Genomic DNA, 55684 nt, shown 5'->3' with positions numbered 1-55684 from the left:
CGCAAGGCCATCTTCAACAAACCAGCATCATATTATCCGAAAAGGGGGTCCCTCTTCGACGCCGATCGGGGGTCCCTTTTGAACGCCGTTTGACAGACCGGGGTAATAATAGAAATCGTCGGGATCATAGTTAAACGGAACATCGGTAAAACCGAAATCGTGGATGATCTTGTTACGCTTGCTTTTGAAGATTGTGATGCCTTCGTTCGAGGCCATCTCGTGCGCACGCATGATCGAAAAGCGCGTCCGGTCGGGAAGTGTTCGCCAGCCGCACGCTGGGCATTCGAGCGTCGGCAGGCCGTCCATGTCGATTTCGACGCCAGACACTGTCTCCCGAAATGGCGCGAAGATAAGGTCGAGGGGACCGCTACAGGTTTCGCAATAGGCCCGGGTTACTCCGTTTTTTGGCGGAAGCTCGTTTAGCTCCATCGTTTAAGGTCCCTCGTTCGAGGCAGATTACCAACGTGAAAATTGACGCTTGTAAGCGAAGTAATGTCAGAAAATACGCAGAGTTGGCATACCCAACCGCTCCGATTGCGCTCACCTAGTGCCGCCGGGGGTCGAAATTCGGGAGCTTGATTCCGATACTGGCGAAGGCGCTTGCTTGTTGAAAGGGTAATAGGCCGCGATGTGGTAGCGAGGTGCTGATCAGAAGCGCTTCAAAAGGCTCTTGATCGATATCATGCAGAATTCGATCGCCCAGCCCGTCTGAATGGGAGTGAGTTGCGGTTGCGGCACGCTGCCGGCGCCATGCGCGTCCGGATTGCGAACATCGGCGAAGAACCGCTTGAGCATCTCGGCCTCCCATGGCTCGATGAAGCGGCCATTGCGTGCGCTGACAAGCGTGTCGATGACGTTCGCCGCCCCTCGTTCCTTGCCGGTGAGCCAGCCGCGTTCCGCGCTGATGATCTTGACCGTGCTCTCGAGCGCACGCGCGGCGTAGAGCGCTGGATTGGGCCCGCCACTATCGCGAAGCGAGAGCGCGGTGCGCATATCCACCCGCACATTGTCCCAACTGCCGTCCGCGACGAGATCCCAGAAAGGATCGTGGACTTCCTGCTCAACAGCGGGCCCGTCGCTCGGCTCGAAGCGGCCGTTGCGAAAGGTCAGCCGGACGCAGCGAGCACGCAGCATGCTTTCGATCCGACCCTCGACAGCGCCCGTGTTGAAGCCTGCGACGGCCTGCGCCGCTCGAACCATGAGCTCGATCAGGCTCAGCCGATCGGCGGCCGGTGCCCTGGTTTGAGAGAGGTAATGAAGCGCATCATCGGCATGGCATTGGTCGCAGTCGAGAAGGCCGCGGCGGCTATATTCGAAGAGGCCGTGGCGACCGAGTTCCATCGCTGCGGCATCGTGCGCGGTGACGACGATTTCGTTGATCGTGTCGAAGCGGATCGCATCATAGGCCGACAGGAGCGGCTGAAAGAGTTCCGTTCGAAGCAGGACTGCGGCCGAGGCGAGGAAGCCCTCGACGGTGTCAGCAGGGGTACCGGCGAACGGGTCGGTACCGCGCACGCGATTAGCAAAACAGCTCGTATCGAAAGGCCTGCGCATCCCGTCCCCTGTCAATCCAGCCGCTTCTGCAGCTCGGCCGCATAGTCCTCGACTTCGGCACGCAGCATATAGTCGGTGTCGGCGAAGAGATCGGCAAGCCGGTTGTAATAGCGCTTCCGGTCTACGCTCCCGCCGCCGTCGAGCAGTGCCTCGATAAGCCATGCGCGCATTTTCGAGTGCTCGGCGCCATCCTCGTGGAAGCCGCGGATGACCCTCAGGATGACGATCTGTAGCGTCAGGGCCACGCCGTGATCGACCCTATCCGAAGTGGCCACGGTCGCAAGCACGTCGGCTAGGGTAATCGCGGCCGCGTGGGGGATGGAGCCAGGCGAGTCACGCCGCTGCGGAAACTGCCGGTGTATCGAATCTTCCGGCAGCTGCTCGAAGAGCTCGACCCAGCCGCAGAGGATCTGGGTCAGCTCATAGAGCAGCCGCGCGGCGCGAACCGGGAATTCCTTCTCGCGGTCGATGCCTTCGCCGCTCGAATCATACCCGGCCTCCAGGCTGCGGGCGAAGTGCCGCAGGTAGTAGAGCCACATATGGCCTCGCACGCCCTGCTGGGCGGCGGAGCGCACCATGATGTCGAAGAACAGCATTCCGACGAAAACCGGGTCGCGAAACTGCTCTTCATCAAACCATGCCTGATCGCCGTTAAGCCATTTCCAATAGTCGGGGCGCTCCTCGCCATCGAGTAGGCGTTCGACATAGTTGCCCACTCCCTTCCATGCCGAAAGCTGCGAGGCGCACTCGGCATCGGCGAACAGGAAGTGCAGCAGCCTGTTGCGAGCGGGCAGGGCGAAGGCCACGCCTTCGGAAGTAAGGTTGGTGGCGACCTCGTGATAGAGCGCACTGCCCGGCGTAGCGATCAACCGCGAAAGATAGCGCTCGCAGAAATCGGCCGCCCCAAACGCCCCATTTCCGATGAGCGCGATGCCGAAATAGGGTCTGCGCTCGGCGATATAGTCGAGCAGCCTGGTCGAATTGAACAGGATCTGGAGCATGTCGCTCGCGGCAACTTCGGCGCGCCGGTGTTCGGGCGCCGCGCGCGCAAGCATCCGCACCGGCCGAGCCGCCCACATCGGCCAACTCTCGCCGGAAAATCGGCGCTCGCCCGGGCGCCGCGCCATCGCGGCGAACGAGTCCGGGTCGATGGGACCAAACTCCTCCAGCCAGTCGTGAAGGCGTTGCGGCCAGCATTGCCGGCGGCTTGCCCGAGCCAGAAGATCCATTCTCGGCTCGAGCAGCTTGAGGGCGTCCCCGAATTGCTCCTCGTCGAGCAACTCGGTCGCAAGCTGGGCGATGGCGGGAATGGTCCCAAGCGAGGGCCGCCAGCGATTGTGGACGAGGACCGAAAGAACCAGCCACGCGAACGCTACAAGAAAGGCGAGCTTGCGGGATGCGCCGACCTCACCATCCGGCAGGATCAGCCAGCGACACATATCGCCCAGCATCGAAGGGCAGGCCGGGGGCCGGACTTCATAGATTTCCAGCGCCAGGATGACGACGATGGCCACGATCCCGAGCAGCCCCTGTGCTCGCCAGGCGAGCTCGAGCCGAAAGCGCTGGACCGCGGGCAGCACAGCGTAGATCGCCGCGAGCAGCGCCAGCACCGTGAGAAAGCCGTCCAACGTCATCCGCTCTTGTCCGCACCATTCGATTGTTTCGGGACGGCAATCTTCGTCATTCGCCAGCGCTGCATCAAGTGCAGGGTGACGATGTCGAAAGGGGCGGTCGTCAATCGTTGCTCGCGCGGCCGCTATTCCGGCCAGCCTTCCGGCAAGCCGAAAATCTCGCGAAGCGATTGTCCGGGCCGTGTCTGCAGCCTGTCGTCAACGACTTCCCTCACCTCGACACCAAGCGGCAGGCCGGCGATCGGGTTACGCGCCCAAGGGTTGAGGATGAGGCGCAACGAACGCTGGCCGACACCCCAGGCGGAGAGGCGCTCGACGAAAAGGACCGCGCTCGACCGCGTGTAGACCGGCCCGCCCGCATTCCGCCACGCCCCGTCCGCATTGCGGACATGGCGCGGCTCGCCGTTCTCGGGGATCACGACGCCGGTTGTGCCGAATAGCGCATCGATGGCATCGTCGATGCCGGCGAACTCCTCGAGCGCATTGACGGCGATCACAAGCGGAAGGTCGATATTGCCGTACCGACCTGCCTTGCCTTCGACTGCGGACTTGATCGCGACCTCGGGGTGGATGATGCCGCCGGGAAGCATTCTTCCCCCGATCGCGCGGCCGCCTGGACGCGGCGTCCGCTTCGGCACCGGTTGAATCATGAAGTGGGCGCCATGCTCGTCGTGCTGCCAGATCGGCGCTGGCGATTGATGCGCTGCCGCACGTGCGACCGCCTCTCCATAATCCAGGCTATCGACGAAGCGTTGCACCGAGCGCCGAAGGCGACTGGTCGCGATCGGCTGTGTCGGCATTCCGCGGCTGTGCAGGCGGAGAAAGAAATCCGGCGACTCTACGTCGTCGATCGCTTGCAGCGCCTCGCGCATGCGTCGGTCGGCACCCGCGGAGACATTGTTCATTCCGGATGCCAGCGTCGCTTCCAAGTAGAAGCGGCGCCCATCGGGTGGCTCGACCAGAAAGTCGGGCGCGCGTCCATTGGCGAGCTGGGGCTCGATTTTGACGATCGTGAAGCCTTGACGGATCAGCAACGCGTGCAGCAGCAGCTCGAAGAATGCGCTGCGGTGCAGGACATCATCGCGCGAGCGCAGGCGCCGGATCATCTCGGGCCGGTTCGGCGCCGGATACGCTGCGAGCCATTGGTCGATCAATGCACGCACCGCCGCCGCCTCTGGCCGTCCGGAGGCGTTGAGATAGTCGAATGCGCCGATCAGATGGCTTGCCGGCTCCTGTCCATCCCGCGCGATGTCGTCGAACGCCGTCACCGGCGCCGGCGGAGTCGGATCGGTGGGCATCAGCGGGCGCGTTCGAGACGCGAGCCTGAACGCCCGGCAAAGGAGGTGAACGACGTGTCCGAGCGGCGTTCCCGACGCTTTTCGCCGGGGTGGCGACCACGCCCATGGAAATCCGCATCGCGAGCGCCATCTTGGCATCGCCTCGTCCCTTGATTCAGAAGCTGCCCTTGTCTCAACTCAACTCCCCGCCCCAAACAATCTCCGTCCGGCTCGACAAGCTCCGCTTCCTGGTGGAAGAGCTCGTGCTCGCCGCGGCGCTCGCCAGCCACGCCACCGACTCCGACATGGCGCGGATGCTCTCGCGCCATGTCGCGATCCGCATCCCTGCTTTCATCGAACATGCTCGCCGGCTGCGCAACAGTCTGGCCGCCTCTCCGGCCAGTGCCAAATTCAAGGGCACCGTGAACGCGTTCGCCGACGCGTTCTCCGAATATCTCGCGCTCACCCGGCACAAGCTCGGCGCGCATGTGCAGGACATCGATTTCATCGAGCGCACCGATATCTGGGCATCGATCGACGCGTCGAAAATCGAGTATTTCATGCAGGGCGCGCGCGAGCTCTGGGATTCGCTCGGCGAACTGGGGGTGCCGGGTCACCAGCCCTTCGCGACGCCGGCGGCGCTCGCTTCGCCAGCGGCCGCGTCGGTCCTCGACTATCTGGCGCGAGATGTCGAAATCCCCGTGACTTTCGGGACCGACGCGCTGGCATTTGCTCGGGCAAATTCGCAAACGCTCTTCAACAGCACGCCGGTTCACCAGCGTGCGGGGCAGCTCGCGCTCCTTCGGCGCTGGATCCGCGCCGAGCGGGAGCTTTTCGCGCTGTTCAAGCCGCACATATCGATTGCGCGCATCCTCAAGGCCCGCATCCTCACGGATATTGTGAGCTTCCACGACTGCCTGATCACGCGCCCGGTCCCGGCTGGCGCGCCGCAGCAAATGGATGGCCTCGACGCCTTGATTGTGGCCGCGGGCAAATCGCCGACGGCGATCCAGGCATTCGTCGCTAGCAACCGCGACGACACGACGATCGACCCCATCCGAAAGGTCCGGGACCGCGTCGGCGGACATCTCGAAATCGACCCGGCCGTGCCGCTTTCGACACTGCTCGCACAGCTCGACAGCTTCGATCTCGCCGGCGCGGAACGCCATTACGCCCGGCTCGAAGCCGCGTTCATCCAGACATGCCGGCAAGTCGAGTTCCTCAAGACCCACCTGATGGACGGGCATGAAGTCGGTGGGATGCTCGCGAACCCGGCCAAGGTCGCGCCGTTCGATCGATCGCGTCCTGACATTATTGTCGGCGCCACCACCGCGCCAACCTACGCACAAGCGGAAATGCAGGAGCAGCTCGAGCGGTGGGAAGGCGGGGCCAGCCCCTTTGCGGCTGCGGTTCTCGACTATTTCCGCGACGCCTTTTCCCATGCCCCGCTGGCAACGCCGCGCGAGCGCGTCGAGGAATTCGGCAGCGGCAAGCGCTTCCATCGGCTCGCGATCCGCACGTCGCACCTGTTCCTTCGCGATGCGCTGCTGGCAGCGGATGGGGAGCAGGAGGAAGGCATCCTTGCGCTTGCCGCCAATTGTCCCGGCTTTCCACTAGAGCTCGCCGACATCCTCGCCGAATATCACTCGGCGAGCGGCCGACCACCTTCGGCGGCGTTGCTCCAGGCCTTGGGTATACTCACCCCGTGGTGGCTCGAAGATGCGCGCGCGATCGTCGAGGGCGCCCTGGTCAGCGCCACGGGCCCGGACCGGCTTCTCGCGCGCGCCGTGCTGTTGCGGATATATCTGCGCGAAGAAGGGCTGGCCCGCATGAACGGGCGGCCAAGCCATATCGGCTGGCCATTGGTGGAGGCCAAGATCACATCCGACATCCCCGTGGCGGAGGACGTAGCCGCGCCAATTGTTCTAGCCAGCGCGTTTCTCGGCAAGGACACAGGGATATTCATCCGCAAGTTCGATACCGAATATCGTGCGTTCGCCGACGCGGCGCTGGTCGCGGCCCGGGCGCGGCTCGGTGGCACGCTCGACCCGGCGCGCGACGCCGCCCTGCAGGATCTGCTCTACAGTGGGCAGCTCGCCCAGGCGGTGCTTTGCATCGTCACGACGAAGCCGAAGGGGCAGGCCGCGGCGACCAAACAGACTTTGCTGCAGGCATTTGCATTCGGACTGATCGAGACTGGGCGCTCGACCGAGGAAGGTGCCGCGGTCGCTGAATGCCTGTTGTTGTGCAATGCGACCGAGGCCGCGCTGGACGTATTTGATCGGCTCAGCCGCCACGAGCCCGGCAATGTCGAGCCCGCTCTGCGCGTGGTGGAAGTCCTTGCCGGTATCGAGGGGATGGCCGGCTATTGCCGGACGCGCATCGAGCAGATACGTAATCATTTCCGTCTCGATGCGGCGAACGTCGCGCGGCTTCAGGCAGTCGAATCTCAGCTCGCTCCGCGTTAGAGCCGGGTGACAGGTTCGGCTGGACGCGGTACTGCGGTCATGACCGGCACTAGCCGATCATCTGAAGTCGCGTGGCTGGATCTTGATGCCTTCGGCGAGCCCGGGAATGATGCCTGGGCCCAATCGCAGATCAGGGACATAGATTTCGCGTGCGGCTTTCCCGAGCGGGCGGTCGGCAGAATCGCGGGGATCGGAGAAACTGCGCTCTTGGCGACATCAGCGCGGCTCACGCGGTAGATAGACAGGTCCGCTTTTCCAATCCGTTCGCTAAAAGCCGAATGTCCGCTGTCGGCCATTTGCGCGATAGCGGCGGGTGGCCTGCGTAGGCGATTCGTGAGGCCGAGTGAGAATTCTCGAAGGGAATTGGCACGGATTCAAGGATTTATCTGAAAGGCAAGATATAAAGCTACGACACCGTCCGCCCATGCGGACAGATCCCAAGTTGTTGTCTGCACATCATATTTTAGAAAGCCGAAACAGTGCCGCTCCGTAATGGACAGTGCCAATAACCTCGAAAACGGCGGTTTTCTGCCGGGCATGGCGGCACTGGCCTTGATATGGTTCTGTTGTGCTCATGCGGCGGGACGAAGCGCGCTGTTCGTTGGCGAGCGTTCCACCTGAATCGGTGATAGTGCCGCGAAAATGTGGGGAGGAATGTGGGGAGATATTTCAAGCATGGAATAAAATATCATTAATTTCAATCGACTAGACTAATAGTTCGATACAAGCCCTGCCGCCAATATGACCCCGCCGGCAAGGATCAGCTCCGGCTCGGCCGCGCCCCGCGTATCAGCGCGCGCAGCATGCCGTAGAATGTGATCGTCCACGCGGTCAGGGCGATCCAGAAGAAGGCGCGGGGCAGCGCGAACAGGAAATCGAGTTCCATCGCCCGGTTCATCTGCCATGTGCTGGCCGCGTACATGCCGAGCGGAAACACCGCGCCCCAGTAAAGCGGGTCGTAGCGCAGCGGGAAACGCTCGTAACCGTGCCGCCAGATGCTGAGCAGGACCAGCATCGGGATCCACCAGGTTCCCGTCGCCCAGTAGAACACCGTGACCCCCTTCAGGAACGGCAGCAGCGATGTCAGAAACGGCGCGTGGGGCGCGTTCAGGATGAGTAGCGAGCCGGCCAGCGTCGAGATCGCCATCGCGCCCATGTTGATCCAATAGGGCGGCGCAAGGTCGCCCGGCGAAAAATGAAAGAAGACATAGCGATAGAAGATCAGCGACATCATCCAGATATAGAGCATGCCGCCCCACAGCCACATCGACAGCGCCAGCAGGTTAAACTCGAGCCGGTAGGGCTGGCCGATGCGCGCGGCGAGCAGCGCGCTGGAAACGGAGATCGCCTGGGTCGCCACCACCGCCAGAAGCCAGCTTCCGCTGATCCCCTTGTCGAGCGTCGGCTTGTTGTGCCGCACCGTCAGGGCGGTGAAGATCGTGTAGGTCAGGCAAAGCCAGAGGATGGCAGCGAACAGCCACAGCGCCTTGCCCGCCGCGACATTGCCGTCGAGAATGAGGAACTGGCTCGCCAGAATGCAGGTGCCGGCGACCGCCGTGAAATAGCCCGGCCCGGTCAGATGTTCGACCATGTCGCCGAAGAACCGGCGCGGATAGCGCCACGCCCGCGCCGCATACAGCAGGCACAGCACGGCATATTGCACGATATTGAGATAGAACAGCGCGCGGGCGATGTTCGGATGCGCCATCATCGAGGCCGCGAGAGAGACGATGCCGGTGGCCATGACCAGCCCGAAATAGGCCGGCGACAGATCGGCAAGGCCCGTCCGCGGCGCCAGCGGATCGGATCTGTCGCTTCCCCTCGTCATGCCCCTTCCCCCTCGGAAATGTCCCCGACAAATATGTGGGGCAGGTCGAGGTCGTCCGCCGTTCGCTCGGCCGGCCCCCCGGACAGCTTATAGAGGGGGTATGGGACAGAAAAAGGGCGACCGGATCGCGCCGGCCGCCCTTCTTCTTTTCCGATCCGATTGGATCAGGCCTGCGGGCCCGGAGCCGGTGCGGGCTCTTCGGTCGGAGCGGGTGCGGGCTCGTCCGTCGGGGCGGGCGCCGGCTCTTCGGTGGGCTGCGGTGCCGGCGCGGGGGCCGGTTCTTCGGTCGGCGCCGGAGCGGGTTCTTCCGTCGGGTCCGGGGTGTCCGTCGACTGGGCGAACACGGCGACCGGCGAAATGAGGAAACTCGCCGCCACGACGGACATAATCGCATTCTTACGCATGATCTCTCCTTGAATTGACTGCGTGGCGGAGAGAAAAAATGGTCCTCCCCGCGCTCAATCTGCCGTTCCATGCAGATCGAGGAGCGCAACGTGCGCCATTCCGAAATCGTTCCGGAAGGTTGCCGGCTTCGGCGTGTCGTCGGGATAGATGCTTGGAATTACGCGATGAACTGTTCCGCGTGATCAGCCCTCCCCCGACTTTCGCATGGAGAACGCCTGTCCGGAAAATATGTTTCAAGGCCGCGGCGTGGCGGCTCCGTCTTGCGATTGTCCCGGGAGGACATTCCCTGCGATCAAAAGAGGATTTCCATGCGCAAGACCCTGCTGGCATCGACCTGCCTTGCCGCCATGACGGCGGCGCCCGTTCATGCCGAAACGACGATCGGCACCGCCACGACGACCCCGGTGCGGACCTCCACGGTCAACGCCGGCGCGGCCGACGACATCCGGATCGGCAAGGACGGTTCGATCAAGCCGACCGGCGGCACCGCCGTGACCATCGACAGCAACCACAAGGTCGCGAACGAAGGCACGATCGCGATCGGCGACGCCGACGACGCCACCGGAATCTTCGCCGGCGCGGGAACGACGGGTTCGATCACCAACGCGGCGACGGGCAAGATCATCATCGACGAATCCTACGCACCGACCGACATCGACAATGATGGCGACATCGACGGACCTTTCGCCGTCGGTCGCAACCGCACGGGAATCGCGACCGGCGGCGCCTTCACGGGCGATATCGTCAATTCGGGCGCGATCACGATCGAGGGCAATGATTCGGCGGGCATCCGGCTCGGCGGCCCCCTGACCGGCAAGTTCACCAACGACGGTACCGTCACCGTGCTCGGCGACAATGCGCTGGGCGTCGGGTTGCAGGATGTGACGGGCAATGTCCGGCTGGCCGGGACCATTGCCGCGACGGGCCAGAACGCCACCGCGGCGCGATTGGCGGGCGACATCGACGGCGCGCTCGTCGTGCAGGGAAGCCTGACGGCGACCGGCTATCGCACCACGACCCCGCCGGCCGACCCGTCGAAGCTCGATGCCGACGATCTGCTGATCGGCGGTCCGGCGCTGTCGATCGAGGGCGACGTGACCGGCGGCATCATCCTCGCCGTGCCTCCGAAGGACGGCAGCGGAACGGGCACCGACAAGGATAATGACGGCATCGAGGACGCGAAGGAAGGCTCCGCCGCGGTCCGCTCCTATGGCTCGGCGCCCGCGATGCGGATCGGCGCGACGGGCCGGGATATCGCGATCGGCGCGGTTGCGGGCACCGGAACCGGCTTCGGGCTGATCATCGACGGCACCGTCACGGGCAACGGGCTCTACGCAGGTATCGACGGGCTCGGCGTGCAGATCGGCGGCATGGGCGGCGCGGTCGACATCGCGGGCGGCATGGGCGTCGCCGGGACGGTCAGCGCGCTGTCGAAGGACAGTTCGGCGACCGCGATCCTGATCGGTGCCGGCGCGACGGTTCCGGAGGTCCGCATCGCCGGCAAGGTCGAGGCCGCGGGCGGCGGCACGGCGACGGCCATCTCCACCGCGCTGCGCATCGACAGCGGCGCCGATGTGGCACTGGTCCGCAACAGCGGCACGATCAGCGCGAAGGCAAGCGGCGAGGACGGTACCGCGCGCGCGATCTTCGACGCGTCGGGAACCGTAGACCTGATCGAAAACAGCGGCACGATCAGCGCCACCGGCGCCGCGGTGGGCTCGGGTCGCAATGTCGCGATCGACCTGTCGGCGAACGGCGCCGGCGCGACCGTGAAGCAGACCGAGGTCACGGCTGGCGTTGCCGCGCCCTCCATCGTCGGCGACGTGCGCTTCGGCGCCGGCAGCGACATCTTCGACGTCGCCGACGGCACGGTGAAGGGCAACGCCTCTTTCGGTGCCGGCGACAACCAGCTCAAGCTCTCGGGCGACGCGGCCTATACCGGCAACGCCAGCTTCGGCGGCGGCAATGACAGCGTGACGCTCGCGGGCACATCGAGTTTCCGGGGCGACGTCGATTTCGGCGGCGGCGCGGATACGCTGTCGATCGCCGGCAAGGGCCTGTTCTCGGGCCGTCTCTCCAATGCGCAGGGGCTGGCGGTGAGCGTCGACGGCGGCACGTTCGACGTGACCGGCGCCGCGACCATCGCGTCGCTTTCGGTCGCGGGGAACGGCGTCCTCGGCGTGACGCTCGACGACGGCGCTGCCGGAACCGCGCTGACGGTGCAGGGCAATGCCGGCTTCGGCGAAGGATCGAAGCTCGCGCTCAAGCTGTCGAGCATCGAAAATGCCGAGGGCGAACATATCGTCGTCACAGCGGGGTCGCTGACCGGCGCCGACAAGCTGACCGCCGAAACGACGCTGCTTCCCTTCCTCTACAAGGGCGTGCTGAGTTCGACCGCGACCCAGCTCATCGTCGATGTCTCGCGCAAGAGCGTGGCCGAACTCGGCCTCAACCGCTCCGAAGCGGGCGCCTTCGACGCGGTGTTCGAGGCGCTCACCGCCGACGAGGCGATCGAGGGCGCCTTTCTCGGGATCACCGATGGCGAACAGTTCCGCGGCCAGATGCAGCAGATGCTCCCCGAACATGAAGGCGGGGTGTTCGAAACGCTCACTTCGGGCTCGCGCGCGCTGGCGCGCCACCTTCAGGACCCCAACGCACCCTATCAGGACGAGGGGAAATGGGGCTATTGGGTCAACCAGGCAGTCTGGGGCACGTCCAAGGGGCTCGGCAACACCGCGAGCTACGACGTCTCGGGCTGGGGCATTTCGCTCGGGGCGGAGATCGAGACCGGCGTCGGCAATTTCGGCGGGTCGGTCGCCTTCCTCAGCGGCAAGGACAGCAACGGCAGCAACGACAACGAGGTCAGCTCCAGCCAATGGGAGGGCGCGCTCCACTGGCGGCTGCGCTCGAACGGCTGGCTGGCCAACGCCCGCGTGTCGGGCGCCCCGGTCAGCCTGAAGGGCACGCGCGTATTCCGCGCCGAGGTGGACGGCAAGGCAATCGAAAAGACGATGCGCGGCAAATGGGACGCGACGCTGTGGTCGGCTTCGGGTTCGGTCGCGCACGACGGGCGCCTCGGCGGCCTGTCCTTCCGTCCGACGGTCGCGGTCGACTATTACAAGCTGAAGGAGGACGGCTATCAGGAAACGGGCGGCGGCGACGCGCTCGACCTCAACGTCCTCGGCCGCGACAGTGACGAACTGGCGGTGTCGGGCACCGTGGCGCTCGGTCTCGATTTCGGCGGTTCCGACCAATATGACGGCTGGACGCGTTTCGAGATCGAGGGCGGGCGGCGCGAGATCGTCAGTGGCACGCTCGGCACGACGGTCGCTTCGTTCAAGGACGGCACGCCCTTCACCCTGACCCCCGATGCGCGCACCAGCGGCTGGATCGGCCGCATCCGCGGCATCGGCGGCAATTCGGCCTTCCAGGTCGGCGCCGAACTGTCGGCGGAGGAGCAGCAGAGCCACTTCGGCTGGGCATTCCGTGCGAGCTTGCGGGTCGGCCTCTAACCCCCGAGGCAGCCTCGCGGCAAGGGGGAAGCGCCCCTCCTCACCCATGCTTCCCCCTTGCCAACCGGCCGACGCCAAACGCCCATCGGACACCGCCATGACCGCCCTCACCCTTCCCCGCCCGACCTCGATGCCGTCCGGCATCGCCGCGTCACGGTTGCGGATGTCGCAGGTGGCGCTATATCACGGCGCCATCAGGGGACCGGAGGACCGGGCCGGCGGCGTGGGCGCCGGCGCACTGCAGGCGACGTTCCGAACCAGGTATTTCATGACCCAGGCGACCGATCGAGACGAGGCCGCGCACGGCATCGAAGGCGTATTGCTCGCCCACCGGGCGCAGGTCGTCCGTTTCCTCGAACTGCGCGGCGCGGGCGACCAGGCGGAGGATCTGTTTCAGGATCTGTGGATGCGGCTGACCGAACGGCCGACCGGGCCGATCGCGAACCCGCTGTCCTATGTGATGCGATCGGCCAACAACCTGATGCTCGACCGCTATCGCGCCGCGCGCCAACGCGCGCTGCGCGACCGGGCGTGGAGCGAGACGGCGGCGGCCGAGCCTCCGTCGGCCGAGCGCGCGCTGATCTCGCGCGAGCAGCTGGCGATGGTCGAACGCACGATCGCGGCGACCGGCGAGCGCTCCGCGCACATCTTTCGCCGTTTCCGGGTCGACGGCGTCCAGCAGCGCGATATAGCCGCCGAGATGGGGGTGAGCCTCAGCACGGTCGAAGCCGACCTGCGCAAGGTCTATGCCGCGCTCGCGGCGGCAAGGAGGCAATTCGATGCGCCCTGATCGCGATTCCGCCATCGAGGCGCAGGCGATCGACTGGGTCGTGCGCCAGCGCGATCCCGGCTTTGCCGAATGGGATGCGTTTGCCGACTGGCTCGCGGCCGATCCGGGGCACGGCGCGGCCTATGACGCCATTGCCGGCCTCGATGCCGATCTCGACGCCCTGCCCCCCACCCGGCGATCCGAGCCGTCCGTGCGGCGCGGACCGTCGCGGCGGGCGTGGTTCGGTGGCGCGGTCGCCGCGGCGCTGGTCGGGGCCATCAGCCTCTCGAGCCTCGGCCTGTTCGACGGCACCAGCCGTATCGAGACCGCGGCGGGCGAGCACCGTACCCTTGCGCTGGCCGACGGATCGCGGATCGAGGTCAACGGCGCCTCGCTCCTCATCCTCGACGACGATCGCCCCCGGTTCGCGCGGCTCGAACGCGGCGAAGCGATGTTCCATGTCGTCCACCGTGCGGACGAACCCTTCGTCGTCGAAGCGGGCGGCGCCGAACTCGTCGACCTCGGCACCGCCTTCAACGTCGTGCGCGCGAACGGCCGCACCGCGGTAGCGGTGTCGGAGGGCGTGGTCGCCTACAACCCCCGGCGCGAGAATGTCCGCGTCGTCGCCGGACAGGGGCTGGAGGCCCGCGACGGCGACCGCGCGGCACCGGCGCCGCACGCGATCGACGTCGCCAACGTCGGCGGCTGGCGCACCGGGCTGCTCGTCTACAACGACACGCGGCTGACCGACGTGGCGGAAGACCTGCGGCGCACCGCCGGCATCGACCTGCGGATCGCCCCCAACGCTGCCGACACCCGCTTCCGCGGCGCGTTGATCCTCGCAAAACACCCCGCCCGCACCGTAACAGACCTCGCTGCGCTGTCGGGGACGCGCGCCGAGCGGCAGGGCGATGGCTGGGTGCTGTCGCGCTGACGATGCGGTTCCGGCTCTCCCCCCTCCTGTTTAACCCCCTTCTTGTCACTGGCGCAGCCTTGGCGCTGGTCGCGCCGGCGCAGGCGGCCGAGGAGTGCATGTTCGATGTCCCGAAGGGCAATCTGTCGGCGGCCCTTCCGCTGCTCAGCCGGCAGGCCGGGGTCAGCATCAGCGTCGCCGACGCCGAACTGTGGAAAAGCCGCGTCCGCCCGGTGCGCGGGCGGATGAGCGTCGATGCGGCGATCCGGCGGATGCTCGACGGAACGCAGGCGCGCGCCGTGCGCGTCAGCGACACGAGCTGGCGGATCGAGCGCCGGCCGGTTCAGCGGGTCGCACGGCGGTCAACCTCGCCACCGCGCGCAACGCCGCCGCCGCGGGCGCAGGTGCCCGATCATCTCGTCGCCCGGCCCGAGGACGAGATCATCGTCACGGCGAGCAAGGCCGACACCCCCTATTCGCGTTTCGCGGGCGTCGCCACGATCCTCGATGGCGGCGATCTGGCGTTCGGGGGCGAGCGCGGGATGGATTCGATCCTCTCACGCGTAGCGACGGTGTCCTCGACCCACCTTGGCTCGGGGCGCAACAAGCTGTTCATCCGCGGCATCGCCGATTCGAGCTTCACGGGGCCGACGCAGGCGACCGTGGGGCAATATCTGGGCGACATCCGTCTCAGCTACAACGCGCCCGATCCCGACCTGCGCCTGTACGACGTTGACGCGGTGGAGGTGCTCGAGGGGCCTCAGGGCACCCTCTATGGCGCGGGGTCGCTCGGCGGCATCATCCGCGTCGTGCCGAAGGCGCCGAATCCAGGCGCCATGGAGCTTCAGGCGATCGCGGGCGCCTCGATCACCCAGCATGGCGATCCGGGCGGCGACATCGCCGCCATCACCAACCTGCCGGTCGGGGACGATGGCCACGCGCTGCGCCTCGTCGGCTACATGCTCACCGACGGCGGCTATATCGACAATCCGCTGCGCGGGCAGAAGGACATCAACCGCGTCCATGTGCGCGGCGGCCGTGCGACCTTCCGCTTCGATGCGGGCGACGCGTGGACGATCGACCTCGGCGGCGTCTATCAGGCGATCGTCTCCGACGATGCGCAATATGCCGACCGCGACGCGCCACCGCTCACCCGCAATTCGCTCGTCGAACAAAATGCTAAGGCCCGCTACGGGCTCGGCACGATCGTCATTGCCAAGGATTGGGACGGGCTGCATTTCCAGTCGTCGAACGCCTTCATCCGTCATCGCCTCTACGAGCGCTTCGACGCGACCAGCGAGCAGAACCCCTCGCAGGTGCTCGACCAATATAACGCCTTCATCCGTCATCGCCTCTACGAACGCTTCGACGCAACCGGCGAGCAGAACGCCTCGCAGGTGCTCGACCAATATAGTGCAACGCGCATGCTCGTCAGCGAGAGCCGGTTGTCGCGCCCCTTCCACGCTGGGCTCGGCTGGGTCGTCGGCGCGAGTGTCATCGACAATCGGACCCGGCAGCGCCGCGAATATGGCGCTACGGTGCTGCGCGCGCCGCTGACCGGAGTCACCAACCGGATCACCGAGTTCACCGGCTATGGCGAAGCGACGCTCGAACTGCTTCCGCGCCTCGTTGCGACCGCCGGGCTGCGCTTGTCGCACGCCCGGCTGGGCGGCAGCGGCGAGGACGTGCCCTTCGTCATCGCGATGGCGGGCCGCGCGATCACCGCGCACCGGACCGAAACCGATCTCCTGCCCTCTGCCTCTCTGCTCGCTTCGCCCTTCGCCAATCTGACACTCTATGCGCGCTATCAGGAGGGATTCCGCCCCGGCGGGCTCGCGATCGACAGCCATTTCGTCCGCCGCTTCCGCAACGACCAGGTGCGGACATGGGAAGCCGGCGTGCGCTTCGGCGAACGGGGGACCAGCCCCTTCGACGCCAATATCTCGCTATCCTACAGCCGCTGGCGCGACATCCAGGCTGATTTCATCGACGCAAGCGGCTTTCCGACCACCGCCAATATCGGCAACGGCCGGATTACCAGCGTTTCAGGCGCGCTCGCCTGGCAGCCGGGTCCGGCGCTGTCGTTCGAACTCGGCGCCGTCTACAACCACAGCCGGGTCGACGAACTGTCGTCGCTGATCGCGCCGATCGCGATGGCGGCGCCGGCGCGACTTGGCCGCATCCCCAATGTCGCCAGCCACGCGGTGCGCGGCGCGGTCCATTATGTCGCGCCGGTCGGCGACGAGGAATTGCGCGTCGGCGGCTGGGCCAACTATGTCGGTCCGTCGCGCCTCGGCATTGGCCCGGTGCTCGGCGAAGGCCAAGGCGACTATGTCGACACCGGGTTCGCGATGCGATTCGGCAATGCCCGGCGCGGGCTGTCGCTGACCCTCACCAACCTTTTCGACGCCCGCGGCAATCGCTTTTCGCTGGGCACGCCGTTCGTCGAGGACGGGCCGGGCTACGCAACCCCGCTTCGTCCTCGCACGCTGCGGATCGCGGTGGACGTCGCCTATTAGAACATGATGACATTGGGCGGACTCGTCATTGCGAGCAGTGGCGAAGCTGCGCGGCAATCCAGAGTTGTGCGGCAAACGCCCTGGATTGCTTCGCTTCGCTCGCGATGACGAACTACTTCAATCGAAAGTCAACGGAATCCAGATCGACCCGCCTCGTCTTTGCGTGCCAGAAAAGCGCTTTCCCACATCGCCGCGTGCCAGCCTCCGTGCATGGCCCCTTCATCGCATGGAACAGGCGGCCTTCTGTCAGAAGGAAGGCTTTTTCGGAAGGCGCGCGCCGGCATAGGAGGCCAAACGAGGGGTACGTAATGTGACCTTTGTATACTTTGAAATAATATTACGCGCCTCGAAGCCCATCGCGGTCGGCTCGCGTCGCCCCTTCCCCTGAGAGTAAGGAGTGATTCGATTTCGAATGGAAAAAGCCCGAAAGCGAATGGCCTCGCCTCACTCCGCCAGCACGAGCCGCTCGTAACGATCCATATGATAGTCGGCGCTCCCGAACTGGCCTTCGATCAGGGTCGCGCGCTTGAAATAATGGCCGATCGCCAGTTCCTGCGTGATGCCGATACCGCCGTGGGTCTGGATCGCATTCTGCCCGACGAACTTCGCGCCGCGGCTGACCTTGTTCTTCGCCGCCGATACCGCCGCCATGCGCGCCGCCGCGGGCAGGTCGAGCTTCAGTGTCCCCATGATCGTCATCGAACGAGCCTGTTCGACCTCCATGAACATGTCGACCATGCGGTGCTGAAGCACCTGGAACTTGGCGATCGGTACACCGAACTGCTTGCGCTGCTGGGTATATTCGAGCGTGCCTTCGTGCAGTTTCTGCATCACGCCGGTCGCCTCGGCGCACACCGCGACCGTGGCTTCGTCGACGATCTGCTCGATCAGCGGCAGGCCGTCCCCTTCCTGTCCGAGCAACGCGTCGCTGGGGATCGCGACATTCTCGAAATAGATTTCGGACGCACGGTTGCCGTCGACCGTGGAATAATCGCGGCGGACGATGCCGGGCAGCTTCGCGTCGATCAGGAACAGCGACACGCCGTCGCGGTCGCGCTGGCCGCCGCCGGTGCGCGCGGTGACGAGCAGGTGCGTCGCCCACGGCGCCGCATAGACGACGCCCTTGTGCCCGTTCAGCACCCAGCCGGCGCCGTCCTTCTTCGCGCTGGTCTTCAGGTTCGCAAGGTCATAGCGGCCCTGCGGCTCAGCATAGACGAAGGCCACGATGGCGTTGCCCGCGATGATCTCGGGGATCAGCGCGTCGGCCTGCGCCCCGCCCACCGCCTTCAGCGCGCCACCCGCGATGACGACAGTCGGAAGATAGGGCTCGATCGCGATGACCTTGCCCAGTTCCTCCATAATGATCGCATTTTCCAGCGCGCCGCCGCCCAGGCCGCCATGCTCCTCGGCAAAGGAAGCGCCGAGCATGCCGAGATCCTGCGCAAGCGCGGTCCAGATCGCCGGGTCGCGGCCCGTGTCGCTGGCAATGAACTTCTGGCGCGTCTCGAAGCCATAGGTGTCGGCCAGAAAACGCGACAGCGTGTCGCGGATCATGTCCTGCGTTTCGGTGTAAGTGAAATCCATTTTTTCTATCCCCGTCGCCCCCGCGAAGGCGGGGGCCGCTGTAGGTTCACATTGCGGCGCCGAATAAGGCCGATTGCTGCCCCCGCTTTCGCGGGGACGCCGCCGTCACAATCCCAGAACCATCTTCGCGATGATGTTGCGCTGAATCTCGTTCGACCCGCCATAGATCGTCGTCTTGCGCATGTTGAAATAGGTCGGCGCGGCGCGATGCGCATAGTCAGGCCCGATCGGATGCTCGTTGTCGCCTTCTCCGAAGCCTCGGAAATAGGGCGCGCCGTAATGGCCGACCGCTTCGAGCGTCAGTTCGGTCAGGCGCTGCTGGATTTCGGAGCCCTTAATCTTGAGCAGGCTCGACTCCGGTCCCGGCCCCTTGCCCGCGTTCGGACCGGCAAGCCCGCGCAACTCGGTGAATTCGAGCGCGGTCAGGTCGATCTCCAACTCGGCGAGCTTGCGTTTGAAAAAGGGGTTGGCAAGCAGCGGCCGATCGCCGTCGAGTTCGGTGCGCGCGATGGCCTTGACGCGCTCGACGCCGCGCTTCGACGATGCGACCCCGGCGATGCCGGTGCGCTCGTGCGCGAGCAGGAACTTGGCGCAGGTCCAGCCCTTGTTCTCTTCATAGACGCGCTGGTCGACGGGAACACGGACGTCCTCGAGGAACACCTCGTTCACCTCATGCTCGCCGCCCAGCGTGATGATCGGGCGCACGGTGATGCCGGGCGACTTCATGTCGATGAGCAGGAAGGAAATGCCCTCCTGCTGCTTGGCATCCTTGTCGGTGCGGACGAGGAAGAAGCCCCAGTCAGCATATTGCGCCATCGTCGTCCAGGTCTTCTGGCCGTTGACAACATATTCGTCGCCATCCCGCACCGCCACGGTGCGCAGGCTGGCGAGGTCGGACCCCGACCCCGGCTCCGAATAACCTTGGCACCACCAATCCTCGCCCGACAGAATGCGCGGCAGGAAGCGTGCTTTCTGTTCCGGCGTGCCGAAGGTGTAGATGACGGGACCGACCATCGCGAGGCCGAACGGCATCAGGCGAATGCAGTCGGCGCGAGCGGTTTCCTCGGAGAAGATGAAGCGCTGCGTCGGCGTCCAGCCGGTGCCGCCATATTCGACCGGCCACGCGGGCGCCACCCAGCCCTTCTTGTAGAGAATCCGGTGCCAGGAGAGGAAATCCTCCTTGGTGAGTTCATCGCCCTCGTCCTGCTTGCCGCGCAGTTCGGCGGGATAGTTTTCGGCGATGAAGTCGCGCACTTCCTTTTGGAAGGCGAGGTCTTCGGGGCTGAACTCCATGTCCATCTTTTGATTCTCCCTTGGGCAGTGGCCCCTTTTAACGGGCGCTCACCTTTACGTAAACGGCAAGTTGCGCCTCGCAACCTTCACCACTGTGAACAGGGCGCAGGTTGCGCCGAACGGCACGGCTTGTCCAGCGGCCTTCCGTGCCGCATGAAGGGGGAAACAAGTGGGGGACATGATGACAAGAGGCAGGCGTGCGGCGCTTTGGGCGCTGCTGATCGTAGGTATGACCGCCACGGCGGCTTTCCTGTTCCAGCGTCCGATCGGGCTGTGGCTGTTTGAGCGCGGGGCCGAGCGGGCGGCCGGACGCGATCGGCTGGCGGACCTGCCCGACGGCCTGCACGTCGCTTTATGCGGCACCGGATCGCCCTTGCCCGATCGCCGCCGCGCCGGATCATGCACCGTTGTGATCGCCGGCAAGGCGATGTTCGTGGTCGACGCGGGCGAAGGCGGAGCGCGCAACATCTCGTTGATGGGATTGCCCAATCCCCGGATCCGCGACCTGTTTCTCACCCATTTCCACTCGGACCATATCGACGGCATGGGGCCGATGATGCTGCTGCGCTGGACCGCGAGCGGCAACGAAAGCCCCCTTCCTGTCCACGGCCCAGAAGGCGTCGAGGCGGTGATTGCCGGCTTCAACGCCGCTTATGCCGCCGATAATGGCTACCGTACCGCGCACCACGGCGCTACGATCACGCCACCGGCGGCGGCGGGCGCCGTCGCGATGCCTTTTGCAATGCCTACGGCGCCGACCGCCATCTACGCGGCGGATGGTTTGCAGGTCATGGCCTTTCCCGTCGATCATCGCCCGGTGTGGCCCGCGGTCGGCTATCGCTTCGACTACAAGGGACGCAGCGTTGTGATCAGCGGCGACACTGCGCCGTCGCCTTCGCTCGAAGCCGCGGCGAAGGGTGCAGACCTGCTGATCCACGAGGCTCTCCAGCCGAAGATGGTACAGCACCTCTCCGATCGCCTGACGGCCGCCGGGCGGCCTCAGACGGGCCGGATCATGCACGACATCCTCGATTATCATGCCAGCCCCGCGCAGGCCGCCGACAGCGCACGCCGCGCGGGCGTCCGGATGCTCGTCCTCAGCCACATCGTCCCGCCCCTCCCTTCGCGCTACTTCGACGCGGCGCTGCTCGACGGCGCCGATAATCGCTTCGACGGCCCGATCATTGTCGGCGAGGACGGGCAATATTTCTCCCTGCCAGTCGGCAGCCGTGCGATCGATCGTGGAAGCTGGTTCTAGCGGCGCACCGCCAGGATTACCGCGCCTTCGCTCGCATAGGCCGATCGCCGCTCGACCATGGCGAGCGTGACTGACACAACACTGCCGCCACGAGTCACCAGTTCCGACGCGATGCGAACAGGGTCGCCTGTACGGAACAGGCCTTCGAAAGCCTCGGTGAAAGCGTGCCGCTGCCCGGCCGCGAGCAGCGCTGAGAAGCGGAGGTGGGGGATTGCGGACTGTTTTGCGCCGATCATGGCGGCGAGCGCCGGGTTGGCCGCCTCGATCGCCTCGCGCACCGACACGCGAGCGACCCCGATCGTCCCGTCGATCTCGACCGCGTCGGCGAGCGCGCGCCGGGCGTCCTGTTCGGCGCGCGTCCCCCACGCGTCGCTGATGTCGCGCAGCACCATCGCCCCGCCGATCGGCAGCGGGAGGAGGTCGACACGCAGCCAGCGCTGCGGCTCGATCAGCCCCGGCACCTCGCCGGAGAAACGCTCGCGATGGTCGAGCATCCGCAGGAAATGCGCGAACAGCACCGAGCGCGCGAACCCCGGCAGGACGTCGGGCAAGGGCCGGCCGATCAGCGCGGCCGCCGCCCGTTCGAGCAGATCGGCGGCCGCCGGATTGACCCCCGCGACGCGGCCTGTGCGGTCGACGAGGATCACCGCGTCACGGATCGCCTCGATCAGCGCCGCCTGCGATGCCGCCAACGCGTCGCGCCCTTCCGCCTCCCCCTTGCCGTCGAGGCGGCGATAGTCGGCGAGCGAGATCAGCACATGCGCATCCTTGCCGTGATGCGTGACCATGACCGGCTTGCGCGACGCCTGCAGGCGCCAGTTCGCGAAACCGCGAATGAATTCGGCAGCGGGCACGCGCTGCGGTTCCCTGACCGTCTCCATATCCGTCTCCCCGGATCGAGCCTTTCCCTCGCATTATGGCATGCCGGTGCGGCATTTGCCTCGAAACCCGACGCAAAAATGCGGATTCGCGTCCGGAACGGCACCGGATCGGTCCTCACACCAGCCGGGTCCGTCCGCAACGCAGCGCGTTGACCCGCGCGTCGGCCTCACCCAGGTGGAGGCCCAGCACGCCCGTCAGCCCCTCGATCACCCCATCGAGCGCCGGCGCCGCGGCGCCCACGGTTTCGCCGACCAGCGATGTCAGCGCGCCGGCATTGAGCCCGAGGCCCAGCAGGTTGACCCGCAAATCCATGTCGCGGGCCAGCGAGCGCGCCACCCCGCCGGCAAGGCCGCTGCTCTCGACCGTCTTGACCGTGCCCGCCGCGATCTCGGCGCGCGAGAAGGCGAGCGATTTTTCGGATTGGTCCGCCAGCGTCAGTTGCGCCCGGGCATCGACGCTGGCGAGCGGCAGGCGCAATACGCGCGCCATCTGGGGCGCGAGCGGGCGCTGCATGTTCGCGAAATCGCCGTTGCTGACCGTCCCGATCGCGAACGTCGCGGGCGAGGTGGTGACGGCCAGCGTCACGCCTTGATCGCTGCCGCCGCAATCCATGTCCGAAATCCGCGCCGCCGCCGATCCCAGTTCTGCGACGATCGGCAGTTCGACGCTCGTCAGCAGCGGCGTCGCGATCCGGCTGACGATCTTCAGCCGCACCTGCGCCGTGCGGACGACCACGTCCTGATCGTCGGTCACCGCGATCAGCGGCGATTGCGCCGGCGGCTCGCCGATCAGCAGCGCGACGTCGATCGCCGAGCCGCCCGGCAGGTCGCTGGCCAGCGCGAGTTCGAGTTGGCGGTTGGCGTTGCCGAGCGCCAGCATCGCCTGCATCAGGCTCATCAGGTTCACGTCGACCCGGTCGGCGGCATCGGCGCGGATGCTCGACGCGCGCGGGCCGAGGTCGATCGCGCGCGACGGGATCAGGGCGCGCGGCAGCGCCTTGTCGGCGATCGTCTCCAGCGTATCGGCGACCTGTCCGTCGCTCGCGCGCGCCAGCGCCGACAGCACCTGCGGCAACGTCGCCTGCATGTCCAGCGTCTCGCCGAACGTCAGCGCGTCGGCGTGCAGTTCGGTCCGCAACGCTTCGGAAAAGGCGAGCAGATCGACATCGGCGCTCGCCAGCGCCTGATAGTCCATCAGCGACAGTTCGACGCGGCTTCCGGTCAGCGCGGAGAGCAGCGCGTTGGGAACGCCGCCGCGCAGCGCCGCGACGCGCGAGCCCAACGAAAAGGCCGCATAGCCGCGCCGCGCGCCCGTGGCGGTGACCGCGACGACGCTATGGCTTCGGCCGGTCAGGAAACCGCCGAAATAGAGCGGGCTCGGCCGCGTCAGGCGGATGCGGACGGCGTTGGGCGATACGCCCCCGGCGACGAAGCGCTGTTCCGCCGCGACGGCGGAGTCGGGCGTATAGCGTCCGGGCTGGAGCGCGGCGATCGCTATGCCGCAATCGCAGTTCGCGGCGATGATCCGCTCTGCCGCCGCGCGCTCGGCGCCCGGATGCGCGGCGGCGGCGAGCGCCGCGGCGTCGGCAATCCCCTGAAGCTGGCGGCGGTCGAGATAGAGCGAGCCGATATCGACCGCGAAGGCGGCGGAGCCGATCAGCATCGTCATCGCAAAGGCGGTCAGGACGCTGACGCCGCCGCGCCGGTCGCAAGGTAAAGCGGAAAGGCGATATGTCTGGAGCATGGTCAATCCACCGGCAGTTCGAAGGTCGCGCTCGACCGGATCGGGCCGGCGGGCGACGGGACGAGCGAGGAACGCAGGAAGCTGTCTTCGGGCACGCTGAAACTGACGGCGACGGTCAGCGCGTCGGCGGTTTCGGTCACGGCGACCGTGCGCGCCCGGGCGGAAAACCCCGCGACGCCGCTGAGGCTGCGGTCGACCGCTCGTTCCGCGATGCCGCGCCGGTCCGCCGCGTCGAGCCCGACGATCGCGGCGCGGGCGCCGTCGTTGGCGGCCTGCTGCACCGCGTGCGCGAGCAGGAAATATTGGCCATAGACCAGCACGCCCATCAGCAGCGCGATGAACAGCGGCAGGACGAGCGCCATTTCGATCACCGCCGCGCCCCGGTCGCATCGGGCAAGCGCATGATGACATCGAATGGACCCGTCATTGCGACCCCGGATCAGGTCGGCAATTATCCCTTTTCGACAGGTGACTGTTCCCCGGCGAAAGCCGGGGTCCAGATGGCACAGCGCTACCCCGCATGGACCCCGGCTTTCGCCGGGGAACAGCTCCCCATTTGCCTGAAGGGTATGTATCCCGATCAGGTCCGGGGTCGCAATGGCGGCACGGCGGGTCGATGGATCGAGGGAATGCGGACCTGTCATGGGTCCGATCATCGCCGATGGACGTAAAAAGGCGGTCGCGAGGGCGATTCGGCGCTTTTACCGGAAATGCGTAAAATCGCCGCGCCGCAATCGGCAGAAAAATGCTTTTCTGCCAACCGCTTGCGGGAAAGGCTTGTCGAATGCTGAAGGGCTCCGCAGGCGCCTTTCCGTGCAATTGCGTCATTCGGCGGGCTGTTCGGCCTGCACCTTGTCCTGCGTCCGCAGGTCGAAATCCGACGCGTCGTGCCGTTCGTGAAGCTGGCTCGCCGGGTCGCCCATGACCCGGTTGACCATGCGGCCACGCTTCACCGCGGGGCGCGACGCGATCTGGTCGGTCCAGCGCTGGACGTTCCGATAATCCTGCACGCCCAGAAATTCGCCGGCGTCATAGACCAGCCCCTTGGCGAGCGCGCCGTACCAGGGCCAGATCGCCATGTCGGCGATCGAATAGGCGGAGCCCGCGATATATTCATTCTCCGCCAATTGCCGGTCGAGCACATCCATCTGCCGCTTCACTTCCATCGCGTAGCGGTTGATCGGATACTCCATTTTGGTGGGCGCATAGGCATAGAAATGGCCGAATCCGCCGCCCAGGAAAGGCGCGCTGCCCATCTGCCACATCAGCCACGACAGCGTCTCGGCGCGCTGCGCGGGCTCGGTCGGCAGGAAGGCCCCGAATTTCTCTGCAAGATAGATCAGGATCGCGCCCGATTCGAAGACGCGGATCGGATCGGCGCCGCTGCGATCGACCAGCGCCGGAATCTTGCTGTTCGGGTTGGCGGCGACGAAGCCGCTCGAAAACTGGTCGCCCTCGTGGATGCGGATAAGCCATGCGTCATATTCGGCGCCGCCGTGCCCGGCCGCGAGCAGTTCCTCCAGCATCACCGTCACCTTCACCCCGTTGGGGGTGCCGAGCGAATAGAGCTGGAGCGGATGCTTGCCGATCGGAAGCGCCTTGTCGTGCGTCGGTCCCGCGATCGGGCGATTGATGTTGGCGAAGCGTCCCCCGCTTTCCTTGTCCCACGTCCACACCCGGGGCGGCACATAGTCGGTCTGCTCGGTCATCGGAGGCTCCTCGCGCTGATTATCGGTCGGTTCCCAAACTTAAGGTCTTGGGGGGATTTAGCGTTCGGCGCGCTGCATCATCCGTTCGTCATGCTGAACTCGTTTCAGCATCCATGGCCGGACCCTCCCTTTTGTGCTGCCTTTCATTCGAGGGCAGACCATGGACCCTGAAACAAGTTCAGGGTGACGAAAGGGAGAAACTGCGCAGAAACCCAAATCCCCGCAGACCATAGGAAGGCGTCGGCCGGACGTCCACCGCCGCGCCGTTCAAATTATCCTTTGCGCGCGCAAAGCCGAAATGGCGTCGGCGTCATAGCCGAGTTCGGCCAGGATCGCGTCGCTGTGCTCGCCGACCTGCGGCGCACGGCACGGCGGAATCTTCGCGCTGGCGGACAGGTCGATCGGAGCGCGGATGACGGGCGCCGGCGCGGGCGTGCCGGGATAGGCGACCGGCTCGACCAGCCCCATCGCGGCGACCTGCGGCTGCGCCAGCGCTTCGCCCGGCTTGAGCACGGGCGCCGCTGGAACGCGCGCCTCTGCGAGTTCGGCCAGCGCCTCCGCGCTGGTCCTTGCGATGCACCAGCCCTGCATGATCGCGCTCAGTTCCTCGCCATTGTCGCCGCGCAAGATGTCGCTTGCGAAGCGCGGATCGGCGGGCAGTTCGGGCCGCCCCACCAGCGCCGCCCAGCGGGCGAAGATCGGGCCGCCGACGATCTGCGTCACGATCCAGCCGTCGCGGGTGCGGAACAGGTCGGTCGGCGCCGATCCGAAGCTGCGATTGCCGATCGGCTGGCGCTCGATGCCGTTCAGCGCCTCGTCGATCGTCAGGCCGTTCGACATGGCGAGCGCGGTGCCGAGCAGCGATCCCGACACGCACTGCCCCTGCCCCGTCGCCTCGCGCTCCCGCAGCGCGAGCAGCACGCCGAAGGCCAGATGCAGCGCGGTGCCGAAATCGACATAATTGACCTGCGCGCGATAGGGCTGGCCGGGCGTGCCGGTCAGATGGACGGTGCCCGACATTGCTTGTCCGATGGCGTCGAAGCCGACGTTGCGCGACAGCGGCCCATCGCGGCCGAAGGCGGACGCCGTCGCCAGGATGATCCGCGGATTGATCGCCGACAGGCTGTCATGGTCGAGCCCCAGCTTCACCAGCGCATCGTGCGGCAGGTTGGCGACGACGACATCCGCCGTCTCGACGAGCCGCCGGACGATCCCGCGCCCTTCGGGACTGGCCGGCTTCAGCGTCAGGGAGCGCTTGGCGCGGTTCATCTGCAGGAACATCGCCCCCGAACCGTCGGCGGCGACCGGGACGGTGAAGCGGTCGTCGTTGCCGCCCGGCGCCTCGATGCGGATGACGTCGGCGCCATAGTCGGCAAGCAAGGCCGCGCAATAGGGGCCGGCGATATAGCGCCCGAAATCGAGCACCCTGATTCCCGTCAGCGGCAAGACATGCTTCTCCTCCTGCTTCGCCACCGTCCCATGGCCTGTGGGGATTCGGATTTCGGCACGGTTTGTCCCTTTCGTCACCCTGAACTTGTTTAGCAATTATCCCCTTCCGACAGGTGGGCGTTCCCCGGCGAAAGCCGGGGTCCAGATGGCACAGCGCTGCCTCGCATGGACCCCGGCTTTCGCCGGGGATCACCAGCGTCCCTGTCTCTAAGATATAAACGCCAACTTGTTTCAGGGTCCATGGTCTGCTCTCACCTGAAAGGCGGCGCAAAAGGAGAGCTCCGACCATGGATGCTGAAACGAGTTCAGCATGACGAACGGATGAGGCAGCGCGCCGAACGCCAAATCCCCACAGGCCATAGGACGACATGGGACGACCGTCACCTGTCGAGCCTGCCAGGCTTCTCATCGAAAGCCGCGCCTTGCAATGATGGGGCAAGGTCATATGGTCGCGGCATATTTCAACAGGGGATCATCATTCATGGCGCGTTTCGCAATCGCCTTCGCGGCGGCTCTGGCCTGTTCGACTTCGGCTCACGCGCAGGCCGCCGCCGAAGGAACCGGTACCGACACGTGGGACGTCAACGCCCCGCCCGGCATGACGACGCGCACGGTGCCGATCGCGGTCGACGAGGGAAGCTGGATGAACGTGGACGTCGCGCCCGACGGCCGCACCATCGCCTTCGACCTGCTCGGCGACATCTATACGATGCCGATCGAGGGCGGGACGCCGACGCGGATCGCCGAGGGGCTCGCCTATGAACAGCAGCCGCGCTTCTCGCCCGACGGTTCGCGCATCGCCTTCGTCTCCGACCGCGGCGGCGGCGACAATATCTGGGTGATGAACCGCGACGGCAGCGACAAGCGCCAGCTTTCCAAGGAGGATTTCCGCCTTCTCAACCAGCCGAGTTGGAGCCCCGACGGCCAGTTCATCGTCGCCAAGAAGCATTTCACCACCGGCCGCTCGCTCGGCACCGGCGAGGTGTGGCTGTATCATATTTCTGGCGGCGGCGGCGTTCCGCTGGTCAAGCGCCCGAGCGAGCGCCACCAGAAGGAACTCGGCGAGCCGACCTTCGCGCCCGACGGCAAGGGCGTCTATTACACCCGCAACGTTTCCCCCGGCCCGATCTTCGAATATGCGCAGGACAGCAACACCGACCTGTTCCATATCGAACGCTATGACATGGACAGCGGCGCGATCACCACCGTCGCCGGCGGTCCCGGCGGCGCGGTGCGGCCGACGCCCTCGCCCGACGGCAAGCGCATCGCCTATGTCCGCCGCGAAGGCATGGAATCGAAGCTCTATGTGAAGGACCTCGCCTCGGACGCCGAGCGCAAGCTCTATGACGCGCTCGATCAGGATGTGCAGGAAACCTGGGCCGTCACCGGCGTCTATCCGAACATGGCGTGGACCCCCGACAGCCGCGACATCCTGTTCTGGGCCGGCGGCAAGCTGCGCCGCGTGGCGGGCGACGGCGGCGAAGCGCGCGTCATCCCCTTCCGCATCTCCGACGACCGCGTGATCGTCGACGCCGTCCATCCCGCGGTGGCAGTCGCGCCCGACAGTTTCGAGACGCAGATGCCGCGCTGGGCCGAAGTGTCGCCCGACGGCGGTCAGGTCGTGTTCGAGACGCTGGGCAAGCTGTGGATCAAGCCCGCGACCGGCGGCACCGCCCGGCGCCTGACCGCGGCGAAGGATGCTGCGTTCGAGATGTGGCCGAGCTGGTCGCGCGACGGCAAGTCGGTCGTCTTCGTGCGCTGGACCGATGCGGGGCTCGGCGAAGTCCACGTCGTCGGCGCCGGCGGCGGCGCGACGCGCAGGGTGACGAGCGTGCCCGGCCACTATGCCGAGCCGCGCTTCTCTCCCGACGGCGGGACGATCGTCTTCGAACGGCGCGGCGGCGGCTACCTGACCTCCGGACGCTGGGGCGCGAACCCCGGCGTCTATCGCGTCGCGGCGGCCGGCGGCACGCCCGAACTCGTCGACGCGGACGGCGCCAAGCCGCAGTTCGGGGGATCGGGCGACCGATTGTTCATGGTCGCATCGGGCGGCGGCAAGAGCCAGCTTGTCAGCACCGACCTGTCGGGGCAGGACAAGCGCGTTCATGCCAGCGGCGAACTGGTCAGCGATTACGAGATTTCGCCCGACGGCCGCACCCTCGCCTTTCGCCAGAACCACGACGTCTATGTCACGCCGCTGATGCCGGGCGCGCAGGATGTCGCGCTGGGGATGAAGGGCGGCGCGCTGCCCGTGACGCGCGTCAGCGACAGCGGCGCCGATTATGTCCACTGGTCGAACGGCGGCCGCCGGCTTCACTGGACGCGCGGCCCGACGCTGTTCAGCGCCGACCTTTCCGCCCTGTTCGCCGGCGCGCCGGGCGCGAAGGCGGCCTTCACACCGCCCACCGCCGGCGTGTCGCTGTCGATGACGCAGAGGGCGGCGAAGCATCGCGGCGCGGTGCTGATCACCGGCGCGAAGATCGTCACCATGGCCGACAAGCAGGGCGGGATCGTCGACAATGGCGCGATCCTGATCGAGGACGACCGCATCGCGGCGATCGGCCCGGCGGGGTCGCTCACCGTCCCGGCGGGCACGGTGACGATCGACGCGGCGGGCAAGACCATCGTTCCCGGCTTCGTCGACGGTCACGCGCACGGCCCGCACGGCGACGACGAACTGGTGCCGCAGCAGAACTGGTCGGAGATCGTCAATCTGGCGATGGGCACGACCACCAGCCACAACCCGTCGTCGCGCGCCTCCGAAATCTTCGTCTCGTCCGAAATGCAGCGCGCGGGCCTGATCCTCGCGCCGCGCATCTTTTCGACCGGCGAGGCGATCTATGGCGCGAAGGCGGCGGGCATCTATGCCGAGATCGACAGCTATGCCGATGCGCTCGCGCATGTCCGGCGTCTGAAGGCGCAGGGCGGGCACAGCGTCAAGAACTACAACCAGCCGCGCCGCGAACAGCGCCAGATGGTCGTGCGCGCCGCGCAGGCCGAGGGGATGACCGTCGTGCCCGAAGGCGGGTCGATGTACGCGCAGGGCGTGACCCTGATCCAGGACGGCAACGCGACGGTCGAGCACAATATCCCGCTCCACATCTTCTACGGCGATCTGGTGCAGCTGTGGGGACAGACCAACGTCGATTATACGCCGACGCTCGTCGTCACCTTCGGCGGCCTCGCGGGCGATCCCTATTGGCGGGCGCACACCAATGTCTGGGAGCAGCCGGTGCTGGCGCGGCACATTCCGCCGACCATCCTCGCGGCGGAGAACAAGCGCCGCGTGATCGCGCCCGAAAGCGACTATGTCGACGACGATTCGGCGCGCGAGGCGGCGAAGATCGCGGCGGCCGGGCGCAACGTGTCGATCGGGGCGCACGGCCAGCAGGCGGGCCTCGGCGCGCATTGGGAGATGTGGTCGTTCGTCCGCGGCGGCTGGAGCGCCATCGACGCGCTACGCGCCGCGACGATCATGCCCGCGACCGCGCTCGGCTATGCGAAGGATGTCGGCTCGCTCGAGGTCGGCAAGCTCGCCGACCTCCTCATCCTCGACGCCGATCCGACCGAGAATATCCGCAACAGCGAAAGCATCCATCGCGTGATGCTGGGCGGCCATCTCTATGACCCGTCGACGATGAACGAGGTCGATACCGGGGCGCGGAAGCGCGCGCCCTACTGGTGGGAATCCGACCGTCCCTGACCATCGGGCGGCGACGCTCCGCTTTGGAGAGTTGGCTGAGTGGTCGAAAGCGTCGCACTCGAAATGCGAAGTGCCGGCAACGGTACCGAGGGTTCGAATCCCTCACTCTCCTCCATTTTCTTCCTGGTTCGCGGCCGTGTCGTGGACGGCAAGATTCACCGGCAGGCGGTTGAAACGCAGCGCCGCGGTCATAAATTGGCGTCATGACGGCAAAATCCTCGCCCTTCACCGACATGCCCGGCGTGCGGGCCCCCTTGATCGAGCGCGCGCGCTTTGCGCCGGGCGACATCGTCCGCCACCGCATGTTCGATTTCCGCGGCGTGGTCTTCGACGTCGATCCCGTCTTCTCGAACAGCGAAGAATGGTATGAGGCGATCCCCGAGGCGATCCGCCCGGCGAAGGAGCAGCCCTTCTATCACCTCATGGCCGAGAGCGACGACTCCTCCTACATCGCCTATGTCAGCCAGCAGAATCTGGTGGCGGACGGCGAAGCCGGGCCGGTCGATCATCCACAGCTCGCGGCGATGTTCGACGGGCTCGACCGCGGGCGCTACCGCGTCCGCGCGATCCACCGGCACTGATCCGCCGCGCGATCAGGCCTTGAGCTTCCAGCCCGATGCCAGCAGGCGATAGGTCAGGACGCCCAGCGCGACATTGACCGCGAGGAGGATCAGCGCCGCGGTCAGCACCGGATGCGCCATCGAGGAATCGACGGTGCCGATGAAGCCGTAGCGGAACCCCATGATCGCATGATAGACGGGGTTGGCATGCGTGATCGACTGGAACCACGGCGCCAGCCGGTCGACCGAATAGAAAGTGCCCGACAGCAGCGCGAGCGGCGTCACCACGAAATTGGTCACCGCGGCGGCATGATCGAACTTTTCGGCCCAAACCGACGTGATCAGTCCCAGAAAGCCGAGCATCGTCGCGCCGAGCAGGCCGAAGGCCACGACCGCACCCGGATGGCGCGGCATCACGTCGACACCGGGCCACAGGAGCATCGCCGCCCACAGCGCCAGTCCGACCAGCACCGCGCGGGTGACCGCGGCGCCGATCATCGCGACGATCAGTTCGCCGACGCCCAGCGGCGGCATCAGATAATCGACGATCGTGCCCTGAATCTTGCCGACCAGCAGCGAAAAGCTCGAATTGGCGAAACTGTTCTGGAGCATCGCCATCATGATCAGCCCCGGCGCGACGAAATCGGCGAACGGCACGCCGATGACCTGGCGCCCCGCCCCGCCCAGCGCCACGGTGAAGATCACCAGGAACAGCAGGGTCGTGACCGCGGGCGCCCAGATTGTTTGCAGCTGGACCTTGAAAAAGCGCCGCACCTCCTTGACATAAAGGGCCTGTGTGCCGGGAATGTTGAGCGTGCGGATGCGTGGGACTCCGGGTTCGGCGAAGGGCTGCGTCGCAGCCGGAACGCCGGAGTCGGATCGCGAAATTTGGGGCTGGTCGTTCATGGCGTTCTCGCCTATCGCCTCCCCGACTTCACCGCAAGCTGGGCCTTGACGCCCTGGCCCGCCGGTTCGCGTCGCGATACCGGCGACCGGTAAAGATGAGGAATAGAGCATGTCATGGACCGATGAGCGCATCGAGCAGCTGCGCAGCATGTGGGAAAAGGGGCTGACCGCCAGCCAGATCGCCGACGAGCTTGGCGGTGTCAGCCGCAACGCCGTGATCGGCAAGGCGCATCGCCTTGGCCTCAAGTCGCGTCCGTCGCCCGTGAAGGCGACCGAAAAGGCGAAGCCGGCGCGATCCGCCCCGGTGCCGAAACCGGCCGCGCCGACACCGACGCCCGCGCCGCGCGCTGCCGAGCCCGCGTCCGCTCGCCCTGCCCCGGCGCCGCGCGCCGAGCCGCGCCCGGCGGCGGCCGTTCCGCCGACGCCCGCTCCCGATGCGGCGCCGAAGGCCGATGGACCGCGGATCGTCTCGATCGGACCCGGCGGCTTCATCCGGCAGGGACCGGGCGACCAGCAGGCGCCGATTCCGCCCGCGCCGCCGCGCCGTCTGGTGCCCGCCAAGCCGAGCCCGGAAATCGCCGACAAGACGAGCCTGCTCGACCTCAACGACCGCATCTGCCGTTGGCCGATGGGGCATCCGGGCGAGCCGGATTTCCATTTTTGCGGTGAAGCGGTGAATCCCGGCTTTCCTTATTGCGTCGAGCATTGCGGCCGCGCCTATCAGGCGCAACTGCCGCGCGGCACACGCCGCCCGCCGCCGCCGCCGCCCTTTGGCGGACCCCGCGTCCGGTGACGCCGTTCGGTCAGGATTTCCATTTCGCGCGAACGCTCGGCCTCCAGATGATCGAGCGCGGCGGCGGCGGCTGCAAGATGGCGATCGCGATCGATTCCGAACGGCATTTCAATCCGCATGGCGTCGCGCACGGCGGTGTCGCCTACACGCTGGCCGACACGGCGATGGGCGGCGCGCTGTCCAGCCTGCTCGACGACGACCAGTGGTGCGCGACGCTGGAGATCAAATGCAACTATCATGTCGGGGTGCGCGAAGGCCTGCTGACGTGCGAGGCGCAGGTGGTCCATCGCGGCAAGCGCATCGCCAACATCGATGCCCGCCTGTTTCAGGATGGGCGAATGGTATGTAGTGCCAACGGGAACTTCGCGATCTTCGCGGCGCCCGACGCGGCACGTGAAAAGGGCGCCGACTCTGCCGAGCCGGCGCCCCTTGCGCTGGATCAGACCCTTGCGCTGGATCAGAATCGATAGCTGATCGTTCCGCGCACGCTGTGGGTGCGGAAATGGGGGTCGCTGCGCTGGATGTCGACACCGGTGAGCGGATCGGGCGCCGGCGCGCTACCCTGGCCGACGCTGACGGTATAGTCGTCGTCCTTGAGGTCGGTGTAGAGATATTCGAGGCCGACGGACAGATTCCTCGCCGCCATCACCTCGACGCCGCCGCCGGCCGAATAGCCCCAGCCGTTGGTCTTGCCGCTGTCGGCGAAGCTGTTCACGCTGTTCGTCGTCGCGAACTTGTTGTTGAGCCGCGCATAGGCGCCGCCGCCCGTGACATAGAAGAGCGCGCCGCCGCCCGGCGTATAACCGGCGCGCAGGCGGGCGCCCGCCCCGCCTGCCAGTCGGCCTCGCGGCTCATCATATAGCTGTCACCCGCGTCCGAGAAACCGCTGACGCTGTCGCGCGCCTCGCTGCGTCCGCCTTCGATCACGGCGCCGAGCACGAAATTGCCCATGCGGCGATCATAGCCGATCCGCCCGAAATATTCGGGGCCGTCCTTGTCGTTGCGGCACCCGATATTGGCGGTGCTCGTCGCGGCGCCGTTGCAGAAACCGGGCGCGAACACATCGCCGCCCGCCGCGTCGAGGACCGGGTCGCCATAGGCGCCGTCCTGGTTGGTGTCGAAGACCAGCGTCTCGCCGCGGTCGCTGCCCTGGAGCGTGCCGCCGCCGCCGATCGAGACATAGGGACCGTTGAAGTCCTGCGCCGGGTCGTGATTGTCCTGCGCCATCGCCGGGACGGCCAGGATCGTGGCCGCCGTGGCGGCAAGAAGGGAGGGGAATCGCATGTTATTTCTCCATTATTCGGTGGCTTTGCAGCCGCCCCCCAAACCCGCGGTGTGCGCGCGAAGTTCCTGCGCCACCGCGAAATGCGACGAGCCGAGCGCCGCGCACGATGCATGAAAGGGTCCGAAAACCGCGCTTGCCAGCCCCCTTTGCGCCCTCCTATAGCCAGACCATGAGTCACGATTTGTTCGATGCCGCCAGCCCCGCGACCGACAGCTACAACGCCTCGCAGATCGAGGTTCTGGAGGGGCTGGAGCCTGTCCGCCGCCGTCCCGGCATGTATATCGGCGGCACCGACGAGCGCGCGCTGCACCACCTTGCCGCCGAGGTCATCGACAATTGCATGGACGAAGCGGTCGCCGGTCATGCCAACCGCATCGAGGTGACGCTCGATGTCGGAAACCGGCTGACGATCGTCGACAACGGCCGCGGCATCCCGATCGACCCGCACCCGAAATTTCCCGGCAAATCGGCGCTCGAGGTCATCATGACCACGCTCCATTCGGGCGGCAAGTTCGAAGGCAAGGCCTATGCGACGTCGGGCGGCCTGCACGGAGTCGGCGTCAGCGTCGTCAACGCGCTTTCGGTCGAAACCACCATCGAAGTTGCGCGCAGCAAGCAATTGTATCGCCAGCATTTCTCTCGCGGCGTTCCGCAGGGGCCGCTCGAAGCGCTCGGCACGACGCCGAACCGGCGCGGCACCAGCGTCAGCTTCGTTCCCGACCCGGCGATCTTCGGCGAGCATGGCCGTTTCAAGCCCCAGCGGCTGTTCCGCATGGCGCGCGCCAAGGCCTATCTGTTCGCGGGGGTCGAGATCCGCTGGAAATGCGCGCCCGAACTGATCGGCGACGACACGCCGACCGAAGCGGTATTCCAGTTTCCCGGCGGCCTCGCCGACCATCTGAAGGACCAGATCGGGACGCGCGAATGCGCGACCGCCGAACCTTTCGTCGGGCGGCAGGATTTTCCGGGCGATCAGGGACGCGCCGAATGGGCGATCGCCTGGCCGCTGTGGTCCGACGGCAGCTACGCCTGGTATTGCAACACCATCCCCACCCCGGCGGGCGGCACGCACGAGGCGGGGCTGCGCGCCGCATTGACGCGCGGGCTGCGCGCCTTCGGCGAACTGATCGGGCAGAAGAAGGCGGCGCAGATCACCGCCGACGACGTGTTCAACAGCGGCGAGATGATGCTGTCGGTGTTCATCCGCGATCCCCAGTTCCAGAGCCAGACCAAGGACCGGTTGTCGAGCCCCGAAGCCGCGCGGCTGACCGAAAATGCGGTGCGCGACCATTTCGACCATTTCCTGTCCGACAATATGGATCGGGGCCGCGCGCTGCTCGGCCTGATCCTCGAACGGATGGAGGAGCGGCTCAAGCGCAAGGCCGAGCGCGAGGTGAAGCGCAAGACCGCGACCAGCGCGCGCAAGCTCCGCCTGCCCGGCAAGCTCACCGATTGTGCGAACGACGGCCCCGAAGGCACGGAATTGTTTATCGTCGAGGGCGACAGCGCCGGCGGCAGCGCCAAGCAGGCGCGCGACCGCAAGACGCAGGCGATCCTGCCGATCCGCGGCAAGATATTGAACGTCGCGAGCGCCAGCGCGGACAAGATCCGCGCCAATCAGGAGATCGCCGACCTCGCGCTCGCGCTCGGCTGCGGCATGCGCAAGGATTGCGACGCCGACCGGCTGCGCTACGACAAGATCGTCATCATGACCGACGCCGACGTCGACGGCGCGCATATCGCGACGCTGCTGATGACATTCTTCTTTCAGGAGATGCCGGACATCGTGCGGAACGGGCACGTCTATCTCGCGCAGCCGCCGCTCTATCGGCTGACGGCGGGCGCGATGACGGCCTATGCGCGCGACGATGCGCATCGCGCCGAGTTGGAAGCGAGCGTCTTCAAGGGCAAGCGGGTCGAGGTCGGCCGTTTCAAGGGGCTGGGGGAAATGAACCCCAACCAGCTCAAGGAAACGACGATGGACCCGAAGTCGCGTTCGCTGCTGCGCGTGACCCTGCCGCAGGAATATGAAGGGCGGCATCAGGTCAAGGACCTCGTCGACCGGCTGATGGGCAAGCACCCCGAGCATCGCTTCCAGTTCATCCAGGCCAATGCCGCGACGCTGGACGAGGCGGCGATCGACGCCTGAGGCGGGTCAACGCCTCTGAAGGCGAAGAGGGCAGAAGGGAAAACGACGCCATGACCCGCCTCCGCACCGCCCTGCTCTCCTCCCTCCTGCTCGCCCCCGCGCTCCCCGCCCCCGCGCTGTTCGCCCAGCCCGCAGAAACTACCGCGCCGGCGGCGGCATCCTTCGACGCGCGCGCGGGACAGATCGTCGGCCTGCTCACGGGACGCGTTCCCTTTGCGGACAGCTTTGCCCCGTCCTTTCAGACCGCGGTTCCCGAGGCGCAGTTCCGCGCGATCGCGGCGAACCTGATCGCGCAATATGGCCAGCCGATCGCGGTCGACAGCACGGCGTCCGACAATGGCCGGTCGGGAACGGTGCGGCTGCGGTTCGAGCGCGGCATCGCGACGGTCCGCCTCGACATCGGACCGCCGCCCGAAGCGCGGATCACCGGCCTGCAGTTCACCGGCTTCACGGTGTCCGACGACACTATGGAGCGCGTGACGGGGGAAATCGCGGGCTTGCCGGGGCGCAGCGGCTTTCTGGTCGCCGAAATCGACGGTAACGCGATCCGCCCGATCGCCAGCGCCAACCCCGACCGGCAGTTCGCCACCGGCTCGACCTTCAAGCTCTATGTCCTCGACGAGCTGGCGGCGGCGGTCGCGGCGGGCGAGCGGCGCTGGCGCGACGTCGTGCCGCTGTCGCACCTCAGCTTCTCTTCCGCGGCCACCGGAAACTGGCCGCCAGACACGCCGGTCACGCTGCAGACGCTCGCCAACTGGATGATCTCGGTCAGCGACAATGGCGCGGCCGACACGCTGATCCACCTGCTGGGCCGCGAGCGGATCGAGGCGCGGATGCGGGCCGCCGGCCACAGCGCGCCGTCGCGCAACATCCCCTTCCTGACCACGGTCGAGGCCTTTGCGCTCAAAGGCGACAATTTCGCCGACCTGCGCGCGCCGTTCATCGCCGGAAACGACGCGCAGCAACGGCGGATCCTCGACGCGAACCGCCATCGTTTCACGCTCGCCCAGGTCGACGGCGTCAGCTTCGGCGGCGAACCGCGCTTCATCGACAATCTCGAATGGTTCGCCTCGCCGATGGACGTCGCGCGGGTGCTCGTCGACCTGAAGGCGCGCCGGTCGGATGCCGCGATGGCGGCGATGGCGATCAACAACGGCGTGGGTCCGGCGGCCGCCGCCGACTGGTCGTGGCTCGGCTACAAGGGCGGGTCCGAACTGGGAGTGCTGTCGATGAGCCTGCTCGGACGGCGCAAGGTCGACGGCAAATGGTTCGTCGTCACGGCAAGCTGGAACAATGACAAGGCCGACCTCGACGGCGCGAAACTGGTCGGCCTCGTCACGCGCCTCCTCGCCCTCGCGGCGAGGGATGGCGTCACGCCGTCAGCGCCGCCACCAGCGCCTTGACCTTCGCCTGCCGCCATTGCGGCAAGGGGGCGACGAGCCAGTAGCCGCGCTTCACGGCGAAAGGCTCGCGCACCAGCCGGACGCGCCCCGCCGCCAGATCGGCCTCCGCCAGCATCGCCGGGACATTCGCCTGCCCCAGCCCGTTCGCCGCGGCGTCGATCGCAAGGCCCGCATCGCCGAGCCGCAGCGCGGGCTCGCCGTCCTCGACCGGGCAGCCGGGCCACGCGATGCGCGTCTCGCTCTCGCTGCCGTGTCCCGCGACCGTCACCATATGCGCTTCGGACAGCGGCACGCCCTCATGCTCGCCGGCGCCGTCGGTCCAGAAGATCGCGAGGTCGAGGTTCGCCTCGGTGAAGTCGATGCCGTCGTCGGCCGACACCAGCGTGAAGCGGACGTCGGGCGCCTGCTGGCTGTAACGCGCGAGCCTGGGCGCGAGCCATTTGGCGGTCAGGTCGCGCGGCGCGGCGATCGTCAGCGATTGCGACGACTGGCCCGCCTGCATCGCGCGCACCGATTCCTCGAACATCAGGAACCCCTGCCGCAGCGCGTCGAGCCCGGCGGTCGCCTCTCCCGTCAGTTCCAGCCCCTTCGGGGTGCGGCGGAACAGGACGACGCCGAGCATATCCTCCAGCGCGCGTATCTGTTGCCCGACGGCGGCGGGAGTCACCGCCAGTTCGTCGGCGGCGCGCGTGAAGCTGAGGTGCCGGGCAGCGGCATCGAACACGCGCAGGGCGTTCAGCGGCAGGTGGGTGCGCTTCATGACGCGGTTGCCGGTGCCACCAGCGGGAATTGCGGGATCGCGACGAGCATCTGCGATCCGTCGCCCATCTCCATCATATAGCTGCCGACCATCGACCCTTCGGGGGTGGACAGCGGACAGCCCGATACATAGTCGAACGACGCGCCGGGCGCGATCAGCGGCTGTTCGCCGACGACGCCCTCACCCTCGACCTCGCTCACCTGGCCGCGTCCGTCGCTGATCCGCCAATGGCGGCTGATCAGTTGCGCCGCGACCGCGCCGTCATTTTCGACCCGGACGTGATAGGCCCAGAACCAGCGACCGAGGGCCGGATGCGACTGTTCGGGCAGATAGCTCACCGCCACGCGCACGGTGATCGGCCCGGTGGTCGCCGCAAAGGGGAAGAGAGAGTCGATCATCGTCCGGGCAAGGTCGCTCAAAGCCCCACCCTGGTCAATGCCTGGTCGAGGTCGGCGATGACGTCGCGCGGATCCTCCAGCCCGATGTTGACGCGCAGCAGCCCCTCGCCGACGCCCATGTCGAGCCGCACGTCGGGGCTGACGCCATAATGGGTGGTCGTCCACGGATGGCAGCACAGGCTGCGCGCGTCGCCGATGTTGTTGCTGATGTCGACGAGTTCGAGCGCATTGAGGAAGGCCATCGCCTGCGCGGCGCCGCCGGGCAGGTCGAAAGCGAAGATCGGTCCGCACGCCTCCATCTGGCGCGCCGCCAGTTCGTACTGCGGGTGGCTGGGAAGCCCCGGATGCAGCATGCGCGCGACGCGTCCCTCGATCGCCTTGCCGACCGCGAGCGCATTCTCCGACTGGCGCCGCGCGCGCAGGTCGAGCGTTTCGAGGCCTTTCAACACCACCCACGCGCTGAACGGCGACAGGTTTGGACCGGTGTTGCGCTGAAACGGCAGCAGGACGTCGTTGATGAACGCCGCGCTGCCGCACACCGCGCCGGCGAGCACGCGCCCCTGTCCTTCCATCAGCTTGGTCGCCGAATAGGCGACGACGTCTGCGCCATAGTCGAGCGGGCGCTGGAGCACCGCGGTCGCGAAGGCGTTGTCGACGACGCTGGTGATGCCGTGCGCCTTCGCGAGCCCGCAAACATGCGCCATGTCGACGATGTCGAGCGTCGGATTGGCGGGGGTCTCGAAGAAGAAGACCTTGGTATTGGGGCGGATCGCCCTTTCCCATGCGGCATTGTCGCGCCCGTCGACCACCGTCGATTCGATCCCGAAGCGCGGGCACAGCGTGTCGACGAGCCAGCGGCACGACCCGAACGCCGCCTTGGCCGCGACGATATGGTCGCCCGCCGACAATTGGCACAGCAGCGCCGTGGTCATCGCCGCCATGCCACTCGCCTGCGCGCGGCACGCCTCGGCCCCTTCGATCAGCGCGATGCGTTCCTCGAGCATCGCGACGGTCGGGTTCTGCAGGCGCGAATAGGTCATGCCCTGCTCTTCGCCGGCGAAGCGCGCCGCGACGCTCTCCGCGCTGTCGTAGCTGTAGCCCGAGGTCAGGAAGAGCGCTTCCGACGTCTCACCATGCTCGCTGCGCCACGTGCCGCCGCGCACCGCCTGCGTGGCCGGATGCCAGCGGCGCGTCCTGTCGCGATCGAAACCCGTCGTCTTCTTCATCTGCCCTGTCCGTTCAAAGCCGAAACCACCGCATCGCCGAGCGCGGTCGTTCCCATCGTGCCGCCAAGGTCGGCGCCGCGGCAACCGTCGGCGAGCACCTGCCCCACCGCCGCCTCGATCCGCGCCGCATTCGCCTCGTCGCCGCCCGAATGGCGCAGCAGCATGGCGAGCGACAGGATCATCGCCAGCGGGTTGGCGATCCCCTTGCCCGCGATGTCGGGTGCGCTGCCGTGGATCGGCTCGTAGAGCCCGCGGCGTCCCTTGCCCAGCGAGGCCGAGGCGAGCAGGCCGATCGAGCCGACGCACATCGACGCCTGGTCGGACAATATGTCGCCGAACAGATTGCCGGTGACGATCACGTCGAACTGGCCGGGATTGCGGACGAGCTGCATCGCGGCATTGTCGACATACATGTGGCTGAGCGCGACGTCGGGATATTCGGCCGCGACCTCGATCACCACGTCGCGCCAGAGCTGCGAGGTTTCGAGGACATTGGCCTTGTCGACCGAGCAGAGCCGCTTGCCGCGCCCCTGTGCCGCGCGGAAGGCGACCTGCGCGATCCGCCGCACTTCGCTCTCGCTGTACGCCATGACGTCATAGCCCTCGCGCTCGCCGCCTGCGGTCGTGCGCGTGCCCTTCTCGCCGAAATAGACGTCGCCGTTGAGTTCGCGGACGATCAGCAGGTCGATCGCCGACGCGACCTCTGGACGCAGCGCGGAGCTGTCTTCGAGCCCCGGAAACAGCTTCGCGGGGCGCAGGTTGGCGAACAGCCCCAGTTCGGCGCGCAGGCCCAGAATCGCCTGTTCGGGCCGCAGATGGCGCTCGACCGCATCGAAGCGCGGATCGCCGACCGCGCCGAAAAGAATGGCATCGGCCGCCTTCGCCTTTGCCAGCGTTTCGGGCGGCAGCGGGTGGCCGCTCGCTTCATAGGCTGCGCCGCCGACCAGCGCGCGGTCGAGCGTCACCGGCAGCGCCAGCGCGTCCAGCACCTTCCCGGCCTCCGCCATGATTTCGGGACCGATGCCGTCGCCGGCCAGCAGCAGGATCTTCAATGCTTCGCCTTCCCGTCCGGATCTGGCCGTTCGCCCTGAACGTGTCGCCGGGCTGGTCTTCTCTGTCACGCCGTCGAAAGAAGGACGGTGCTTCGACAAGCTCAGCACAAACGGAGGAAGCGGATGGCCTTGGTTTGACGGGGACGCTCTAAGCAGGCTGGTCGCTTCACGCAACCGCCCTCTTGAGCCGGTCGAGCAATCTTTCCCTTGCCGTCAGCAAGTCGCGGTTGCGCCCGTCGAGCCCGTCGCGGTCGAGAAAATGCCCGGTCAGTGCCAGAAAATCGATGACATCCGTCATCGTGGGTTCGGCCGCCGTCCCGTCGGGCCGATCGTTGCGCAGGAACGGCGGCAGGCGGAGAAGCCGGCTTTCATATCCGGCGGCGGCGGCCGTGCTTACGGCGCCACCCGACTTCGGGCTGACATAGGCCAGATCGTCGGACGTTCCCGTCACGACGCATTCGCCGAGGTCGAGCCCGAAACCGAGTTCGGCGAGCAGCAACAATTCATAGCGCCCGAGCGCAAGCGCCCATTGCCGCGCCGATGGCGCAACGCCGATGGCATCGAGAACGGCGGCCAGCGCGACGTAGAGGGCCGGATAGGGCTGCGCTTCGGGCAGCGTCGCCGCGGTCAGGCTGGTCGCCCATTCGATGGCCGCCGCGGGCAGCGGCTCGGCAAGCAGCGGCGCCCGGCTCGCCAGCAGCTCGACCGTCGCGCCGCCGAGCTGCTCCTCGGTCCGCGCCCGCAGGTCGAGCGCGACCAGATTCCCCGGCATCAGGATCGGCCGCAGGCGCCGCGAGCGGCCACCGCGCACATAGCCCGCGACCAGCCCCGCCTCGCGCGTCAACGCGCGCAATATCGCGCCATGCTCGCCGTGCGCGCGCACTGCGCAGACGATGGCCTCGGTAGAGAATTGCACAGCGCTACCGGATGCCTGCCTGCAATTGACGGAGTCCAATCGTAGCTTCCGGATGAATCGATGTGTCTCCGATTCTTCGTTTAAATTCGATAATCTGCCAACTTCTGGTCGATAGCTGCGCGTCAAGCACTTTGTATGCTTTGGCACCTAGAGCGATGATACGTGCCGGTCTTAGCGCAGATATCGCCGGTTGCGTTGTCATCCTCCATACTCTTCCGATTTCGCCGCGCCGTGGCTGGACATCTTGCCGAGTTCGAAAGGGCAGAATGTTCATGAAGGCAATGTCCGATTCCCTTTCTCCTGTGGCGTCGATGATTTTGGAAATGATGCGCCAAATATTGTGAGTTCTTTGCGTCTGCATCCATAAACTAGACAATGCGCCCATTGCTTCTTTCTGATCTGATACAGAGCGGGCTTCTTTGAGGCGGCGACATGCGTCATAAAGTGCTTTGTCAGAGGGATTGCCACGATAGTTGTCGCCACCGCCGCCTGGGTTGATTCCCACGAGCAGCGTACCACCATCCCATGAAGAACCCACCCAACCGGGTGCGGCCTGCATTGCATCATCAACTGACGTTTGGGGCATCAAACGCTCATCATCGAACACCTCTTGTCGCTTGAGGCGCGCGATTCGAGCAAATGCCTGCACTATTTCTTCGTTCACAGCTCAGCCCTTTCCCACCTTCAGAGAATTCAACCCAAGAATCAGGCGGTCAGGCTGGCCAAAGCACCATCTGCGTCTGCGTTACCAGCGCGACATCGGCGCCGTCCTCGGTCCGGATGCGCGTCTGCCATACCGAGAGCCGCTTGCCGATCCTGACCGGCGTCGCCTCGCCGATCAGCACCGACCCTTCGGGACCGGCGCCGAGGAAATTGGTCTTGCTCTCGATCGTCGTCGTGCCGCTCGCCCCCTCGGGCAGCGTCAGGAACGCGCCCACCGCGCCAAGGCAGTCGGCAAAGGCCATGATTGCGCCGCCATGGACGATATGCCCGGCGGTGCAGATTTCGGGGCGCACGGGCAGTTTGCCCGCGACGCGATCCTTCGTTCCTTCGTGGATGGTGACGCCCAGCGTTCCTGCCAGCGGCATCGCGGCTGCAAAATCCATAGTCTATCCTTCCCTTTCACCCCCTCCTCTGAAGAGGAGGGCATCAAAGATCATCCCCCCGCATGATAGAAATCATACACCGCCTGCGCGACGCCCGCGCTCACTCCGGGCGCCTTCTGCAAATCCTCGAGGCTCGCCCCGCGCACCGCGCGCGCGGTGCCGAAATGCATGAGCAGCGCCTTCTTGCGCGCCGGCCCGATCCCCGGCACCTCGTCGAGCGGCGACGACCCCATCGCCTTCGCGCGCTTCTGCCGATGCGCGCCGATCGCGAAGCGGTGCGCCTCGTCGCGCAGGCGCTGGATATAGAAGAGCACCGCGTTGTTGGGGGGCAGTGTGAATTCGCGCCCGTCGGGCAGATAGAAGGTCTCGCGCCCCGCGTTGCGGTCGGGCCCCTTGGCGACGCCGACATAGGGCAGATCGTCGATCCCCAGTTCGGCGAACACGGTCGAGACCGCCGACACCTGTCCGCGCCCCCCGTCGATCAGCACCAGATCGGGCCATTCGCCCCTGGTCCGTTCGGGATCTTCCTCGATCGCGCGCGCGAAACGGCGCTGGAAGACTTCGCGCATCATCGCGAAATCGTCTCCGGGCTGCGTCTCAGCGCGCTTGATGTTGAACTTGCGATAGGCGCCCTTGATCCAGCCCTCGGGGCCCGCGACGACCATCGCGCCGAGCGCGTTGGTCCCCTGGATATGGCTGTTGTCGTAGATTTCGATGCGCTGCGGCGCCTCGTCGAGGTCGAACAGCTCGGCGAGTTCGCGGCCGAGCTTCGCCTGCGTGCTGCTTTCCGCCAGCCGGCGGTCGAGTTCCTCCCCCGCGTTGCGCACCGCCTGTTCGAGGAGACGGCGGCGGTTGCCGCGCTGCGGCACGCTGATCTCCACCTTGCGTCCTGCCGTTTCGCTCAACGCCTCGGCGAGCAGCGGACAATCGTCGGGCTCGCGATCGACGAGGATCAGCTTGGGCGGCGGCACGCCTTCGTAGAATTGCATCAGGAAGCTCGCCATCACCTCGGCTTCGGGCACCCCCGCGACGTGCGCGGGGAAGAAGCTGCGATGCCCCCAGTTCTGCCCGCCGCGGATGAAGAAGCCCGCGACGCAAAGCTGCCCGCCCTTCGCCGCGAGCGCGAAGACGTCGGCGTCGCCCAGCCCGTCGGCGTGGACCGACTGGCTGCCCTGGATGAAGGTCAGCGCCTTCAGCCGGTCGCGCAGCACCGCCGCCAGTTCATAGTCCATCGCCTCGGCGGCCCTGGTCATCGCGGCGCCGAGCCGTTTCTGCACCGCGGTCGAGCGGCCTTCGAGGAAATCCTGCGCGTCGCTCACCAGTTCGGCATAATCCGCCTTGCCGATCCGCCCGACGCACGGCGCCGAACAGCGGCGGATCTGGTAGAGCAGGCAGGGACGCGAGCGGTTGGCGAAGAAACTGTCGGTGCAGCTTCGCAGCAGGAAGGTCTTTTGCAGCGCGTTGAGCGTGCGGTTCACCGACCCGGCGCTCGCGAACGGCCCGTAATAGCGCCCTTTGGCGCGCCGCGCGCCGCGGTGCTTCTGGACGCGCGGGAAATCATGGTCGGCGCGCAGCAGGATGAAGGGGAAGCTCTTGTCGTCGCGCAGCAGCACATTGTAGGGCGGGCGATAGCGCTTGATGAGCTGCGCTTCGAGCAGCAGCGCCTCGGCCTCGCTGGTGGTGGTGACGATCTCCATCGCGCGCGTCTGCGCGACCATGCGCTGGAGCCGCTGCGGCAATCGCGCGACCTGCGTGTAATTGGTGACGCGGTTCTTCAGCGCGCGCGCCTTGCCGACATAGAGCACGTCGCCGCGCGCATCGAGCATGCGATAGACGCCGGGCCGCACCGGCAATTTGCGCACCACGCCGCGGATCACCTCGGCCCCGCGCGTCAGGTCGGGCTTGTCGCCCTCCGCCCCGCTGCCGCGGACGACATAGGTCGCCTTCTCTTCGTTGAACCGGTCGGGAGCGTTAGGGCGAGCCATGGCTGCCATGTAGGCGATGACGCGACGGGTCGCCATAGGGGCGGGCCAGAAAGCCGCGATAGCCCCCAGAAACAAAAACGCCCGCGGATTTTCCGCGGGCGCCTTGGTCCGGCGATGCCGAACGATCAGCCCTTGGCGACCGCCGCGATGGCCTTATCGACGAGGGCCGCGTCCGCCTTGGCATCGTGCCGGGCGGCGATCAGAGCGGCCGCCGCGTCGGTGGCGGCCTTCGCCGCCGCTTCGCGCACATCGGCGAGCGCGCTGGCTTCGGCGGCCGCGATGCGGTCCTCGGCCATCTGCTTGCGGCGCCCGATCAGCGCGGTCGCGTCGGCCTTCGCCTTGGCGACGAGACTCTCGGCCTCGGCTTCGGCGCGGGCGCGCAGTTCCTCGGCTTCCTTTGCCGCGTGGGCGAGCTTCGCCTCATATTCGGCCTTCAGCGATTCGGCGTCGAGCCGGAGCTGTTCGGCTTCGCTGAGCTGTCTGGCGATTTCGGCGATCTTCCTGTCGAGCATCGCGCCGATCCCGGCGGGCGCCTTTTTCCAGACGAGAACGCCGAGGAAGATCGTCATCGCCAGCGCCACCCACCAGCTCGGCGACGACAGGATCGAGCCCGCCGCGCCGCCGCCATGCGCCGCACCGGCGGCTTCGGACAGGATCAGAGTCAGATTAGCCATGGAGCACCGCCTTCACCGCCTGCTTCGCGTCCGCGGCGGCGACCTTCACACCCGACAGCTTCGCGACGAGTTCGCTCGCCGCTTCCGCCGCGACCGACTCGATCTCGGCCATCGCCGATCCGCGCGCCGCGGCGACAGCGGCTTCGGCCGCCGTCATTTTCTGAGCCAGTTCGGCATCGACCTTGGCAAGGCGCTTTTCGGCGTCGCGCGCCGCCTTGTCCTTCGCATCCTGCACCGCCTTTTGCGCGGCGGCGCGGCTGAGGTCGCTCTGCTGGCGATATTGTTCCTCCAGCCCGTCGGCGGAGGCGTGCGCCGCCTTGGCCGCGGCCAGATCGTCGGCGATCTTGCGGTCGCGCGCGTCGACGGTCGCCTCGATCTTGGGATACATGCCGAGACCGATCACCACGAAAACCGCGCCGAAAATCAGCGCGAGCCAGAAAAGCTGCGATGCGAAGAACCAATTTTCCGCAAGCTGGTTGATCTGTGGCATTTCTCTTCTTCCGATTGACGACTGCCCGGCGCACGCGCGCCGAAAGGCCGCCTTCAGATAGAGCAGGATCGCGATCAGGAACGACAGCAGGCCCAGAAGCTCCGCCGCGGCGAAGCCGATGAACAGACGGCCCTGCTGACCGTCGGCCGCCGCCGGATTGCGCAGCGCGCTTTCCAGGAAGCTGCCGAAGACATTGCCCACGCCGATCGCGGCCATGCCGGCGCCGATCGCGGCGAGACCGGCACCGATGAGCGTCGCTGCTTGTGCGTCCATGAACTTAACTCCTTGAGATAAACGTTTGGATTAAAACGGGATTAGTGAAGATTGACCGCGTCGTTGATATAGAGCGAGGTCAACAGGGCGAAAACATAGGCCTGGATGCCCGCGACCAGCAGCTCGAGCGCGCTGATACCGATCATCAGGGCGAGGCTGGCGATGCCGACCGGGAGCCCGATCGCGACGCCGGCGCCCGAGCTCTGGACGATGAAGTTCGCGAACACCTCCAGCAGCACGTGTCCGGCGGTCATCGCGACGAACAGTCGCAGGCCGAGGCTGAACGGGCGCACCATGAACGACACGAACTCGATCGGCGCGATGAACGGGATCATCGGCCACGGCGTGCCGTGCGGGACGAAGAGCGAGAAGAAATGCAGCCCGTGGCGCCAGAAGCCGACGACCAGCACGATCGCGAAGGACAGGATCGCGAGGATGCCGGTGATGGTGAAGTGGCTCGTCACGGTCAGCGGGTGCAGGCCGGCCAGCGCAAAAGGCACCATTCCCAGCACGTTGCAGAACAGAATGAACATGAAGAGCGAAAAGACATAGGGCGTATACTTGCGCCCTTCCGGTCCGATGTTCGTCGACATCATCGACGACACGAAACCGGTGAAACCTTCGACGGCCATCTGCCAGCGCCCGGGAACGAGCTGCCGCTTCATGCCGCCGAGCATGAAGAGCCACAGGATGACGGCGGCGGCGGCCATCCAGACCGCACTGGTGGTCAGCCACACCTCCCGTCCCTCGACCGCGAACAGCTTCGCGATCGGTTCGACGGTGAACTGGTGCATCGGGTCGAATTTACCGGCCTCTGCGGACACGCGCGTCACTCCAAACTATCCCCGCGCCTGACGGTGCCGGGCTGAACCTTGAGCCTATGCCGAACCGCCCTTGTCGCGCGATGCGGCATTGGCGATCCGAAAGATATTCCTGAAGGCGACGACGACCCCGAGAGCCAGCATCCCCAACAAACCCCAGGGCGAGGTGTCGGCGAAGCGGTCGATCAGCCAGCCGATCAACGCACCGCCCAGCATCCCGCCCAGCAATTCGGCCAGAACCCGGTTTCCGAGCCGATAATTGGCGTCGGATTCGGGCGCACTGACCCCGGCCCGCCTGGCTTCTGCGGCTTCGGCCCGGTCCAATCGCTCTTCGAGCGAGACCAGGCGCGAATCCTCCGAAGCTGGTTCCGGATCGCTGCCATTCCCCGTCATCTTCCGCCATCCTCCTGAAACAGAACCGGAATGCCCCGATTCTGCCTGCGAAAAAAGGCCCGAAAAATCGGGGGACCCCTGAGGCGCGGTCCGTTTAGAAACGCCGCCCCATGAAGTCAATGCCCGCACGCGAGCGCGCGGCTTAATCTTGCTGCGCTGCGGCAATATCGTTCGGAGCGTGCCTCTTGCGGACGCAAAAATGCCGCCGCGTTTAGGGGCGCGGCGGCATCAAGCGCCCGCGGGCGCTGCGAAGCTCTGATCTCAGGGGCAGCGCGAATCCCGCACCGGCGCGCCGCTGTCGCGGGTCAGCCAGCGGCCGTCGGGCGCCTTGTACTTCTCGCCCGCCCTGGTCTTCGCGATCAGGTTGCATCCGGTCGCAAAGGCGAACTGCTCGACCGTGCTGCCCTGCGGCGCATTGCTGGTATAGGCGGCCTTGCGCTTGATGTTGATGTCGGTGACGAGCTTGCGCACCGCATCGGTCGGCGTCGACACGAAGCCCAGATAGCCATCGGGCTGCTCGCCGATCTGGCCGTCGGCCCGTGCCTGCTCATAGGCCGGATCGCGCTGCGCCATCGCCGAGGGAACGGCGACCGCCACCGCGGCGGTGACTGCAATCGCCGCCATCGCCATCGTGCCGGGTTTCCACTGTTTCACACGCATCTCTTTTGTGTCCCCAATCCAGTTCGCGTCAGAATATCTCGCTATTCTGCTCGATGAGCTTCTTCGCATCGCCATCCAGCCTATACACGACTTCCTGCTTGATGTTGATGTTCAGGTTGATCTCGATCGGCTTGTCCGGCGTGTCGATCTGTACGCAGCCCGCGAGGGCAGGCGCAAGGATCAGGCTCGCCAGAGCATGCGCGCCGATGGCATGCCTCCTTGCTCCGGTCTTGATGGCGGTCATGGCATGGGCTCGCTTTCTGGGGGCTGAACGGGTTTCGATGCGGCGGCGGCCGCGGCTTCGGCCTCTTCCTGCACGCGCAACAGGGTCGACAGATTCTGTTCGATCAGCAGCGTCGGATCGTAGAATCCCTTGGCCGATGTGATGAGCTGGCGGAAGGGCGCCTGGATCTTGACGTTGAAGACCAGCGGCAATCGGGCGATCTGTTTGGTCAGGAAATTGCGCGTCGCGCCCTCGCCCTGCCCCACGCCGCCGAAGCGGATGTCGGTCACCATCTCGCCGTCCAGATCCCCGTTCAATATGATCGTCAGGTCGTCATATTGGAGCGATCGCAGCGCGCCAAAGGCAAAATTGGCGATCGCGCCCAGATTGTGGTTCGACAGTTCGCCGACATAGGCGAGCGTCCCGCCGCCGGCGCGCGCGTCGATCCGCCCGCCGACGATGCGCCCGCCGAGCCCGTCGAATTCGACCGGCAGCGTCCCGTCGAACAGGCCGGTCGCGTTGATGTTGTCGAAGCCGAACTGCTGGAGGAAAATCGCCGCATCGACGCCGACGATGTCGAACGACAGGCGCCGCGTCTGGCTGGCGTTGAAATCGAGCGTCGTCGGGTGCAGCGACAGTTCACCGCCCGCGAACGGCCAGCGCCCACCGTCGATCCGCACGCGATTGTCGCCGAGCAGCCGATAGGTGATCGTCCCCCCGATCACCGGGATGCCCGGGTTGATCTCGTCGATCCGGGCCACCTGCCCCGGCGCCGACCGCAGGCCGATCAGATCGTCGAAGGTCAAGGTCGCGGTCAGCCCCGTCACCGGACCGAAGGCAGCGGCCAGATTCGCGTCGGCGGTCGCGAAGGTGCCGTGGCTGGTGACGCCATCGGGCGTCCATTCGATCCGCCCGTCGCCGACGACCGATCCCTGGACGTTGGCGACGACGCCGAGCGCGAGGCGGGTGAGCTGATCGGGCTGGAACCGGTCGTCGAATCGCAGTTCGCGGACCTTGAGGTCGGCGGCGCCGGTGCCGCTGTCGAGCCGGTGGGTGATCGTCGTGTCGACGACCGATCGCCCGCTCTTCTCTTCGCGAAATGCCGCCTCGGCATCGATCGCGCCGTTCGCGAAGCGCAAATGCGCGCCTTCGGCGACGAGCGGAAAGAAGCGCGCGTCGGGCTCTGCGTCGGTCAGGCGCACGCCGCCGTCGAGCGTCAGCCCGCCGCTGTCCCAGCGCCATGCCCCCGCAATGTCGGACAGGATGAGCGGAACGGCGCCGATCTTGCCGCCCGCGCCCTTGAGGTCGCCGCCCATCCCTTGCGCCGCCCGGCGACCGGTCAGCGATGCGGCGGCGAAACGCGTCGCGCCGTCCCCCTCGCCCAGCCGCACCTCGGCGCCGGCCAGCGCCCAGCGCATCGCGGCCAGATCGATGTCGGCACCGCGCGCATCGAAAGCGAAGGGCGAGGTCCCGCTCGTCCCGCGCAGCGCGATGCCCGGCACGCGGATATGCCCGCGCAGCCCCTGCGGCCCCGCGCTCAGCAGCGGCGCGCCGGGACGGCTGCACAAGTCGATTCGCGTGGGTGCCAGCCGGAACCCGCCCACATCGACCCGGTCGGCGCCGATTCGCGTGCAGCCGCCGTCGAGCGCGAGCGCGCCGTTCGGCGCCAGCACGCCGGCGAGCGGCACCGACAGCCGCTCGACGCGCCCATCTCCGACCGGCCCCGACAGCTCGGCGCGGGTCGCGAAACGCAGCAGCGCGCCGCCCGAGAATCGCACCGGAGCCAGCGCAAGGCGCGCGCCGCCGGCGGCATAGGGTTCGACTGTTGCGACGCCGGCGATCGTGCCATCCGCGTGCCGGTCGAGCTGGAGCGATCCCGACGGCAGGCCGCCGCCACCGAATGCCCATTGTCCGGCGGCGATCACGGCGGATTCGGGCGCGCCCAGCAGATAGGCGATGCGGCTGTCGTCGCTGCCGGTGAAATAAGCGCCGCTGGCACCGCGCAATTCGGGAGCGATCAGCTCGATCCGGGCCGATTTCCCCTCCCCCGCCAGCGCGAATCGCGCCTTGCCTCCGGTTTCGGCGAGCATGGCGGCAAGCGCCGTCGCCGCGCGCTCCGCCAACGGGCCGACCGGGGTGCCGTCGAGCGAGCGACCACCCTGAACGATGGCGCGCCGCAGCGCTTCGCCGGCGCGGGCGCGGGCGAATGTCAGTTCGCCGTCGACCTTCGGCGCCTGCTCGCCGACCGTGGCCCTGGCGGTCAGCGCCACCTGCTCGGCGGTGACGGCATCGGCGCGCAGCCCCGCCATCGCCGCCTCCACGCTGATCGCGGTGCGACCGGCGTCGCCCGAGAATTGCGCGCGGGCGCCGATCCGTTCGGCCGCCGCCGGTCCCGCCGCGAGCCGGACAATGCTGGCATCGGCGGTACCCCGCCATTGGCGCAGATCCTCGGACAGCGAGAGATCGAGCGCAATCTGCGGCGACGCAGCCGTCAGCTTGCCTTCGGCGCAGGCGAGGCTTGCGCCGCGGAGCGGCCCGACAAGCTGCGGCCGCACGTCGCGCACGCGCACGCTGCCGTAAAAGCTGACGTCGCGACCGCTGCACCCGGCCGCGGCGAGCGTCGGCGCGACCAGCGCGAGCCTTCCGTCAAAATCCCGGCGCAGATTGCCCTTCCCGTTCAGAGCCGCACCGACGGCGCCCCACGGCGTCCTCACGCGCGCGCGCGCATCGTCGAGCGTCACCGCCAGATCGGGCAGCACGAAAGGCGACGTGCTCGTCGGATCGCGGAACTTGTCGAGCGCGCCGAAAGACAGGCGCCCGTCGGCGAAGGCGCCGTAGAGACGCACGCCTTCGGCGTCGATCCGCGCCACATAGGGACCGGTGAAGCCCCAGTCGAGCACGACCTCGACGCGGCGCGCGGTCAGGTCGGGACGCGCGGGATCGCCGATGACGATGTCGGTCAGCCGCTGGGTGCGGAAACCGATCCGTTCGATCGTGTAGCGCGCGGGCACCCCGCGCTGGTCGAGCTGGTCGCGAATGAAGCTGTCGGCGATCGGCGCGCGCGCGAACCACAGGCCCGCCGCGATCGCGATCAATGCCCCGCCCGCGATCCAGCGCTTGCGGAGCCGGGGCCGCGATGCCGAATCTGCGGCGACAGGCTCGTTCATGCGCGCGACCGCGACGAAAAAGTGGCGGATCGCGAAACCGGCGATGACGTCATGCGGTCATATTCCAATCTCGCCCGTTCCCCGTCCCCGGTCTGCCCTTCCTGTCAGCAACGCCGGAATTCCCGTTTCGCTGCAAGATATTGCACCGCATCGAAGCAAAAGCGTTTCTATGACCGTTGAGCGTGCCTCACAAGGCGGTTATTCCGGTCCCGACATGGCCGACGCGCCCGCCCCGATCCCGGACCACGCCGGTCATCGCGCTCGCTTGCGCGCGCGGCTGCTCGGCGGCGATGCCGATGGCATGGCCGATTACGAGCTGGTCGAATATCTGCTCGCGCTCGCCATCCCGCGTCGCGACACCAAGCCGCTCGCCAAGGCGCTGCTGCGCGAATTCGGTTCGCTGGCGCAGCTCGTCAGCGCCGACCCCGAATCGCTGCGCCGCGTCGCCGGCATGGGCGACACGGCGGTCGCGGCGCTGAAGATCGTCCAGGCGGCGAGCCTGCGGATGCTGAAGGGCGAATTTCGCGATCGGCCCCTGCTGTCGAGCTGGGACGCGCTGCTCGACTGGCTGCGCGCCGACATGGGGCCGATCGACATCGAACGCGTCCGCGTCCTCTACCTCAACGCGCGCAACATGCTGATCCGCGACGAGGTGATGAGCGAAGGGTCGATCGACCAGTCCGCCATCTATGTCCGCGAGGTCGTCAAGCGCGCGCTCGAACTGGGCGCGGCGGCGATCGTCCTCGTCCACAACCACCCGAGCGGCAGCCCCGAACCGAGCCGGCAGGACATCGCGATCACCCGCGACATCGCGGAGGCGGCGCGGAAGCTGGGGATCATGCTCCACGATCACATCATCATCGGCGGCGGCGATCATCGCAGCTTCCGCGCGATGGGCCTGTTGTAAGGCGGCGCGGACGCGCGCCCGGCTCCGGCCCGCGCCGCGACGCCATCGGAATGTTTGACTTGCGCCGCGCGGCACGACATCATCGCGCCATGCCGACTCAGTGCACCCCTTCCCGTTTCGACCTCCGCGCGGGTCAGATTCTCGTGGGCCTCTAGCCCCGGGTCCGGTGCCTCCTGCCCCGAACCCGGGGCGAAAATCCACCCAACCCGATTCCAGCGGCGCAGCCGAGCCTCGCCCGCAATCCTCTTTCGGAAAAAAAGAACCCATGACGACCACCAGCAAGGCGACCCGCCGGCCGCCCATCCACATGATCGATACCGAAGCCGACGCGCTGACCGACCTTGCTATCGCCAAGGAAGACGATCTGCCGCAGGTCAGCGAAATGCTGCTGAACGAAATCGCGCGCGCCACCATCCACAAGGCCGAGCGCATTCCGTCCGATGTCGTGACGATGCGCTCGACCGTCGAGTTCGTCGACGAGAACAGCGGCGCGGCGCGGACCCTGCAGCTCGTCTACCCGCGCGACGCCGATATCTCCGCGGGCCGCATCTCGATCCTGACCCCGGTCGGGGCGGGACTGATCGGCCTGCGCGAGGGCCAGACCATCCGCTGGCCCGACCGTGACGGGCAGGATCATAATCTGTCGATCGTCCGCGTCACGCAGGCCGAAGCCGCCTGATCCACGCGCACCGCGGACAAACGGAAACAGCCGCCGGATCGCTCCGACGGCTGTTCCGCCGTGTCTGGGACCTATTCAGGTCAGGGACGCATTCAGGCGCCGCGCGACAGGAAGCCGATGAGTTCGGTCTTGCTGACGCCGCCCGACTTGTCGGCATCGGCGGCGCCGAACGCCTGGGCAACCCAGCTCTTCACCTGCTCCGATTCGGGATCGACCGTCGGGTCGGTCGCGGTGCGCAGCTTCTTCATCCAGGCGGAGAATTCCGTCTCGCTGAGTTCGCCGTTCGCGTCGCCGTCATAGGTGGGAAATTCCTGCTCGACGATCTGCGCGATCTGGCTCGGGGTCGCAGCGCTGTCCGACGGGGCGGGACTCGACTGCGGCGGCGGGCTCGACGGAGCCGGCTGGGCCGTCATGTCGTCCACCGGCGGCGGCGTGTCCGGTTCGACCGGTGCCGGTGCGGTCGTTTCAGCCGGCGGCATCGTTTCGGGCGCGGTCTGCGTCGCATCGTCGGGCGGCGGGGTTTCCGTCTGCGCGAACGCGGGGAAACTCACCGCGGCCGCGCCGATCATAAGCATATGTTTCAACATGATCTGTCTCCATTGGCGGCGACGGGGCCGGATTCGACAACCCGCGGCCTTGGTTCGAAGGGGCATGAGAACAACCGCCCGCGCGCCGCGAAAGTTGCCGCAGGCGCCCGATTGGCGTAGCCGCCTGCCCCTGCTAGGGGGCGGCTGGTCGCGATTCCGCCTGCATAACGCGACAAGGCGCCGCAAAAGGAAGGAAATTCAATGGTTCCGCGTTACGCCCGACCCCAGATGACCGCGATCTGGTCGCCCGAGAATCGCTATCGCATCTGGTTCGAGATCGAGGCGCACGCGACCGACGCGCTGGCCGAACTGGGCGTCGTGCCGCAATCGGCGGCCAAGGCATTGTGGGACTGGTGGGCGACCGGACCGGCGATCGACGTCGCGGCGATCGACGCCATCGAGGCGGTGACGAAGCACGACGTCATTGCCTTCCTGACATGGGTCGCGGAGCATGTCGGCGACGAAGCGCGCTTCATGCATCAGGGCATGACGTCGAGCGACGTGCTCGACACCTGCCTTGCCGTGCAACTGACGCAGGCGGCCGACATATTGCTCGCCGATCTCGACGCGCTGCTCGAGGCGATCAAGCGACGCGCCCATGAGCACAAGCTCACCCCGACGATCGGCCGCAGTCACGGTATCCACGCCGAACCCGTCACCTTCGGGCTCAAGCTCGCCGAAGCCCATGCCGAATTCGCGCGGTGCAGGACCCGCCTGATCGCGGCGCGCGCCGAGATCGCGACCTGCGCCATTTCGGGCGCGGTCGGCACCTTCGCCAATATCGACCCGCGCGTCGAGGCGCATGTCGCGGCAAAGCTCGGCCTGGCGATCGAGCCCGTCTCGACCCAGGTCATCCCGCGCGACCGCCACGCGATGTTCTTTGCCACGCTGGGCGTCATCGCCTCGTCGATCGAGCGGCTCGCGGTCGAGATCCGCCACCTCCAGCGCACCGAGGTGCTGGAGGCCGAGGAATATTTCTCGCCGGGCCAGAAGGGCTCGTCGGCGATGCCGCACAAGCGCAACCCGGTGCTCACCGAGAATCTGACCGGGCTTGCGCGCATGGTGCGCAGCGCGGTGACTCCGGCGCTGGAGAATGTCGCGCTGTGGCACGAACGCGACATCAGCCATTCGTCGGTCGAGCGCTTCATCGGTCCCGACGCGACGGTCACGCTCGACTTCGCGCTCGCGCGGCTGACCGGCGTGGTCGACAAGCTGCTCGTCTATCCCGCGCGGATGCAGAAGAATCTCGATCGCATGGGCGGGCTCGTGCATTCGCAGCGCGTCCTGCTGGCGCTGACGCAGGCGGGCGCGAGCCGCGAGGACAGCTATGCGCTGGTCCAGCGCAATGCGATGAAGGTCTGGGAATCGGATGGGCAGCTGTCGCTGCTCGACCTGCTGAAGGCCGATGCCGACGTGACCGCGCGCCTGTCCGCCGACCAACTCACAGACCTGTTCGACCTCGGTTATCACATGAAGCATGTCGATACGATCTTCGCGCGCGTCTTTGGAGCCGCATAGAGCAACGGCCGATTAGATTGAATCGGCCATTGCTCTATTTGCTTTCGTTTTCCGCATTCTGCGAGTCGTCGGCTGTGCCAGCCGACTTCAGAATGCTTTAAGATCTGTGGGGATTCAGAGTTTATCGCCGCGATATTGTGTGAAGCCGTGTTCCCCCGCCCTTCGACTGCCCGCAGGGCGGGCGCTCAGGATAAACTTCCGCCATAGGCGGAAGGCGGGGGTCCATCTTCGGCCGGTTCCATCTCGAAACCACCGC

Annotated in this window: 48 protein-coding genes, 1 tRNA gene and 1 pseudogene; 17 read left to right on the top strand and 33 right to left on the bottom strand. The window is 66.7% G+C overall.

From position 1 onward, the window contains the following. Positions 1 to 27: 27 nt before the first annotated feature. The 4 genes from ABS88_RS16850 to ABS88_RS16835 form a co-directional block, all read right to left on the bottom strand. Entirely contained in the window at positions 28 to 306 is a 279-nt protein-coding gene (locus ABS88_RS16850; RefSeq protein WP_286750186.1) for a hypothetical protein, read from the bottom strand. Between the two features lie 342 nt (positions 307 to 648). Further along, a complete protein-coding gene (locus ABS88_RS16845) occupies positions 649 to 1554 on the bottom strand; it encodes a hypothetical protein (RefSeq protein WP_286750185.1) in 906 nt (301 codons plus the stop codon). An 11-nt stretch (positions 1555 to 1565) separates the two neighbouring features. After that, positions 1566 to 3188 carry a hypothetical protein gene (locus ABS88_RS16840; RefSeq protein ID WP_286750184.1) on the bottom strand — a complete coding sequence of 541 codons (1623 nt, stop codon included), beginning with the start codon at positions 3186 to 3188 and terminating at the stop codon, positions 1566 to 1568. 122 nt (positions 3189 to 3310) lie between these two features. Continuing rightward, complete coding sequence (locus tag ABS88_RS16835; protein WP_286750183.1) at positions 3311 to 4483, bottom strand: hypothetical protein; 1173 nt, start codon at positions 4481 to 4483, stop codon at positions 3311 to 3313. 104 nt (positions 4484 to 4587) lie between these two features. Between ABS88_RS16835 and ABS88_RS16830 the strand changes: the two genes are divergently transcribed. Together ABS88_RS16830 and ABS88_RS16825 are read left to right on the top strand one after the other, a co-directional pair. Continuing rightward, positions 4588 to 6930 carry a hypothetical protein gene (locus ABS88_RS16830; protein ID WP_286750182.1) on the top strand — a complete coding sequence of 781 codons (2343 nt, stop codon included), beginning with the start codon at positions 4588 to 4590 and terminating at the stop codon, positions 6928 to 6930. Between the two features lie 492 nt (positions 6931 to 7422). Continuing rightward, positions 7423 to 7551, top strand: a complete 129-nt coding sequence (locus tag ABS88_RS16825) for a hypothetical protein (protein WP_286750181.1) — start codon at positions 7423 to 7425, stop codon at positions 7549 to 7551. A 139-nt stretch (positions 7552 to 7690) separates the two neighbouring features. On the opposite strand, the gene ABS88_RS16820 is transcribed toward ABS88_RS16825, so the two are convergent. Beyond that, positions 7691 to 8758 (bottom strand): tellurite resistance/C4-dicarboxylate transporter family protein, encoded by a 1068-nt coding sequence (locus ABS88_RS16820; RefSeq protein ID WP_104959655.1) that lies wholly within the window; start codon positions 8756 to 8758, stop codon positions 7691 to 7693. A 164-nt stretch (positions 8759 to 8922) separates the two neighbouring features. Beyond that, positions 8923 to 9162, bottom strand: a complete 240-nt coding sequence (locus tag ABS88_RS16815; protein ID WP_076075378.1) for a hypothetical protein — start codon at positions 9160 to 9162, stop codon at positions 8923 to 8925. A 309-nt stretch (positions 9163 to 9471) separates the two neighbouring features. Between ABS88_RS16815 and ABS88_RS16810 the strand changes: the two genes are divergently transcribed. The 4 genes from ABS88_RS16810 to ABS88_RS16795 all read left to right on the top strand — a co-directional run bounded on the left by ABS88_RS16810 (position 9472) and on the right by ABS88_RS16795 (position 16876). Next, positions 9472 to 12675 carry an autotransporter outer membrane beta-barrel domain-containing protein gene (locus ABS88_RS16810; protein WP_286750180.1) on the top strand — a complete coding sequence of 1068 codons (3204 nt, stop codon included), beginning with the start codon at positions 9472 to 9474 and terminating at the stop codon, positions 12673 to 12675. 268 nt (positions 12676 to 12943) lie between these two features. Next, positions 12944 to 13465: an RNA polymerase sigma factor gene (locus ABS88_RS16805; protein WP_076077838.1), complete on the top strand. Its 522-nt coding sequence runs from the start codon at positions 12944 to 12946 to the stop codon at positions 13463 to 13465. Further along, positions 13455 to 14378 carry a FecR family protein gene (locus ABS88_RS16800; RefSeq protein ID WP_076075384.1) on the top strand — a complete coding sequence of 308 codons (924 nt, stop codon included), beginning with the start codon at positions 13455 to 13457 and terminating at the stop codon, positions 14376 to 14378. The genes ABS88_RS16805 and ABS88_RS16800 overlap by 11 nt, the downstream gene beginning before the upstream one ends. A gap of 2 nt (positions 14379 to 14380) precedes the next feature. Beyond that, positions 14381 to 16876 carry a TonB-dependent receptor gene (locus ABS88_RS16795; protein ID WP_104959654.1) on the top strand — a complete coding sequence of 832 codons (2496 nt, stop codon included), beginning with the start codon at positions 14381 to 14383 and terminating at the stop codon, positions 16874 to 16876. 444 nt (positions 16877 to 17320) lie between these two features. Here ABS88_RS16795 and ABS88_RS16790 read toward each other — a convergent pair whose 3' ends face one another. Together ABS88_RS16790 and ABS88_RS16785 are read right to left on the bottom strand one after the other, a co-directional pair. Further along, positions 17321 to 18460, bottom strand: coding sequence for an acyl-CoA dehydrogenase family protein (locus tag ABS88_RS16790; protein WP_104959653.1), 1140 nt, complete (start codon positions 18458 to 18460; stop codon positions 17321 to 17323). A gap of 105 nt (positions 18461 to 18565) precedes the next feature. Beyond that, complete coding sequence (locus tag ABS88_RS16785) at positions 18566 to 19759, bottom strand: acyl-CoA dehydrogenase family protein (protein WP_076075389.1); 1194 nt, start codon at positions 19757 to 19759, stop codon at positions 18566 to 18568. A gap of 175 nt (positions 19760 to 19934) precedes the next feature. Between ABS88_RS16785 and ABS88_RS16780 the strand changes: the two genes are divergently transcribed. Next, the gene (locus ABS88_RS16780; RefSeq protein ID WP_083675212.1) at positions 19935 to 21011 is read left to right on the top strand and encodes an MBL fold metallo-hydrolase; all 1077 of its coding nucleotides are present in this window, start codon (positions 19935 to 19937) and stop codon (positions 21009 to 21011) included. Here the strand turns inward: ABS88_RS16780 and ABS88_RS16775 are convergent. From ABS88_RS16775 to ABS88_RS16755, 5 genes are all read right to left on the bottom strand, one after another. Then, the gene (locus ABS88_RS16775) at positions 21008 to 21892 is read right to left on the bottom strand and encodes a PAS domain-containing protein (RefSeq protein ID WP_104959652.1); all 885 of its coding nucleotides are present in this window, start codon (positions 21890 to 21892) and stop codon (positions 21008 to 21010) included. The genes ABS88_RS16780 and ABS88_RS16775 overlap by 4 nt on opposite strands. 115 nt (positions 21893 to 22007) lie before the next feature. Further along, a complete protein-coding gene (locus ABS88_RS16770) occupies positions 22008 to 23636 on the bottom strand; it encodes a TadG family pilus assembly protein (protein ID WP_076075397.1) in 1629 nt (542 codons plus the stop codon). 2 nt (positions 23637 to 23638) lie between these two features. Beyond that, positions 23639 to 23998, bottom strand: a complete 360-nt coding sequence (locus ABS88_RS16765) for a TadE/TadG family type IV pilus assembly protein (RefSeq protein ID WP_083675213.1) — start codon at positions 23996 to 23998, stop codon at positions 23639 to 23641. A gap of 462 nt (positions 23999 to 24460) precedes the next feature. Next, complete coding sequence (yghU, locus tag ABS88_RS16760) at positions 24461 to 25345, bottom strand: glutathione-dependent disulfide-bond oxidoreductase (RefSeq protein ID WP_076075402.1); 885 nt, start codon at positions 25343 to 25345, stop codon at positions 24461 to 24463. A 267-nt stretch (positions 25346 to 25612) separates the two neighbouring features. Next, entirely contained in the window at positions 25613 to 26818 is a 1206-nt protein-coding gene (locus tag ABS88_RS16755) for a CaiB/BaiF CoA transferase family protein (protein WP_234002642.1), read from the bottom strand. A 457-nt stretch (positions 26819 to 27275) separates the two neighbouring features. On the opposite strand from ABS88_RS16755, the gene ABS88_RS16750 reads away from it, so the two are divergent. From ABS88_RS16750 to hspQ, 3 genes are all read left to right on the top strand, one after another. Next, on the top strand, positions 27276 to 30497 hold the full coding sequence (locus ABS88_RS16750) for an amidohydrolase family protein (protein ID WP_076075405.1): 3222 nt from the start codon (positions 27276 to 27278) through the stop codon (positions 30495 to 30497). 25 nt (positions 30498 to 30522) lie between these two features. After that, a tRNA-Ser gene (locus tag ABS88_RS16745) sits at positions 30523 to 30612 on the top strand. An 88-nt stretch (positions 30613 to 30700) separates the two neighbouring features. Then, positions 30701 to 31078 carry a heat shock protein HspQ gene (gene hspQ, locus ABS88_RS16740; protein ID WP_076075407.1) on the top strand — a complete coding sequence of 126 codons (378 nt, stop codon included), beginning with the start codon at positions 30701 to 30703 and terminating at the stop codon, positions 31076 to 31078. A 12-nt stretch (positions 31079 to 31090) separates the two neighbouring features. Here hspQ and ABS88_RS16735 read toward each other — a convergent pair whose 3' ends face one another. Next, positions 31091 to 31963 carry an ABC transporter permease gene (locus ABS88_RS16735; protein WP_067113577.1) on the bottom strand — a complete coding sequence of 291 codons (873 nt, stop codon included), beginning with the start codon at positions 31961 to 31963 and terminating at the stop codon, positions 31091 to 31093. 109 nt (positions 31964 to 32072) lie between these two features. Between ABS88_RS16735 and ABS88_RS16730 the strand changes: the two genes are divergently transcribed. Together ABS88_RS16730 and ABS88_RS16725 are read left to right on the top strand one after the other, a co-directional pair. Next, positions 32073 to 32756, top strand: coding sequence for a GcrA family cell cycle regulator (locus ABS88_RS16730; RefSeq protein ID WP_076075410.1), 684 nt, complete (start codon positions 32073 to 32075; stop codon positions 32754 to 32756). Further along, a complete protein-coding gene (locus ABS88_RS16725; RefSeq protein WP_104959650.1) occupies positions 32753 to 33226 on the top strand; it encodes a PaaI family thioesterase in 474 nt (157 codons plus the stop codon). The genes ABS88_RS16730 and ABS88_RS16725 overlap by 4 nt, the downstream gene beginning before the upstream one ends. Here ABS88_RS16725 and ABS88_RS25060 read toward each other — a convergent pair. Next, a complete protein-coding gene (locus tag ABS88_RS25060; protein WP_353745105.1) occupies positions 33214 to 33570 on the bottom strand; it encodes an outer membrane protein in 357 nt (118 codons plus the stop codon). The two genes, ABS88_RS16725 and ABS88_RS25060, sit on opposite strands and share 13 nt — an antisense overlap. Beyond that, a complete protein-coding gene (locus ABS88_RS16720; RefSeq protein ID WP_353745104.1) occupies positions 33468 to 34040 on the bottom strand; it encodes a hypothetical protein in 573 nt (190 codons plus the stop codon). Before ABS88_RS16720 ends, ABS88_RS25060 begins: the two co-directional genes overlap by 103 nt. A gap of 170 nt (positions 34041 to 34210) precedes the next feature. Between ABS88_RS16720 and parE the strand changes: the two genes are divergently transcribed. Both parE and ABS88_RS16710 read left to right on the top strand, forming a co-directional pair. Next, entirely contained in the window at positions 34211 to 36190 is a 1980-nt protein-coding gene (gene parE, locus ABS88_RS16715) for a DNA topoisomerase IV subunit B (RefSeq protein ID WP_076075415.1), read from the top strand. Positions 36191 to 36240: 50 nt separating this feature from the next. Then, entirely contained in the window at positions 36241 to 37593 is a 1353-nt protein-coding gene (locus tag ABS88_RS16710) for a serine hydrolase (protein WP_076075417.1), read from the top strand. Here the strand turns inward: ABS88_RS16710 and ABS88_RS16705 are convergent. The 16 genes and pseudogenes from ABS88_RS16705 to ABS88_RS16630 all read right to left on the bottom strand — a co-directional run bounded on the left by ABS88_RS16705 (position 37562) and on the right by ABS88_RS16630 (position 51737). Next, a complete protein-coding gene (locus tag ABS88_RS16705) occupies positions 37562 to 38353 on the bottom strand; it encodes a LysR family transcriptional regulator (RefSeq protein ID WP_067108945.1) in 792 nt (263 codons plus the stop codon). The genes ABS88_RS16710 and ABS88_RS16705 overlap by 32 nt on opposite strands. Further along, a complete protein-coding gene (gene apaG / locus ABS88_RS16700) occupies positions 38350 to 38751 on the bottom strand; it encodes a Co2+/Mg2+ efflux facilitator ApaG/CorD (RefSeq protein ID WP_174521650.1) in 402 nt (133 codons plus the stop codon). The genes ABS88_RS16705 and apaG overlap by 4 nt, the downstream gene beginning before the upstream one ends. A gap of 17 nt (positions 38752 to 38768) precedes the next feature. Next, positions 38769 to 39977, bottom strand: coding sequence for a trans-sulfuration enzyme family protein (locus ABS88_RS16695; protein WP_067108946.1), 1209 nt, complete (start codon positions 39975 to 39977; stop codon positions 38769 to 38771). Next, the gene (gene leuB / locus ABS88_RS16690) at positions 39974 to 41029 is read right to left on the bottom strand and encodes a 3-isopropylmalate dehydrogenase (RefSeq protein WP_067108948.1); all 1056 of its coding nucleotides are present in this window, start codon (positions 41027 to 41029) and stop codon (positions 39974 to 39976) included. Before leuB ends, ABS88_RS16695 begins: the two co-directional genes overlap by 4 nt. A 166-nt stretch (positions 41030 to 41195) precedes the next feature. Then, the gene (recO, locus tag ABS88_RS16685) at positions 41196 to 41945 is read right to left on the bottom strand and encodes a DNA repair protein RecO (protein ID WP_104959649.1); all 750 of its coding nucleotides are present in this window, start codon (positions 41943 to 41945) and stop codon (positions 41196 to 41198) included. Between the two features lie 4 nt (positions 41946 to 41949). Then, entirely contained in the window at positions 41950 to 42609 is a 660-nt protein-coding gene (locus ABS88_RS16680; RefSeq protein WP_286750179.1) for a uracil-DNA glycosylase family protein, read from the bottom strand. Between the two features lie 49 nt (positions 42610 to 42658). Continuing rightward, entirely contained in the window at positions 42659 to 43051 is a 393-nt protein-coding gene (locus ABS88_RS16675) for a PaaI family thioesterase (protein WP_076075423.1), read from the bottom strand. A gap of 50 nt (positions 43052 to 43101) precedes the next feature. Then, on the bottom strand, positions 43102 to 45036 hold the full coding sequence (uvrC, locus tag ABS88_RS16670; RefSeq protein ID WP_067109017.1) for an excinuclease ABC subunit UvrC: 1935 nt from the start codon (positions 45034 to 45036) through the stop codon (positions 43102 to 43104). Between the two features lie 125 nt (positions 45037 to 45161). Beyond that, entirely contained in the window at positions 45162 to 45710 is a 549-nt protein-coding gene (locus ABS88_RS16665) for a F0F1 ATP synthase subunit B family protein (RefSeq protein ID WP_076075425.1), read from the bottom strand. After that, entirely contained in the window at positions 45703 to 46200 is a 498-nt protein-coding gene (locus ABS88_RS16660; protein ID WP_104959647.1) for a F0F1 ATP synthase subunit B family protein, read from the bottom strand. Before ABS88_RS16660 ends, ABS88_RS16665 begins: the two co-directional genes overlap by 8 nt. A 48-nt stretch (positions 46201 to 46248) precedes the next feature. Continuing rightward, a pseudogene (locus ABS88_RS16655) lies at positions 46249 to 46473 on the bottom strand (F0F1 ATP synthase subunit C); the annotation flags it as partial. A 41-nt stretch (positions 46474 to 46514) separates the two neighbouring features. Next, positions 46515 to 47297, bottom strand: a complete 783-nt coding sequence (locus tag ABS88_RS16650) for a F0F1 ATP synthase subunit A (protein WP_067109020.1) — start codon at positions 47295 to 47297, stop codon at positions 46515 to 46517. A 54-nt stretch (positions 47298 to 47351) separates the two neighbouring features. Beyond that, positions 47352 to 47852, bottom strand: a complete 501-nt coding sequence (locus tag ABS88_RS16645; RefSeq protein WP_419964904.1) for an AtpZ/AtpI family protein — start codon at positions 47850 to 47852, stop codon at positions 47352 to 47354. 96 nt (positions 47853 to 47948) lie between these two features. Then, entirely contained in the window at positions 47949 to 48347 is a 399-nt protein-coding gene (locus tag ABS88_RS16640; protein ID WP_083675087.1) for a YdbL family probable chaperone protein, read from the bottom strand. A gap of 28 nt (positions 48348 to 48375) precedes the next feature. Then, a complete protein-coding gene (locus ABS88_RS16635; protein ID WP_067108972.1) occupies positions 48376 to 48591 on the bottom strand; it encodes a YnbE family lipoprotein in 216 nt (71 codons plus the stop codon). After that, positions 48588 to 51737 (bottom strand): intermembrane phospholipid transport YdbH family protein, encoded by a 3150-nt coding sequence (locus ABS88_RS16630; protein WP_234002641.1) that lies wholly within the window; start codon positions 51735 to 51737, stop codon positions 48588 to 48590. Before ABS88_RS16630 ends, ABS88_RS16635 begins: the two co-directional genes overlap by 4 nt. 214 nt (positions 51738 to 51951) lie before the next feature. On the opposite strand from ABS88_RS16630, the gene radC reads away from it, so the two are divergent. Both radC and rnk read left to right on the top strand, forming a co-directional pair. Further along, a complete protein-coding gene (gene radC / locus ABS88_RS16625) occupies positions 51952 to 52644 on the top strand; it encodes a RadC family protein (protein ID WP_104960343.1) in 693 nt (230 codons plus the stop codon). Between the two features lie 265 nt (positions 52645 to 52909). Next, entirely contained in the window at positions 52910 to 53323 is a 414-nt protein-coding gene (gene rnk / locus ABS88_RS16620; protein WP_076075432.1) for a nucleoside diphosphate kinase regulator, read from the top strand. Positions 53324 to 53415: 92 nt separating this feature from the next. Here rnk and ABS88_RS16615 read toward each other — a convergent pair whose 3' ends face one another. Next, positions 53416 to 53910 (bottom strand): EF-hand domain-containing protein, encoded by a 495-nt coding sequence (locus tag ABS88_RS16615; RefSeq protein ID WP_286750178.1) that lies wholly within the window; start codon positions 53908 to 53910, stop codon positions 53416 to 53418. 201 nt (positions 53911 to 54111) lie between these two features. Between ABS88_RS16615 and purB the strand changes: the two genes are divergently transcribed. Then, the gene (gene purB, locus ABS88_RS16610) at positions 54112 to 55428 is read left to right on the top strand and encodes an adenylosuccinate lyase (protein ID WP_076075435.1); all 1317 of its coding nucleotides are present in this window, start codon (positions 54112 to 54114) and stop codon (positions 55426 to 55428) included. Positions 55429 to 55684: the final 256 nt, after the last annotated feature.

The organism is Sphingopyxis sp. SCN 67-31 (assembly GCF_001725095.1).
The sequence above is the reverse complement of the archived record's forward strand: the minus strand, read 5'-3'. Positions and strand labels throughout refer to the sequence as shown.

Excerpts from the sequence above, each read along its gene's own strand:
- ABS88_RS16850 (WP_286750186.1), bottom strand. The coding sequence starts at position 306 with ATGGACGGCCTGCCGACGCTCGAATGCCCAGCGTGCGGCTGGCGAACA.
- ABS88_RS16845 (WP_286750185.1), bottom strand. The coding sequence starts at position 1,554 with ATGCGCAGGCCTTTCGATACGAGCTGTTTTGCTAATCGCGTGCGCGGT.
- ABS88_RS16840 (WP_286750184.1), bottom strand. The coding sequence starts at position 3,188 with ATGACGTTGGACGGCTTTCTCACGGTGCTGGCGCTGCTCGCGGCGATC.
- ABS88_RS16835 (WP_286750183.1), bottom strand. The coding sequence starts at position 4,483 with ATGCCCACCGATCCGACTCCGCCGGCGCCGGTGACGGCGTTCGACGAC.
- ABS88_RS16830 (WP_286750182.1), top strand. The coding sequence starts at position 4,588 with ATGGAAATCCGCATCGCGAGCGCCATCTTGGCATCGCCTCGTCCCTTG.
- ABS88_RS16825 (WP_286750181.1), top strand. The coding sequence starts at position 7,423 with ATGGACAGTGCCAATAACCTCGAAAACGGCGGTTTTCTGCCGGGCATG.
- ABS88_RS16820 (WP_104959655.1), bottom strand. The coding sequence starts at position 8,758 with ATGACGAGGGGAAGCGACAGATCCGATCCGCTGGCGCCGCGGACGGGC.
- ABS88_RS16815 (WP_076075378.1), bottom strand. The coding sequence starts at position 9,162 with ATGCGTAAGAATGCGATTATGTCCGTCGTGGCGGCGAGTTTCCTCATT.
- ABS88_RS16810 (WP_286750180.1), top strand. The coding sequence starts at position 9,472 with ATGCGCAAGACCCTGCTGGCATCGACCTGCCTTGCCGCCATGACGGCG.
- ABS88_RS16805 (WP_076077838.1), top strand. The coding sequence starts at position 12,944 with ATGACCCAGGCGACCGATCGAGACGAGGCCGCGCACGGCATCGAAGGC.
- ABS88_RS16800 (WP_076075384.1), top strand. The coding sequence starts at position 13,455 with ATGCGCCCTGATCGCGATTCCGCCATCGAGGCGCAGGCGATCGACTGG.
- ABS88_RS16795 (WP_104959654.1), top strand. The coding sequence starts at position 14,381 with ATGCGGTTCCGGCTCTCCCCCCTCCTGTTTAACCCCCTTCTTGTCACT.
- ABS88_RS16790 (WP_104959653.1), bottom strand. The coding sequence starts at position 18,460 with ATGGATTTCACTTACACCGAAACGCAGGACATGATCCGCGACACGCTG.
- ABS88_RS16785 (WP_076075389.1), bottom strand. The coding sequence starts at position 19,759 with ATGGACATGGAGTTCAGCCCCGAAGACCTCGCCTTCCAAAAGGAAGTG.
- ABS88_RS16780 (WP_083675212.1), top strand. The coding sequence starts at position 19,935 with ATGACAAGAGGCAGGCGTGCGGCGCTTTGGGCGCTGCTGATCGTAGGT.
- ABS88_RS16775 (WP_104959652.1), bottom strand. The coding sequence starts at position 21,892 with ATGGAGACGGTCAGGGAACCGCAGCGCGTGCCCGCTGCCGAATTCATT.
- ABS88_RS16770 (WP_076075397.1), bottom strand. The coding sequence starts at position 23,636 with ATGCTCCAGACATATCGCCTTTCCGCTTTACCTTGCGACCGGCGCGGC.
- ABS88_RS16765 (WP_083675213.1), bottom strand. The coding sequence starts at position 23,998 with ATGGCGCTCGTCCTGCCGCTGTTCATCGCGCTGCTGATGGGCGTGCTG.
- yghU (WP_076075402.1), bottom strand. The coding sequence starts at position 25,345 with ATGACCGAGCAGACCGACTATGTGCCGCCCCGGGTGTGGACGTGGGAC.
- ABS88_RS16750 (WP_076075405.1), top strand. The coding sequence starts at position 27,276 with ATGGCGCGTTTCGCAATCGCCTTCGCGGCGGCTCTGGCCTGTTCGACT.
- hspQ (WP_076075407.1), top strand. The coding sequence starts at position 30,701 with ATGACGGCAAAATCCTCGCCCTTCACCGACATGCCCGGCGTGCGGGCC.
- ABS88_RS16735 (WP_067113577.1), bottom strand. The coding sequence starts at position 31,963 with ATGAACGACCAGCCCCAAATTTCGCGATCCGACTCCGGCGTTCCGGCT.
- ABS88_RS16730 (WP_076075410.1), top strand. The coding sequence starts at position 32,073 with ATGTCATGGACCGATGAGCGCATCGAGCAGCTGCGCAGCATGTGGGAA.
- ABS88_RS16720 (WP_353745104.1), bottom strand. The coding sequence starts at position 34,040 with ATGCGATTCCCCTCCCTTCTTGCCGCCACGGCGGCCACGATCCTGGCC.
- parE (WP_076075415.1), top strand. The coding sequence starts at position 34,211 with ATGAGTCACGATTTGTTCGATGCCGCCAGCCCCGCGACCGACAGCTAC.
- ABS88_RS16710 (WP_076075417.1), top strand. The coding sequence starts at position 36,241 with ATGACCCGCCTCCGCACCGCCCTGCTCTCCTCCCTCCTGCTCGCCCCC.
- ABS88_RS16705 (WP_067108945.1), bottom strand. The coding sequence starts at position 38,353 with ATGAAGCGCACCCACCTGCCGCTGAACGCCCTGCGCGTGTTCGATGCC.
- apaG (WP_174521650.1), bottom strand. The coding sequence starts at position 38,751 with ATGATCGACTCTCTCTTCCCCTTTGCGGCGACCACCGGGCCGATCACC.
- ABS88_RS16695 (WP_067108946.1), bottom strand. The coding sequence starts at position 39,977 with ATGAAGAAGACGACGGGTTTCGATCGCGACAGGACGCGCCGCTGGCAT.
- ABS88_RS16675 (WP_076075423.1), bottom strand. The coding sequence starts at position 43,051 with ATGGATTTTGCAGCCGCGATGCCGCTGGCAGGAACGCTGGGCGTCACC.
- uvrC (WP_067109017.1), bottom strand. The coding sequence starts at position 45,036 with ATGGCTCGCCCTAACGCTCCCGACCGGTTCAACGAAGAGAAGGCGACC.
- ABS88_RS16665 (WP_076075425.1), bottom strand. The coding sequence starts at position 45,710 with ATGGCTAATCTGACTCTGATCCTGTCCGAAGCCGCCGGTGCGGCGCAT.
- ABS88_RS16660 (WP_104959647.1), bottom strand. The coding sequence starts at position 46,200 with ATGCCACAGATCAACCAGCTTGCGGAAAATTGGTTCTTCGCATCGCAG.
- ABS88_RS16640 (WP_083675087.1), bottom strand. The coding sequence starts at position 48,347 with ATGCGTGTGAAACAGTGGAAACCCGGCACGATGGCGATGGCGGCGATT.
- ABS88_RS16635 (WP_067108972.1), bottom strand. The coding sequence starts at position 48,591 with ATGACCGCCATCAAGACCGGAGCAAGGAGGCATGCCATCGGCGCGCAT.
- ABS88_RS16630 (WP_234002641.1), bottom strand. The coding sequence starts at position 51,737 with ATGAACGAGCCTGTCGCCGCAGATTCGGCATCGCGGCCCCGGCTCCGC.
- radC (WP_104960343.1), top strand. The coding sequence starts at position 51,952 with ATGGCCGACGCGCCCGCCCCGATCCCGGACCACGCCGGTCATCGCGCT.
- rnk (WP_076075432.1), top strand. The coding sequence starts at position 52,910 with ATGACGACCACCAGCAAGGCGACCCGCCGGCCGCCCATCCACATGATC.
- ABS88_RS16615 (WP_286750178.1), bottom strand. The coding sequence starts at position 53,910 with ATGTTGAAACATATGCTTATGATCGGCGCGGCCGCGGTGAGTTTCCCC.
- purB (WP_076075435.1), top strand. The coding sequence starts at position 54,112 with ATGGTTCCGCGTTACGCCCGACCCCAGATGACCGCGATCTGGTCGCCC.